Genomic DNA, 56,534 nt, shown 5'->3' on the forward strand with positions numbered 1-56,534 from the left:
AGATCACCGACACCAGCGACGTCAGTTTGACGATGGTCACGTATTCGTTGGTCAGCGTTGGCAGCGATATACGAATCGCCTGCGGAATGACCACCAGACGCTGCGCGCCCAGACCGCGAATGCCCAGCGCTCTGGCGGCTTCACGCTGGCCCTTGAGCACTGACAGTAGCCCGCCTCTGTGAATCTCGGCCATGTACGCCGTTTCGGTCAGTACCAAGGCGATCAACCCGGAATAAAACGGCTGCGACAAGACACTGCTTGAGGCCGGAAACAGTTGCGGCAGGTTGTAAACGAACACCAGCAGCACCAGCAACGGGATGCTACGAAACAGCCAGATGTACAGACTGGCCGGCACGCGCAACCACGCATGCGTCGACAGCCTGGCGCTGGCCAGCAGGAAACCCAGTGCCAGACCTGCCGTCCAGGACAGGACGCTGAGCTGAACCACCGTCAGGCAGGCTTTCCAGAAAGCCTGTACGGAGAACAGCGAGAAAAAATAGGCCCATTCGAATGCCATGATGACCTCGGTGCAGCAGATGGATGGCGAAGGCCGAGCGGCGAACCGCTGTCGCCGCAGGACCGTCTCTGGCCGTTAAGCAGGCACCGCATTCGCGCAAGCAGCTCTTTGCCGGCTGCGCGATGCGCGCGCGTGACAAAAAGCCGCTGGCTGTGAAGTGTGCGGGCAGCCGTGACTTACGCCGGTTCCAGGTTGTACTTGCTCAGCAGCTCACGGTACGCATCGCTCTGCTTGTAGCGCTCGACCACATCGCGCAGTTTTTCAATCAGTTCGCCGTTGCCCTTCTTCACATAGATGCCCAGCGTCTGCGGGTAGAGGGACTTTTCAGAACTGATCACGATGCGGCCACGGGCCTTGTCGACGATCATTTTCGCCGCCGCCGAAATCTCCAGATGTGCCTGAATATTGCCGGAGATCAGTGCCTGCGACGCCTCTGCCGTGGTCGGAAACTCACTGATCGCGATTTCGCCCTTGTTCTGCCGGACGCAGTAATCGGCTGACACGGCCTTGAGCTGATTGATCCAGTTGGTGCCTTGCTGCAAACCGACCTTCAGGCCGCACAAGTCTTCAGGCTGCTGGGGTTTCGCGGTGCTGTCGCTGCGTACCATGATGGCTGCGCCCACCTGCGCATATGGAATCGCCTCGGCCTGCCGGGTCCGCTCATCAGTGATGTACATGCCGGAAATGATGGTGTCGAAGCGGTTGGCGTTAAGGCCCAGGATCAGATTCGGAAAGCGTGTGTCGACGAACTCGACCTTCATACCGCCCAGTTGCCTGGCCAGCTCGTTCGCCACCTCGGGGTCAAAACCCACCACCTTGTCACCCTCGTAGGACTCGAACGGTGGATAGGAAATCTCCATGCCGACTTTCAGCGTACCGGGTGTGGCGGTGGGCGCAGCCTGAACGCTGCCGGCAAACAGGGCCAGGCCCAACAGACATGTGGCGAAGCGCGAAAACGTGGTGTTTGGCATAGTCGTCATTCCAGATTGAGGGAAAAGGCAGATCACTAAGTCACGCTCTGGTTTTTCAGGTGCCCGAAGCTTGAAGGCTTTCTGGCGTGCTGAGGCAGGGCAAGCTGCCCATCGGCAACACGCTGGCGAAGGTATTGGTAGGTCTGCAAAGCCTGAGCCCACATGTGCTCGCCAATGGCGACAGGCGCGTAGTTCTGCTCGCCGTACGCGAACTGCGGCAGGGGTTTGATCAGGGTGTGGTAGTCGCAGGCATAGAAAAGCGGGAACGAATAACGCTCTCGCTGGATCTTGCGCACGCGGTGCGCCGTGGCGACAAATGCACCCGCGGTCATTACCTCCAGCATGTCGCCGATATTGACCACAAAGGCCCCTTCCACCGGCGGCGCATCGATCCACTCACCCCGCTCGTTCATGACCTCCAGACCCGGCTGATCGGCCTGAAGAATGGTGAAACACTCATAGTCGGTGTGCGCGCCAATGCCTGGCGCGTCCTGGGCATCGCCATCGAACGGGTAGTGGATCAGGCGCAGCTTGGAAGGTGGAAAGCGGGCCATGTCATCGAAGGCATGCTCGTCCAGGTCAAGCGCCAGAGCAAAACCGCGGAACAACTGATGCCCCAGGGCGAATACCGCCTGATAGTAGGCCTGCACCGCCGCCCGAAAGCCCGGCAAGGCCGGCCAGTCGTTTGGCCCCAGCAGCGGTGTGCCGGCGAGTACCAATGGGTTGTCGGCGGGCACTTCAAAGCCGATGTCGAACGCCTCTTTATGGTCCGGCTTGCCAGTCCCGTACACTTCCTCGCCCTCGGGAACGAAGCCTTTGTGGCTCTGCGAAGCGCCGATGTAATGTCGCATCTTGGCGTCCAGCGGCTGGGCGAAATACTGCTCGGCAGCGCGGTGCAGATTCTCGATCAGTTCAGGCGCGATACCGTGACCGGTGATATACACAAAGCCCACACGCCGGGCCGCTTCGCCGAGAGCCTTGGCCACTGCCTGGCGATCGTCCAGACGTTCGCTGAACAGGCCGTGGATATCGACCAGCGGAACGTGGGTGAAAGCAGAAGGTTGACTCATGGCAGCAGGCTCCCCGGACGGTTGAAAAGCGCAGAAAAGTGTTCACGCTCGGTACGGCCCATCCAGGCGTTAAGGCCCCACAGATCGGCTACTGGCACATTGGTGAACGGTAAATGATGCAGGTAGCCATCAGGCCCGAACTCCTGCGTCAGCGTGGTGCCGGCAAAGCCACGGGCGCGCTGCGAGCGCCAGATCGCTGCCCAGTGCTGCTGATGGAATGCCAGCGCGGCGGCGTATTCCGGCGCGGCCGGGTGCGGCACTTGCGGCCCTTGGTCATAACCGACCCGGGCCTGAATGTGATGCACACGCTCGACGAAAGCGCTGAGATCGTCGGCCGGGTCATCGAGCAAGCGCTCACAGGTCACCACCCAATGGCTGATATCACTGGTGAAACGCAGATCCGGCACCTGCTCGATCAATTGCAGGGTCAGCCATGGGTTGAACAGTGAACGCGCGCGGTGCGTCTCGAAGCTGCAGGTCAGGCCGCTGCGCCGGGCGATTTCCAGCGCTTCGCCAAAGAAATCCACTTGCTGAGCCAGCGGCCAGCGGTCGTTGCCGGCCAGCACATTGACAAACCGCGGCGCCAGTTCGGCAGCCTGTTGCAGCTTGCCGGCGAAATCCACCAGATGCTCGGCAGGCGTCGCCGCCTGCACCGGCAGCACTTGGCTGGAGGTGAATAGAGTGGCGATGTACGGCACGCAGTTATCCCTCAGGAACGCCGCGAACGCTGCACGCTCGGCTGTCTGCTCGGGGATGCGCGCCTCGAAGCCCTCGAAGCCCGCTTCACGCGCCTCAAGCAGCGCCTGCTGCCAAGTGCCGCGATAGCCCCACAGTGTACGAAAGAGTTCCAGTTTCATGGGCAAACCTCGCCGCCTGTGCCCGCAGTGGCACAGCGCGGATCACGAATGGGCGGTGGCTGACGGGGTGGCGCTGCTGATGGCCTTGCGCCCCAGCATAGGGTGCGCCCCCTTGGGGCCATACACTGACACTGGCTCCGGAAACGAGCGCAGCAAGGTCAGGTACAGCAGCGCCGCCAGTCCCAGAGTGATCGGCAGACTGATGTCGATGCCTGCGGCCAGTTCGCCCAGCGGCCCGACAAACTGGCCAGGCAGATTGACAAAGCACAGGCCCACCACCGCACTCGGAATCCACGCGCCCAGCCCGCGCCAGTTCCAGCCGTGGTGAAACCAGTAACGCCCGCCACGCTGGCCACGGGTGAACACCTGCAAGTCATCGGCGTGGTAAAAACCGCGACGACTGATCAGGCCGAGGATCATCACCACCATCCATGGGCTGGTGCAGGTAATGATCAGCACTGCGAAGGTCGACACGCTCTGCACCAGATTAAAGGTGAAGCGACCTATGAAAATAAAGGCAATCGCCGCCACACCGATCAACAGCGTGGCTGCGGCTCGGTTGAGTAGACGCGGGAACATGCTCGACATGTCCAGTCCGGTGCCATACAACGCCGTGGTGCCGGTAGACAGCCCTCCGATCACCGCAATCAGGCACACCGGTAAAAAGAACCAGCCGGGTGAAATCGCCAGTAAGCCACCGACATAGTTGTTGGACTCGATGTAATGCGGCGCCTGAGTCGCGACCAGCGTCGCGGTGCACAGGCCAAACAGAAAAGGGATCAGCGTGCAGGCTTGAGCCGCGAGCACTGCCAGCATGATGTGCGATCTGGAGGTGTCGCGCGGGATGTAGCGCGACCAGTCGCCGAGAAAGGCGCCGAACGAAACAGGGTTGCTCATCGCCAGCAAGGCCGACCCGGTGAAGGCCGCCCAGAAGCCCGGTTGCAGCAGATTGACGCTGCCGGCATAGCCCGGATCGAACGGCCCTGCAAAGGCCAGGATGCCCGACAGAAACAGCAGGCTGGATGCCCAGACCGCGACCTTGTTGATCCACAGCATGAAGCGAAAGCCGAAGATGCATACGATCAGCACCAGCACTGCGAACAGCCCGTAGGCCAGCCCCAGGCTGGTATTGTTTTCCGGCAGGCCGACCAGCCGCTGAGCGCCGCCGACCAGCGCATCGCCAGAGCTCCAGACCGAAAGGGAAAAGAAGGCCACTGCGGTCAGCAGTGACAGAAACGAACCGATGATGCGCCCGTGCACACCAAAATGCGCGCCGGAAGATACCGCGTTGTTTGTGCCATTGATCGCACCGAACAGGCCCATCGGCGCGAGGATCAACGCGCCCATTGTCACGCCCAGAACGATCGCCCAGACGCCGGCCTGGAACGACAGCCCGAATAACACCGGAAAACTGCCCAGCACCGCCGTGGCAAAGGTATTGGCACCGCCTAAGATCAGACGAAACAGATCGATAGGGGAAGCATCGCGTTGGGTGTCGGGTATCTGTTCCACACCAAAGGTTTCGATACGCGTCGAATGGCTCATGTGTTGCTCCAGCGCCTGTCACGGTTGTTGTAAGGCCAGCGCAGGCACGCTGACCCTTTATAGCCGCCCGTTAACCACGGACGGGGGGTTTCCATTCAATCGACTTCCGGCACACTTCCAACGTCAGCACGCGACTACACCGGTGCGTGAGTCTTGCCCACCGGTTCGCGAACCACATTCGCTCCCGCGAATGAAACGTGTGTCGTGCTCATTGTTATTGTTGCGAACAAACCATCCTTAAACCGATGTCACCACCGACAAGCGTGCGTGCGTGCCAGGCCAGCCATTGCCCGCTGTCGTAGCCGAACACAATCGTCTCGCACGCCTGCAACGACGTTCCTCAGCCGTACGGATCAACCCGGCTTCGCGAATCACCGGCGTATCACACCAGGCAGCACACAGAGCATCTCGTAGAGCAGATTGGCACCCAGCAGCGAGGTGTTGCCGGTGGTGTCGTACGGCGGCGACACCTCGACCAGATCGCAACCAATCAAGTCCAGCCCCTGACAACCGCGAATGATTTCCAGCGCCTGAATCGTGGTCAGCCCGCCGACCTCCGGTGTCCCGGTGCCTGGCGCCCAGGCCGGGTCGATACCGTCAATGTCGAATGACATATACACAGGACCGCCGCCGACCTTCTCGCGCACTTCTGCCATCAGCGGTGTCAATGACTTGTGCCAGCACTCTTCGGCCTGCACGACGCGGAAGCCCTGTTTACGGCTCCAGTTGAAATCCTCAGCGGTATAACCCTGCGCACGCAGACCGATCTGCACAACACGGTTGCTGTCCAGCAGGCCCTCTTCCTGCGCACGGCGGAATGTGGTGCCGTGGGCGATCTTTTCGCCAAACATGTGATCGTTGACGTCGGCATGCGCATCGATATGCACCAGCCCGACCTTGCCATGCTTCTTGTGGATGGCGCGCAGGATCGGCAGCGTCAGCGTGTGATCGCCGCCCAGCGTCAGCGGCACGATGTCGTGGCCCAGAATCCGGTCGTACTCCTGCTCGATAATGCGTACTGCGTCCAGCAGGTTGAAGGTATTGATCGGCACGTCACCGATGTCTGCCACGTTCAGCGAATCGAACGGCGCGGCCCCCGTGGCCATGTTGTAAGGACGAATCATCACCGACTCGGCGCGGATCTGACGTGGCCCGAAACGAGTGCCGGAACGCAGCGAGGTGCCGATGTCCAGCGGAATGCCGACAAACGCGGCGTTCAGCCGGTCGAGCTCTTCAGCGCTCTGCACATGCGGCAAACGCAGCATGGTGGCGATACCGCCAAAACGAGGCATCTCGTTGCCGCTCAGGGGCTGGTGGAAAGTCGTGTCCACTGGAGTGCCTCACCGTGTTGTCATTAATGTGAGGCCATTCTGGTGACGCCTGGCAGCCGGAAGAATCGCTGCAGACAAAAAATCAGTTCAGAGATTTCTAAACTATCCATGGATACACTCTGCCCCTGATCCTCTCCACACTCCCGCCGGCTTTGCACCTGCGTGAAGGGGCTCAGCCCACGGCAAGAACGTTACATACCCACTGCCTGAACATAGCGATACACGCCAGCCGGCCTGAACCGGAAATACCCGAGCCACGCTGCGCCTGCCATTGGAGACGCCAATGTCCTCTGTCCTGCCTGACATCAAATTGCTGCGCATCTTCGCCAGCGTTGTGCGCCATCAGGGCTTCGCCGCCGCGCAGCAGGAGCTCAACCTCTCCACGTCTGCAATCAGCACCTACATGAGCCAACTCGAAAGCCAGCTTGGTCTGGTTCTCTGCCATCGGGGCCGCGGTGGGTTCAGTCTGACCAGCAAAGGCGAATTGTTCCACCAGGAAACCCTGCGGCTGCTCGCTGAACTGGAGGGCTTCGAACGCTACAGCGCTGCCCTCAAGGGTGAACTGCGCGGCACCCTCAACCTCGGCGTTCTCGACTCCACTGTCAGCGACCCGGCCCTGCCGCTCGCGGACGTTATCGGCGCCTACAGCAAGGAGCACCCTGCCGTGCACTTGCACCTGAGTGTTCTCAGCCCGGCGCAGTTGCAACTGGGCGTACAGGAAAATCGCCTGGACCTGGCCATCGGTGCCTTCTCGGTTCGTATGAGCGGCCTGATGTATCAGGCTCTCTATCGCGAACAACACTGGCTGTATTGCAGCGATCGCCATGAACTGTTCGACCAGCGCCGCATTCCGGCAGAAGTAATCACCCGGCAGCGTATGGTCGGACGCGGCTACTGGAGCCAGGCAGAACTGGCGCGGCATGGGTTCAAACATAGCGCCGCTACGGTGGAGTCGATGGAGGCCCAGCTGATTCTGGTGCTGTCGGGGGCGTATATCGGCTACCTGCCCGAGCATTACGCGCAATTCTGGGCGGATCAGAAACGCTTGAAGGTATTGCTGCCGACGACGTTCGGCTATCAGGCACCGTTTTCTCTGGCGTTGCGCAGGGGCAGATCGAGGGAACCGTTGATACAGAGCTTTCGTGATCGGCTCAAAGGCTGGTTCGAGGCGGGATGACAATGCGCAGCGGAGGCAATCGTCGCGCTCGGAAATAATCCGGGTACAAGCGCGATTTCACACGGAGTGGTAGACCGCTCCCCCCTCTTTTCAGCACACTGAGAAACTTGAAAAAAGCCAAATCAGCTTAGCGCCTGATTTACCGACGATAAACACAGGCAACCGTCAACAGGACGCCGGAACGCATGAGCGAGCAAACGCCCGACCCATCGGTAAGCACCGAGCCATTTATCGAGCCCTCCATCGAGCCTGTCAGCCCGACCGTTGCGGCAAGCACCCAGTTGCAACAGCGTCAACGCGCCAGCCAGCTGGCCCAGGCGTTGCGCAACGAGCTGCAAAAGGCCGTGATCGGACAAAATGCGGTTATCGACGACGTGTTGACCGCGCTGATCGGCGGCGGACATGTACTGCTGGAAGGTGTTCCGGGGCTTGGCAAGACGCTGCTGGTTCGGGCTCTGGCCAGTTGTATCGGCTGCGAATTCGCGCGCATCCAGTTTACGCCGGACCTGATGCCCAGCGATGTCACCGGCCATGCGGTGTACGACATGCAGACCGAGCAGTTCAAGCTGCGCAAGGGGCCGCTGTTCACCAACCTGCTGCTGGCCGACGAAATCAACAGGGCACCGGCCAAGACCCAGGCCGCATTGCTCGAAGCGATGCAGGAGCGGCAAGTCACCCTTGAAGGGCGCGCCCTGCCGATCCCGCAGCCGTTCATGGTGCTGGCGACCCAGAACCCCATCGAACAGGAAGGCACGTATCCACTGCCTGAAGCCGAACTGGATCGTTTCATGCTCAAACTGCGCATGGATTATCCCGAAGCGCAGGAAGAGCTGAACATGGTGCGTCAGGTCACCCGCTCGTCCCGGGCTGACATGCTGGACGTGCGACCGCTCAGGGTCATCATGCAGGCCCGCGAGGTTCAGGCGTTGCAACGTATTGCCAGCGAGCTGCCGATTGATGAGCAGGTGCTGGACTACGCCGTGCGGCTGGCACGCAGCACGCGCACCTGGCCGGGTCTGAGTCAGGGCGCTGGCCCCCGCGCTTCGATTGCGCTGGTGCGTGGCGGGCGGGCCCGAGCCGTATTGCGTGGCGGCGAGTTCGTGACCCCGGACGATATCAAGGGCTGTGCACTGGCGGTGCTGCGACACCGGGTCAGGCTGTCGCCGGAGCTGGACATCGAAGGGCTGTCGGTGGATCAGGTGCTCAGGCAGATCCTCGATCAGGTCTCGGCCCCGCGCCTGTGACACAGGTCCTCAAGCCGTCGATAACGCTGCTGCGCTGGCTCGGCGGACTGATGGGCGTGGCCTTGCTGCTCGGCACGCTTCGTGCGCTGAGCATCGAGTATCCGACAAAAATCGATGACCTTTACTGGGGAGCATTGCTGGCCCTCGTTGCCGTGAGCCTGCTGGATGCAATCTGGCTGCTCAGAAGCCCCTCGCCACGCGTGCAGCGCGAGCTGGCGGGCAGTCTGGCGCTGGACCGCTGGAACGAAGCCCGACTCGACATGCAACACGACGGTGGCCGACCCGTTACCGTGCGGCTATTCGATCATGTGCCGCACGGGCTGGAACACGAAAACCTGCCTCAGTCCCTCACACTGGCCGCACGCGGAAAAGGCAGCATCGGCTATCGCCTGCGCCCCTCAAGCCGGGGTCATTTCACGTTTGAACGGTGCGAAATCAGCCTGCCAGGGCCTTTGCGCCTGTGGACAGTACGACGCTACCTGGCAGTGCCCGGCACCACGCGGGTCTATCCGGATTTCGCCCGCTTCTGCGGCGGGCAATTGGTGGCGGTGGATAACTGGCTGAGCCAACTGGGTGTGCGCCAGCTGCAACGTCGCGGGCTGGGCATGGAGTTCAACCAGTTGCGTGAGTTTCGCGAGGGCGACAGCATGCGCCAGATCGACTGGAAAGCTACCGCCCGCCAGCGAGCGCCCATTGCACGGGAGTATCAGGACGAGCGGGATCAGCAGATCGTTTTCATGCTGGATTGCGGACGTCGGATGCGCAGTCAGGACGGCGAACTGTCTCACTTCGATCATGCGCTCAACGCCTGCCTGCTATTGAGTTATGTCGCGCTGCGTCAGGGTGATTCTGTCGGTATTGCGACCTTTGCCGGCGAGCAGGATCGTTATCTGGCGCCGGTGAAGGGGCCCGGGCAGTTGAATCGAGTGCTCAACTCGGTCTATGACCTGCAGACCACCCGGCGCCCCGCTGACTACAGCGCCGCTGTGCGCCAGCTGATGGTTCGTCATAAGAGACGCTCACTGGTGGTGTTGATGACCAACTTGCGCGATGAAGACGATGAGGAGCTGCTGGCCACCGCCAGACAGCTTGGCAAACAGCATCGGGTACTGATCGCCAGTCTGCGCGAAGAAGTGCTCGACGGCCTGCGTCAGTCACCGGTACACACGTACGATGAAGCGCTGAGTTATTGCGGGACAATCGACTTTCTCAACGCCCGTACTTCGCTGCACGACCGTTTAAGTGCGCAAGGCATCGTGATCATGGATGCGCGACCAGGAGAACTGGGGCCACAGCTGGTCAACCGTTACATGAGCTGGAAAAAGGCAGGGGCGTTATGAACGACGTCCTGCCCGTCAGGCAGCAGCCTCAGGCAGAGGCTTCATAGGAAGGGTAAAAACAGAAGTACTGTCGCAACAGCTGCACGAACTCCAGATACTCTGTCGAGACCTGGCACAATTCAAAACCGGAGTCATAACTGCCAGGTGTCTCGTCTTCATGACACCAGAGGCACCTGGCGCTCACATCGATGGGCTGTCCGACATTGCCATTCGGCAGTTTCAGACACAGATCGAACCTGGCGCCCACCAGGATCGGCAGGCTGCTGATAAGCATCAGCCCCTCACCGGACACATTCCCCAGACAGCCCATCAGCTTGCCAGTATGGCGATTGAAAACCTGCAGATAATCCTGCAGTTGATGGCGTTCGATTTTCCGCTCTTTATACATGGCAGGCTGCCTTCCGAGTCGGGTGTTGCGCCCAGGCAACACCGTGTATTCGTTGCGGACTTCAACTGCGCTGCACTACAGAAGCGATCCAGGAAACAGCCTCGACCCGGTGCCCTGCAGCTCGTCCAATGTGTGACCTCAGCCTAGCTCAGAATTATTCGAAAGCCACCCGAACACAGCGCCTTCCATTCAAACGAGGGTAATTATTTCGATACAGGAGCGTTTCGAACAGGTACAGGTATGGTTCTGGCCGGCTGAGCCTTGGGATAAAGACCCGTTTGTGCCAGCGTGTCGAGTCTGGCGCGTGCACGGAAGGCGTATTCGCTCTCTGGATACTGGGCCATCAGAAATTGATAAGTCTGCGCTGCATCGACGTACAATTTCTGCCGTTCCAGGCACTGGCCGCGCAACATCGACACTTCCGGCTGGACATAACGGCGTGAGCGGCTCTGGCGTTCGACCTTGGAGAGATCGAGCATCACCCGATCACAATCACCTTCCTGATAGGCACGGTAGGCGTGATCAAGGTTGGAATTCATCGCCCAGCGGGTGCAACCGCTGAGCGCAGTCAGTAATACAACAATCGTTACAATACGCATGGGACTCTCCTGTTCTCTGCCCTGTATCGGCGTCATGGCCTGTTTCTTCAGGCCAATAGAGCGCCGGTTGTCAGCCGATTGCCCTCCCTGACCCTGACACGGTAGTGCAAAGGAACAATGACTAAAGACCCAGACAGGAGTAGCCTCTCGCTGCGCTTCAATTAAGGAGTTTGTGCATGACCGTTCGCCGCACCAAAATCGTCGCCACACTTGGCCCTGCCAGCAATTCGCCGGAAGTCATCGAACAACTGATCCTTTCGGGTCTCGACGTTGCTCGTCTGAACTTCTCTCACGGTACTCCGGACGAGCACAAGGCTCGCGCCAGGCTGATCCGCGAAATCGCCGCCAGACACGGGCGCTTCGTCGCTCTGCTGGGCGACCTGCAGGGTCCGAAGATCCGTATTGCAAAGTTCACCGACAAGCGAATAGAGCTGAAGGTCGGTGACAAGTTCACCTTCTCTACCGCTCATCCGCTGACCAGTGGCAATCAGCAGATCGTGGGTATCGACTACCCGGATCTGGTCAAGGATTGCGGCGTAGGCGACGAGTTGCTGCTCGACGATGGTCGCGTGGTCATGCGCGTCGACACCCAGACCGCCGACGAACTGCACTGCACCGTGCTGATCGGTGGCCCGCTGTCCGACCACAAGGGTATCAACCGTCGTGGCGGTGGCCTGACGGCGCCGGCACTGACCGAAAAAGACAAGCAGGACATCAAGCTCGCTGCCGAGATGGACCTGGATTACCTGGCCGTTTCCTTCCCGCGCGATGCCGCCGACATGGAATACGCTCGCCAGCTGCGCGACGAATCCGGTGGTACGGCCTGGCTGGTGGCCAAGATCGAACGTGCCGAGGCCGTTGCCAACGACGAAGTGCTCGATGAGCTGATCCGCGCCAGTGATGCGGTCATGGTCGCTCGTGGTGACCTGGGCGTTGAAATCGGTGATGCCGAACTGGTCGGCGTACAGAAACGCATCATCCTGCACGCTCGTCGCCACAACAAGGCGGTGATCGTCGCCACGCAGATGATGGAGTCGATGATCTCAAGCCCGATGCCGACGCGTGCCGAAGTGTCCGACGTGGCCAACGCCGTGCTCGACTACACCGACGCCGTGATGCTGTCGGCCGAAAGTGCTGCTGGTTCCTATCCGATCGAAGCGGTTCAGGCCATGGCCCGTATCTGCATCGGCGCTGAAAAGCACCCGACCGGCAAGACTTCCAGCCACCGTATCGGTCACTCCTTCACCCGTTGTGATGAAAGCATCGCGCTGGCGGCCATGTACACCGCCAACCACTTCCCGGGTGTAAAGGCGATCATCGCACTGACCGAAAGCGGCTATACCCCGCTGATCATGTCGCGCATCCGCTCTTCGGTGCCGATCTACGCGTTCTCCCCGCACCGTGGCACTCAGGCGCGTGCAGCGATGTTCCGTGGTGTCTACACCGTGCCATTCGACCCGGCAGCCCTGCCGCCAGGTCAGGTCAGCCAGGCCGCAGTCGATGAACTGCTCAAGCGTGGTCTGGTCGAGCAAGGTGACTGGGTCATCCTCACCAAGGGCGACAGCTACCACACCATCGGCGGCACCAACGGCATGAAGATTCTGCACGTCGGCGACCCGTTGGTCTGATCGCAGCACACTGCAAGCCAAAGGCCCCGTCTCGCAAGAGTCGGGGCCTTTTTGCATTGTGTCAGCCCGGGAAGTTGGGCTTTCAGGCTTCTGCCCGTAGGGCGTGGGAGCAGATGGAACGAGAGCTTTAACCAACGTGCCTTTTATTTATTCGCGCGCCACAAACACATCCGCCAGCAACTGATTACGCGGCAGCCCGGCCAGATACAGCCGTTTGGCAAACATCTCGACGCTGTCAGCACTGCCGCACACCAGCGCCATTGCGTGCCGCGACAACAGGCGCAGTTCAGCCAGGGTTGTTTGTAGCGTCTGCGGAGTAACCAGCTGAACATGCAGCTGGGGATAACGTTCAGCCAGGGCGTGCAGTTCATCGGCCAGATAATGCTCCTGGCTGTCGCGGGCCAGATGAATCACACGTATGGCGCCCTGATGGTCCTGGCGCAGCGCCTCGCGCAACACACCCCATAAAGGGCCAAGCCCGGTGCCGGCGGCCAGCAGCAATAAGGGTTTTTCCTGCCAGTCCGGGTCGTAACGCAGCGCCCCGCCACGCAACTCGCCGAGCCTCAGGGCGTCACCCACCTGCAACTGGCGGGCAACGTCACGGAAGGCCCCGGGCTGCAGGCAGTCGATATGAAACTCCAGAAACGCATCCTCACCGGGAAGGCTCGCCAGCGAGTATGGTCGCGCAACACCGCTATCAGTCCACAACACCTGATGCTGCCCGGCGCTATAGCGCAGTGGCCGCGCAGGCTCCAGACGCAGGCGCAGCACCGACGCAGAGAGCCAGTCGCAGCCTGCTACTGTCGCAGGCAGGCCATCGCGCTGCGGGTCAAACACCTCGACAGCCAGATCTCCTGCCACTCGGCACTGACAGGCGAGCCGCCAACCCTGCTGGCGCTTTTCGGCAGGCAGCGCGTCGGGCAACGCGTCTTCAGGCTCGCCCTTTACGACGCGCACCAGACACGCGTGGCAACTGCCGGCACGGCAACTATAAGGGACCGGAATACCGGCATGGTTCAGGGCGTCGAGCAGATTGCTGGCCGACGCCACCGACCAGTTAAGCTCACCCACATGCAATTGAGGCATCAAAACGGCCTGTGCAGAAAATAACGGCGGTTGTACAGACTGGCCTGTCGGGCGGGTTATACTGCCGCGCCTTTTTGCGCCCGCTACGGCCAACCTGACAGCTCTGGTTCAAGCCGCAGTTCCAGACTGCCGCCGATAGCGTAATTGAATGTTCCCGTCCTTACAGAGGAGCGCGCCGCATGACCGTGATCAAGCAAGACGACCTGATTCAGAGCGTTGCAGACGCACTGCAGTTCATTTCCTATTACCACCCCGTAGACTTCATCCAGGCCATGCACGAGGCGTATCTGCGTGAAGAGTCGCCTGCCGCTCGTGACTCCATCGCCCAGATCCTGATCAACTCGCGCATGTGCGCGACCGGTCACCGCCCGATCTGCCAGGACACCGGCATCGTCACGGTTTTTGTGCGCGTGGGGATGGATGTTCGCTGGGATGGCGCCACCATGGGCCTGGACGACATGATCAACGAAGGCGTGCGTCGCGCTTACAACCTGCCTGAGAACGTGCTGCGTGCCTCGATCCTTGCCGATCCGGCAGGCGCTCGCAAAAACACCAAGGACAACACCCCGGCCGTCATTCATTACTCCATCGTCCCGGGCAACACCGTGGAAGTGGACGTCGCGGCGAAAGGTGGCGGCTCGGAAAACAAATCGAAGATGGCGATGCTCAACCCTTCCGACTCGATCGTCGACTGGGTTCTGAAAACCGTTCCGACCATGGGCGCTGGCTGGTGCCCGCCGGGCATGCTCGGTATCGGTATCGGCGGCACCGCAGAAAAGGCTGCGGTCATGGCCAAGGAAGTGTTGATGGAGTCCATCGACATTCATGAGCTGAAGGCTCGCGGTCCGCAGAATCGTATCGAAGAGATGCGTCTGGAGCTGTTCGAGAAGGTTAACCAGCTGGGCATTGGCGCTCAGGGCCTGGGCGGTCTGACCACCGTGCTCGACGTCAAGATCATGGATTACCCGACCCATGCTGCGTCGCTGCCGGTGTGCATGATCCCCAACTGCGCCGCCACCCGCCACGCGCACTTCGTACTCGATGGCAGCGGCCCTGCTTCGCTGGAGGCTCCATCGCTGGACGCCTACCCGGAAATCGTCTGGGAAGCCGGCCCATCGGCCCGCCGCGTCGACCTCGATACCCTGACCCCGGAAGAAGTGCAGAGCTGGAAACCGGGCGAAACCGTATTGCTCAATGGCAAGATGCTCACCGGCCGCGACGCCGCGCACAAGCGCATGGTCGAAATGCTCAACAGGGGCGAAACCCTGCCGGTGGACCTCAAGGGTCGCTTCATCTACTACGTCGGCCCGGTTGATCCGGTACGCGAAGAAGTCGTTGGCCCGGCAGGCCCGACCACGGCCACCCGGATGGACAAGTTCACCCGTCAGATCCTCGACCAGACCGGCCTGCTGGGCATGATCGGCAAATCCGAACGCGGCCCGACCGCCATCGAAGCGATCCGTGACCACAAGGCCGTGTACCTGATGGCCGTTGGTGGTGCTGCCTATCTGGTGGCTCAGGCGATCAAGAAATCCCGAGTCGTGGCGTTCGCCGAACTGGGCATGGAGGCGATCTACGAGTTCGAGGTCAAGGACATGCCGGTTACCGTTGCGGTGGACAGCAACGGTGAATCCGTTCACATCACCGGCCCGCAGATCTGGCAGAAGAAGATCAGCGACAGTCTGGCAGTGGAAGTGCAGTAAGCTTTGATCTGCAAGACAATAAAAACCCGGCGCAAGCCGGGTTTTTGCTGAGTAACTGACTGAACCTGAAATTGCGATCGGCTCAAATAGACGCGTCAGTCTGTTGCCAATATAACCCGGTAACTTACTCCCTGAATAATACGGCACAGTGGGTAGAAACATCGTGCCCTTGCGATCAGTCCGTAATACATTCCAGACAACAAACCGAGATGGTTCGGTACCTTCCTGAGGCTCATTGCCCCTGTCCCTCCTCGCAACACAGCTTATTCTTCTGCTGGCTGTAAACCACTGGGCTCATGAAAAATAAATGTATTTTTCAGGCATACCGGGTGAAGCACTGGATGATCACTACAAGGACTGTGTCGAGATTGCTAGCCATGACAAATATCTGGAGCCTTACGCAATGAAATCACTTTTTACGACCGTACTGGCCTGCTGCTCGCTCACCGCGCTTACTATTCATGCATCTGCTCAGCCATCATCGCCGGAAGGTATGTATAGAACACACGCGCAAAACTATAAAGACATGGTTCTTGCCACCTGCATTGCAAGCGCTTACAAATTCAGTGCCAACGTCGGGACTGACGCTGGCAGTAGCGTCACAGCGTTGCGCGAGTGGGCCAACTATGATTGGGAAAAAAGTCCTCTTGCCGTCAAGGCCCTGGTAAAAAAATACCTCGCGCGCGACTACACAAACCCTTTGGCCGAATCCCAGATCAAGGGTATAAAATTCGACCTGCTGAAATGCCTGGATATGTATCACAGCAAGGAGCTCGACGCGCTGACGAAGAAAGTCGTTACAGAACCAAATCATACCTACATGCAGAATATCAAAAAGCCTTAACTACTTCCTTCAGCAACAAGCCTGTCCAGCAAACGCTGCACAGGCTATTTTCATTGCAAGCACTCTACTCCGCACATTATCTGTAGTGCGGAGGCACATCATGCTGATTCAATGTGATCCGATAGCTTTTTAACGTCTCGCCCTCGGTGATGTACTGCTTGCTGAAATACTGACGAACAGCCCTCGTCACTTCACCCCACCTACGCCGAAAACATCTTCAGAAAACCCATTTCGATAATTCTTGTAGGAATTATCAGCAGGACGCCTCCCTTCCAATTGAAGGAAATTTCCGAGAAAATCCCGGCCTATTGCGCTTGGCTATTCAGGTCTCTAGCCTTCATCGGTCGCTGCTCAATCAGCGATCAGGTTTGGTAGACCTGAGTGACCTGTGCGCAATGCGCCACCTTCTCAAGGCGCATTTTTTCGGCCTGCGTTTATGGTGGCCGTGCGCTTGGCGTCTTCGGACGCACCGGTTTGCCTGGTCACCGGTCTACCAACCTGCGTACGGCCGCCACCCTGATCGTTTGGTAGCGAAAGGGGCGGCTCCTTTCATTGATCAGGAGTTGCAAACATGCCCGATAAAATCGTCCCCGACCCGCCCACCGCCCTGTTCACCGTCAACGCATCCGTCAGCCAGGAGGAAGCGCTCAACTACGCTTCGGATCTGCTGCGCTGCATCATCACGACGGCCTATGAGTCCGGCGACAGCACTCAGGGCACCAGCCGTGATCTGGCGTTTTCGGTGTTGCACATGGCCGAGATGGCCAAAGCCATGGTTGACCGCTCACTGGAATGCATCGTTTGACCGGATGACAACCCGGGGCCACGCTCGGCCCCGCGCAAACCTCAGTTACGCTGATCCAGCAAGTTCACCACCAGCCGGTCGATCCAGCCCCACAAGCGCTGCTTGACCCGTCGCCACAGCGGTCTGGCCTTCCAGTCTGCCAGCGTGGTCTCGGCGCTCAGGGCGAAGTCTTTTTCAAAGCTGGCGACCACGTCTCGGGTCAGTCCGGGGTCGAGGGCTTCGAGGTTGGCTTCCAGGTTGAAGCGCAGATTCCAGTGATCGAAATTGCACGAGCCGAGACTCACCCAGTCGTCGATCAGGACCATTTTCAGGTGCAGAAAGCACGGCTGGTATTCGAACACCTTGACCCCGGCACGCAGCAGGCGCGGGTAGTAGCGGTGACCGGCGTAGCGGACGGACGGGTGATCGGTGCGCGGTCCGGTCAGCAGCAAACGCACATCAACGCCACGTGCCGCCGCCCGACGCAAGGCGCGGCGAACTTTCCAGGTGGGCAGAAAGTAAGGGGTGGCCAGCCAGATCCGCTTTTGCCCGGTGTTCAGCGCACGTACCAGCGACTGCAGGATGTCGCGGTGCTGGCGGGAATCGGCATACGCGACACGACCCAAGCCCTCGCCGGTTATCGGGGCCTTGGGCAGATGATCAAGGCCGAAGTTTTCTTTCGGACGCCAGGCGAAACGCCGGGCGTTGGCGTGGAACTGCCGGTTGAACAGCGCCTGCCAGTCGATCACCAACGGCCCGGTGATTTCGACCATCACTTCGTGCCACTGGCTGGCGTCCTTGTCCGGCTCCCAGAACTCGTCGGTCACACCGGTGCCGCCCACCACGGCCAAGGCCTTGTCCACCAGCAGCAGTTTGCGATGGTCGCGGTAGAAGTTACGCACGCCCCGCCGCCAGTGGATCGGATTGTAGAAACGCAGAATCACACCGGCATCGGTCAGTTGCTTGCGCAGGCCGGCGTCGAAGGCTTTGGAACCGAAGTCATCGAACAGACAGCGCACAATCACGCCACGCCTGCCCGCCTCGACCAGCGCGCGCACGATAGCGTCGGCGCAGGCCCCGGCTTCGACCAGGTACAACTCCAGATCGACCTGCTGCTCGGCGCGATCGATGGCTGCGATCATGCGCGGAAAGAACGCAGGGCCGTCGATCAGCAATTGAAAGCGGTTGTTTTCACGCCACGGAAAAATCGCACCGTTCATATCAGCGCGCCGTGAAGATCAGGACAGCCCCGACCGGGACCGAGAGGCTCACTGCCGACAATCCTGCGGCGTTGCGCAAGGCCTTGAAGTCCGGGGCCATATCGAAATCCTGGGCATGGATCACCAGCGGCTCTAGCGTCACGACCTGAAATCGCCGCTCGTCGAGACGCGTCGCCAGCAGCTCGGCGTTATAGCTGTGGGTCTTGCCGCGCAGGCTGACGGTCAGCGGTAAACGCAGTTCCAGTTGTGCGCCGGGCGCGAGGTTATTGATCGGGCGCATGTCTAACTGCGCATTGATCTGAGCAGCCGGAAACTTGCGCACCTGAAACACCTGCTCTCGAAGGCGCTCGTCGCGCAGCGGAATGCCGGTGCTGACTGAATCGGTTTCAACTTCCACTTCAGCCAGCCCCTTGGCGTCGACTTTGCCGTGCAGCACCAGAAAGCGATGCACTTCGGCAATATCGGCATTTTTAGTCGAGGTGAACGAGAGTCGCGACGACTCGTTATCCAGATACCAGTTCGCATGGGCAGGTAACGCCACTGCGGCCAGCATGACCAGCAGCAGGCGATTCATAGTGAGCATGCAGACTCCAGACGTGCAATTGAGGGCCACCTTATCCGCCTGTCTGACCGCTGGCAAACGCCCGCGTTCGGCGGCAATTCATCAGGCCCTCATGGCAGCAGGCGACAACCCTGTCGCTCACCCTGCCAGGACGCGCTGCTGGTGCGTCCCAGGCCGCTGGCAATGACCCGTTTTTGACTGCTGTCGTCGACCAGCGTGCTGGGCAGATACTGCTTGATGTAGCCCTGGCAATACGCTTCGGAATTATTCATGACGTACCTGCACGAGCAGTATTCCTTGGCGGTGTAGGCACTGATGATGGTCGGGAACGCCTGCAGGTTCACACGGTACTGCCAGGCGAGCACGGCAAGTGCGGCAACCATCAGCAACAGCAGGCTGCTGAAGGGACGGCGCAGGATGAACATTCGGCGCGTGCTCATTGACCGCCCTCCTTGCCAAACGCGGCCTGTACGCGCTTAAGCATCTCATTGTGGTTGTAGGTAGCGTCGCGGTCATCGGCATAGCGCACGATCACCAGCTTCTGATCGGGAATCACATACAGCGCCTGCCCCCAATGCCCCAATGCCGCGAAGGTGTCAGGGGGAGCGTCTGGCCACGGTCCTTTGCCGCCATCGGCAGTGCGGTTGAGCCACCATTGGCCAGCGGGCACTTCAACACTGGTATCTACGCCCTCACCGGCAAACGGCGTCAGCACGAAGCCCATCCACTCCTTGTTGAGCAACTGCCGATCCTGCCATTGCCCGCCGCGCTGCATCAGCAGGCCGATGCGGGCCAGATCGCGGGCGGTCATGTAGGCATAGGAAGAACCTACAAATGTACCCGCGCCATCGGTTTCCCAGACCGCACTGCGGATGCCGAGCGGGTCGAACAGCGCGGTCCATGGGTAACCCGGATAGGCCTCATCGCCGACCATCTTTTTCAAGGCCGCCGCCAGAACGGTGCTATCGCCGCTGGAGTAGAGGTAAGTCTTGCCGGGGGGGTGGGCAGCGCGGTGATCGGCGGTGAAGCGCGCCATGTCGTCGCGCCCGCGGGTGTAGAGCATGGCGACCACCGAGGAGTTGAGCGGTGCGTATTCGTAGTCTTCCTGCCAATCCAGACCCGAAGCCCAGTGCATCAGGTCTTTGATGGCGATATCGGGGTGCGCCTTGAACGGCGGGTAGAACTTCGCCACCGGATCGTTCAGTTGAAAGCGTCCTTCTGCAAACGCCACCCCCAGCACCGTCGCCATGATGCTTTTGCTGATCGACCAGGTCAGGTGCGGCGTTTGCGCGGTGGTCACACCGCCGTAGCGCTCGTACACAACTTCGCCATCACGAATCACCAGCAGCGCATCGGTGCGAATGCCCTTGCGCGTGGCGTCGTCACGAGGCGGGAAGGCGTAGGCCTCGAGCTCTTCGATGGCCGCCGATCGCGGCACAGACTGAGAAGGCCATTGCTCTGCCGGCCATGTTTGAGCAACGACGCCCTGGGCACTGAAGCCCAGGATCAGAACCAGACACAGACGGATAAATCCACGCGGCATGACAAGGCCTCTACAGAATGATCCGCACACCATATCAGCGTTTCATGACGGTCAGCTATCAACCGAAGAGCAGACGCAGAGGAAATGGCCACAGCGTTTCCCGTCACACAACCATCACCAAAGCTTCACAGGCATGACACGCCATCTCCCTAGCCTGCAAGTACGGCAAAGCGCCTGGACAAATCAGTCACCAGCCCTTTCTGCATCTGCAAGGCTGGCTCATGGAGATTCGTATGACCCAGATCGCCCGCATTCGTGACAACACTTCTGAACGTCGTCTTCAGGCCGAGCGCCTGATTGGAGCGCGCGCCTTGCAGGAAGCACAGGCGTTGCGTTTCAGTGTGTTCAGCGAAGAGTTCAACGCCCGTCTCAACGGCGCTGAACAAGGCCTGGACATCGACGATTACGATGTTCACTGCTCGCACATCGGGGTACGCGACCTGAACACCGGGCGTCTGGTTGCCACAACCCGGCTGCTCGACCATCAGGCCGCCAACACGCTGGGGCGCTTCTACAGCGAAGAAGAGTTCAGCCTGCACGGGCTGGTCAATCTGCAAGGGCCGATCCTCGAACTGGGTCGCACCTGCGTCGATCCGGCCTATCGCAACGGCGGCACCATCGCAGTGTTGTGGAGCGAACTGGCCGAGGTGCTCAACGAAGGCGGCTACAGCTACCTGATGGGCTGCGCAAGCATCCCGATGCAGGACGGCGGTATTCAGGCCCATGCGATCATGCAACGCCTGCGCGAACGCTACCTGTGCAACGAACACCTGCGCGCCGAGCCGAAGAATCCGCTGCCGACCCTCGACATCCCGAGCAATGTGATCTGCGAGATGCCACCGCTGCTCAAGGCCTACATGCGTCTGGGGGCCAAGATATGCGGCGAACCGTGCTGGGACGAAGACTTCCAGGTGGCCGACGTGTTCATCCTGCTCAAGCGCGACGACTTGTGCCCGCGCTATGCCCGCCACTTCAAGGCGGCCGTGTGATGAGCCGGTTGCGCGGCTATGCCCGCGTAGTCCGGGTGCTACTGGTCGTAGCGCTCGGATTGACGATTGCCAGCGCGTTCGCGGTCCTGGAACGCACCAGGATCGGAGGTTCGATGGAGCGCAGGCAGCGCTGGAGCCGCTGGTTCATGGCACGCCTGACCAACGCCCTGCCGTTTCGCGTCACCGTGACAGGTCAACTGCCAACCCAACCCATGCTGTGGGTCAGCAACCATGTGTCATGGACCGACATCGCCCTGCTCGGCATGCTCGCGCCGCTGTCGTTTCTGTCGAAGGCCGAAGTGCGGACCTGGCCGGTAGCGGGCTGGCTGGCGCTGAAGGCCGGTACGCTGTTCATTCGTCGCGGATCGGGCGACAGCCGTCTGATCCAGAAGCAGATGTGCAACCATCTGCAGCAAGGCAACGCGCTGCTGATCTTCCCTGAAGGCACCACCACGGACGGCAAAAGCCTGCGCACCTTTCACGGTCGTCTGCTGTCCAGCGCCATCGACGCTGGCGTGCCGATCCAGCCGGTGGCCATTGGTTACTCGCGTGACGGCAAGCCGGACCCGATCGCCCCGTTCATTGGCGACGATGACTTGCTGTCGCACTTGCGCCGACTGTTCGCCAACGAGCAGAGCGATGTGCATATTCACCTGCTGACACCGATTCCGACCGCTGACCAGGAACGCGCCGCACTGGCCTTCAAGGCCCAGCAGGCCGTTCAGGTGGCGTTGTTTGGCGAGCCGCCGGTTCAGCCGAGCGACGTGGTTTCGCGTCCGGCCCGAGCGGCCTGAGCGAAATCCTCGAGTAGCGGATAGAACTCGGCGAAATCCGCACTCAAGGGCTGGTACAGCGCCTGCAGTTCCTGCATGCCGCCGGCCAGCCCTTCGGGTTTTGACAGGCGTCGGGATATCCCGCTCAACACCTGCTCCAGCACTCCGAAATCCCGATACGACCCCAGCCAGTCCTGCGCCGCCATGCGCGGTGCGATCAGCGCCAGCCGCTCGGGCAATTGTGGCTCGGCAGCCAGCGTGCCATAGACCTTGCGGGTGAATGCGTCCAACGGCAGGTCGGCATAACGATGCCAGTCGCGCGCCAGGCAGTGATCGAAAAAAACATCGAGCATGATGCCGGCATAGCGCCGTCTCTGGAGCGGAAAGCGGGCAATGGAGGCCTTGATCAGCGGATGACTGTCAGTGAAGGCGTCGATGCTGCGGTGCAGACGAATCGCCGCCTCCAGTTCCGCAGGAAAACGTCCCGGCAGCGGACCTTTGACGAAATCGCCATACAGGCTGCCAAGCAATTGGGCGGGCCGGTGCCCGCCAAGATGAAGATGTGCCAAGTAGTTCATGGCTGCAAGCCTAGGCCGCTTTCGGGCCCGCTGTCCATATATCGTTATAACCCGATATAGCGATTTGGCTGATCCTAAGCACATAATCATATTTGTATATCGCGAAATATAGATATAAGGTTCGTTCTATCGCGATATATCGCTACACCGCCTGTGAGAACGACATGCAGATCGACCTCGACGACATAATAAAAGCCCTGGCCCACCCGGTCCGCCGAGAAATCCTGACTTGGCTGAAAGACCCGCGTGCGAGCTTTCCCGCCCAGGAGTACTCGATCGAACACGGCGTGTGCGCCGGACAGATCGATCAGCGTGCGGGATTGTCACAATCCACTGTCTCGGCCCATCTGGCGACCCTGCAACGCGCTGGTCTGATCAGCAGCAAGAAGGTCGGCCAATGGCATTTCTTCAGACGCAACGAAGAAGTCATACAGGCATTCGTTCAGGCGCTGGTTGAAGAACTGAACAACCCGACCTGATTTTCCAACGTTTACCAGGAGTTGCCCCGTGCCTCTTTCGCTACTCATTCTGGCCCTGAGCGCCTTCGCCATCGGCACCACCGAATTCGTCATCATGGGCCTGCTGCCCGATGTGGCAGCCGACCTCGGCGTATCGATCCCCGGTGCAGGCTGGCTGGTGACCGGCTATGCGCTGGGCGTCGCTGTCGGTGCACCTTTCATGGCCATGGCCACGGCAAAACTGCCGCGCAAGGCCGCGCTGGTCACGCTGATGGGGATTTTCATCATCGGCAATCTGCTCTGTGCGCTGGCCAGTGACTACAACGTCCTGATGTTCGCCCGCGTGGTGACTGCACTGTGTCACGGTGCGTTCTTCGGCATCGGCTCGGTGGTTGCCGCAGGTCTGGTGCCCGCCAACCGGCGTGCCTCAGCGGTGGCCTTGATGTTCACCGGCCTGACACTGGCCAATGTACTGGGCGTGCCGCTGGGTACTGCGCTGGGTCAATACGCGGGCTGGCGCTCGACCTTCTGGGCCGTCACGGTCATCGGGGTGATTGCGCTGATCGGCCTGATCCGCTTCCTGCCGACCAACCGCAACGAAGAAAAGCTCGACATGCGCGCTGAACTCGGCGCCCTCAGAGGGGCCGGCATCTGGCTGTCGCTGACCATGACTGCGCTGTTTTCAGCGTCCATGTTCACCCTGTTCACCTACATCGCCCCACTGCTCGGCGAAGTCACCGGCGTATCGCCCAACGGCGTGACCTGGACCCTGCTGTTGATCGGCCTGGGCCTGACCGCCGGCAACGTGATCGGCGGCAAGATGGCCGACCGCCGCCTGGCGTCCACGCTGATTGGCGTATTCGTCTCGATGGCGGTGATCTCCACCGTGCTCAGCTGGACCAGCACCGCGCTGATCCCGGCTGAAATCACCCTGTTCCTCTGGGCAGTCGCGGCCTTCGCCGCCGTCCCGGCCCTGCAGATCAACGTGGTGACGTTCGGCAAAGCCGCACCGAACCTGGTGTCAACCCTGAACATCGGCGCCTTCAACGTCGGCAACGCGCTGGGCGCCTGGGTCGGTGGCAGCGTCATCGCCCACGGTCTGGGCCTGACCAGCGTACCGCTGGCCGCCGCCATCCTGGCCGTGCTGGCGCTGCTGATAACCCTGATTACCTTTCGCCAGACCGGCAACCCCGAGCTGGCACCTGCTACGCATTGATCAATTACGAGGATTCGACACATGACGACTATCTTTGACCCGATCACCCTGGGCGATCTGCAACTGCCCAACCGCATCATCATGGCCCCACTGACGCGCTGCCGTGCCGATGAAGGCCGTGTACCGAACGCGATGATGGCCGAGTATTACGTTCAGCGTGCCTCGGCGGGCCTGATCCTGACCGAAGCCACCTCTGTGACGCCAATGGGCGTGGGCTACCCCGACACCCCGGGCATCTGGTCCAACGATCAGGTGCGTGGCTGGAGCAACATCACCAAGGCAGTGCATAACGCCGGTGGCCGCATTGCCCTGCAGTTGTGGCACGTGGGCCGTATTTCCCACCCTGCCTACCTGAACGGCGAAACCCCGGTCGCGCCAAGTGCAATCGCAGCCGAAGGCCATGTCAGCCTGATGCGTCCGATCACCCCATTGCCAACCCCGCGGGCGCTGGAACTGGCGGAAATCGGTGACATCGTCGAGGCCTATCGCGTCGGTGCGGAAAACGCCAAGGCGGCGGGCTTCGACGGCGTGGAAGTGCATGGCGCCAACGGCTATCTGCTTGAACAGTTCCTGCTGACCGGCACCAACCAGCGCACCGACGAGTACGGCGGTTCGGTGGAAAATCGTGCGCGTCTGCTGCTGGAAGTCACGGATGCCGTCATCGAAGTCTGGGGCGCTGGCCGTGTAGGCGTTCACCTCTCGCCTCGCTTCGACATGCACGACATGAGCGATGCAAACCGCGCCGAAACCTTCAGCTACGTGGCTAAAGAGCTCGGCAAGCGCGGTATCGCGTTCATCTGTGCCCGTGAGCGTGATGCTGAAGACAGCCTTGGCCCACAGTTGAAGAAGGATTTCGGCGGCGTCTACATCGCCAACGAGAAATTCACCAAGGACACTGCCAATGCCTGGCTGGCAGAAGGCAAGGCCGACGCCATTGCCTTTGGCGTGCCTTACATCGCCAACCCGGACCTGCCTGAGCGTCTGGCCAGCGATGCGCCTCTGAATGAAGCCCATCCGGAAACGTTCTACGGCAAAGGGCCAGTCGGCTACATCGACTACCCACGGATGTAAACCGCTGTCGTAAGACCAGAAACCCCGATTCGCAGGAATCGGGGTTTCTTCGTATCTGCACCTGGATTTACTGGCCAGCGCTCCCTCGGCGAACTGCCGCGCTGAAGGCGGCAGAGGATGCCAAGGTCAACGGCGTGCGTTGAGCTGTTGCGACAGGTTCTGGATCTGGCTGTTCAGGGTATTGATGTTACGAGTCACCTGAGCACGAAACGCATCGAACTCGGCCGTATTGGCTTCTGCCGAAGGCGCCGGGCGGTTTTCCTGTTCGCTTTTCAGCACCATCAGGTCCTGTTCCAGGCGTTCGACAGCGGCAGACGGGTTGCCCTGCTTTTTCAACGTGGCGACATCGGCCGCCACGCTTTTGATCTGCGCATCCAGCTTGCCCTGATCCGCCTGAGCGGTCTTCAGGTCAGGCAACGCGGCCTTGAGCGTGGTCAGTTCAGCGACAACGCTTTTGAGCTGTTCCTGCAACTGCGCGTTTTCACTATGCTGCTGGGCGGTTTGCGCGGCCATCTGCTCCAGACGTTTGTCGAGACTGCCCTGCTGACCTTCAACGCCTTCGCGTTGTTTGTCCTGATCTTCCAGTTGCGCTTCCAGCAACTTGATACGCTGCTTGAGCGCCTCTCCATCACTGGAAAGCGCTTCGGTCGCGACCACCTTGCCGGAAATATCCTGCAAGCGCCCCGCCGCTTCTTCGCTGATGCGCGCAAAGCTTTCCTGAGTCGCGACCAACTGCTGCTCCATCAGGGAAACCTGCTGAAAGCTCCACCAGCCCAGACCGCAGAAAGCAATGAACAACGCACCGACCAACGCCCACAAAGGCCCGGTGCTCGGCGCCTTGACCTTGACTACAGGCGTGGTGCGCGAATAGACGGTGGTGCGCTCGCGTGCGCTATTGCTCGGCGCGAAGTCGTCATCATCGTCCTTGGCGCTCAGGCTGGGAACGTCATCGACGTCGTCGTAGGGATCGTTGCGCATGAATAACCCTTCAGGAAGCTGTTAAATCAAAGTTCGTAGATCAAAGTTGGGCAGTATAACAACAGCGCAGAATCAATCTCACTGTGCCACTACCGCATTCAGATCGCGTGCTGTGCCTGCCACCAGCCACAGAATTCATCCAGCGCCGTCCACAGGCTGACCTGGGGCTGATAATCCAGATAATGCCTGGCGCGGCTGATATCAAGCGTGAAATCCCTGTTCATGACCTGCATGCCCACTCTCGACAGGGTAGGTTCAGGTCTGCCCGGCCACAGCATACAGGCGGCCTCATTGATCGCCGCGGCGCTGTAGGCCAGCCCGTATGAACGATAACGGGTGGCCTGAGGCAAGTGCATCTGCCGCATCACATAATTGATCGCGTCCCACAGCGGGACCGGCGTGCCATTGCTGATGTTGTAGGCCTTGCCCAGTGCAGAACCCGTTTCCAGCAAGCTGCTCAGCAGGGCTTCGTTGAGGTTCTGCATGCTGGTGAAATCCACCACGTTCAAGCCGTTGCCGACAATCGCCAGGCGCCTCTTGCGCTGCATGTGCAGCAGACGCGGGAAAATGCTGTTATCGCCCGCGCCGGTGACAAAGCGTGGCCGCAGGGCAATGACTTCCAGCCCGAACTCTTCGGCACCGAAGACCTTTTGCTCGGCCAGGTACTTGGTGGCCGCGTAGTGATTGTGAAAGCGCTTGGGCACCTGCTCTTCCTTGATGCCACGGTGCGAGTGGCCATCAAAGTAGATCGACGGCGAAGATAGATGAACCAGCCTTCGCACCCTCTGTTTCAGGCAGCCCTCGACGATGTTTTCCGTGAGCTGCACGTTGCCCTGCATGAAATCCTGGCGACGTCCCCACGTACCGACCGAGCCCGCGCAATGCACGACCGCTTCCACGTCATCGCACAGTGCGCGCACCAGATAAGGATCGGCGAGGTCGCCCTGAATAAACTCGGCACCGCGCCTGACCAGGTGCTCGACACCTTCGGCACGACGGCCATTGATCCGCACGCTCATGCCCTGCTCAAGGGCAAAACGCGCAAAGCGTCCGCCGATGAAGCCGCTCGCGCCGGTGACCAGAATCTTCATTTACCGCTCCGTTAACGCGTCTGCAGGAAAGGCAAAACCCTGCCTGCATGGATTACACATGATCCTGTTGACGATCAGTCTTCGCTCAGCGGCACCAGCCAGTGAGCCGAATGTTGCGCAAGATGTTCGGTGAGGCGCGTCAGAAGCTGTCCACCATTGCGCCAATGATGCCAGTAGAGCGGCACATCGATGCAACGGTCCGGCAGTAATTCGAGCAGCGTGCCGTTGCGCAACTGGTCGCGCACCTGCAACTCGGGCGCCAGCCCCCAGCCCATGCCCGCCTCGATCATACGGATGAAACCTTCGGAGGAAGGACACAAATGATGCTCGAAGCCGTCCTGAACACCCAACATAGCCAGATACCGATGCTGCAGAAGATCGTCCGGGCCGTATACCAAGGCAGCGGATCTGACGAGCGTCTCTGGGCTGACACCGTCCGGAAAATGGCGGGCGATGAACGCGGGACTGGCCAGCGCCCGATAGCGCATGGCCCCCAGCAACTGACTGCGGGCCCCCGCCACCGGACGCTCGCTGCCACACAGGCAGGCCGCCACCTCACCGGCGCGCATGCGCTTGAGGCCTACGTCCTGATCTTCGACAACCAGATCCAGCAGCAAACGGTGTTGCGTACAAAACGCGCCAATGGCCGGCGCCCACCAGGTTGCCAGACTGTCGGCATTCAAGGCGATTCGCAAACGCTCGGGCATGCTCTCCTCGTCCAGTGCCGGTACCTGACTTTGCAGATCGCGCTCCAGCAGGCGGACCTGCTGCACGTGATTGAGCAGGCGCCGGCCGATGTCGGTCGGGCTCGGCGGCGTGGCACGTACCAGCACCGGCAGGCCAATGCGCGCCTCCAGCAATTTGATGCGTTGCGAGACTGCTGACTGAGAAAGCCCGAGCACCTGAGCGGCGCGCTCGAACCCGGCCTGCTCGATCACGGCCGCCAGCGCCGACAGCAATTTGTAGTCGAACATCAGTTTTCCTAATGAGCAATGAAGATTATTGGTTTTCCTTATAACCCTCACCCTCTGAGAATGGCTACCTGAATCCGCTCAATGGAACATCCTCATGTGGCAAAGCTACCTCAATGGGCTGCTGATCGCGGCAGGCCTGATCATGGCGATCGGTACTCAAAATGCTTTTGTGCTGGCTCAGGGCCTGCGTCGTGAACATCATGTGGCCGTGGCGATGCTGTGCATTGTCTGCGACGCCATCCTGGTGGCTGCAGGCGTGTTCGGTCTGGCCAATGTGCTGGCGGAGAATCCGACGCTGCTGGCGGTGGCGCGCTGGGGCGGCGTGATATTCCTGAGCTGGTATGGCCTGCAGGCATTACGCCGCGCCTGCTCACGGCAGAGCCTGGAACACAGCGCAGCGGTTGGCAGAAAATCACTGCGCACCGTGTTGCTCAGCGCATTGGCCGTTACCTTGCTCAACCCGCATGTCTATCTGGGCACCGTGTTGCTGATTGGCTCGCTGGGCGCACAACAGGGCGTGCCTGGCGCGTATGTCGCCGGTGCAGCCAGCGCTTCGCTGCTGTGGTTCTCGAGCCTCGCCCTGGGCGCGGCATGGCTGGCTCCCTGGCTGGCCCGACCTGCCACCTGGCGGATGCTGGACCTGATGATCGCAGTGATGATGTTCAGCGTGGCCGTGCAGTTGATCCGCTCGGCCTGACGGATTTCATGACCGCAGAGTCAAACCCGTGGGAACCTCTATCCCACACAGTTGTTGCGTGGTTAAGGCGCAGACCCGGTGCTATGATCCGGGGTCTGCGCCGCAAAAGAGTAAAACTCCCGGTGCATGCTGTATCTGGCCGCCCGTGATCGGCCGTGCGACTACCGCAATTGACCTGAAAGGAGATAAACCATGGCTTTTGAATTGCCGCCACTGCCCTACGCCAAAGACGCTCTGGTGCCGCACATTTCTGCGGAGACTCTGGAATATCACCACGACAAGCACCACAACACCTACGTCGTGAACCTGAACAACCTGGTGCCTGGCACCGAGTTCGAAGGCAAGACACTGGAAGAGATCATCAAGACCTCCTCGGGCGGTATCTTCAACAACGCCGCTCAGGTCTGGAACCACACGTTCTACTGGAACTGCCTGGCTCCTAACGCTGGCGGCGAGCCTACCGGCGCTCTGGCCGAAGCCATCAACAAGGCGTTCGGTTCCTTCGACAAGTTCAAGGAAGAGTTCAGCAAGACTTCCATCGGCACTTTCGGCTCCGGCTGGGGCTGGCTGGTGAAGAAGGCTGATGGCTCCCTGGCACTGGCCAGCACCATCGGTGCCGGCAACCCGCTGACCAGCGGCGACACCCCGCTGCTGACCTGCGATGTGTGGGAACACGCCTACTACATCGACTACCGCAATCTGCGTCCGAAGTACGTAGAGGCGTTCTGGAACCTGGTGAACTGGGACTTCGTGGCCAAGCAATTCGCAGCCTGATTCCAGCTTCATCGAAAAACCCGGCCTCGCGTCGGGTTTTTTATGTTTCCCGGCCTGTAAGGGCCGCCTGCCAGACGTTTGTTTCACATATAGCGTCAACCGCCTGCCTGCCGGTCAGGCGAATCGCAAATCTTTTTTCGCCTGCCGCTCGTACTTTGTGTATTGTCGGAAAACGCTCGCTGACTCGTAATACAACTTAATTCTCTATGACGTAATTCTTTACAGTGTTCTGCTCTAGTTACCTACCTGGCCACCCGACGCATTGAGGTGGCTTTGGCCAGCAGGTGCAAGGAACGCGAAGATCAGCCAGGCGCACCGGTTGTGACAAGGTCACGGCGTGCGGGTCTGGTTTTTCGAGGGTCATGAGGCGATATGCCCTCCGACACTAACTAAGGAACGGCCATTGAAGCTGGAACTCAAGAACAGCCTGTCGGTAAAGTTGCTGCGCGTTGTGCTGCTTTCGGCGCTTCTGGTAGGCGTCCTGCTCAGCTGTGCGCAAATCGTATTCGACGCCTACAAGACACGTCAGGCTGTGGCGAGCGACGCCGAGCGGATTCTCGGCATGTTCCGCGATCCGTCGACACAGGCCGTCTACAGCCTGGACCGCGAGATGGGCATGCAGGTGATCGAAGGCCTGTTCCAGGATGACTCCGTGCGCATGGCGTCCATCGGGCACCCTAACGAAAGCCTGCTCGCCGAGAAAGACCGGCCGCTGAAGACGTCCCCTACGCGGTGGCTGACAGACCTCATCCTTGGCCAGGAACGCAGCTTCACCACTCAACTGGTAGGCCGCAGCCCCTACAGCGAGTATTACGGCGACCTGCGCATCACGCTGGACACGGCCAATTACGGTGAAAGCTTTCTGGTCAATGCCGGAATCATCTTTGTCGCGGGCGTGCTGCGTGCGCTGGCAATGGGGCTGGTGCTGTATCTGGTCTATCACTGGCTGCTGACCAAGCCGCTGTCGAAGATCATCGAGCACCTGATCGCGATCAACCCCGACCGCCCCAGCGAACACCAATTGCCGTTGCTTAAAGGCCACGAGAAAAACGAATTGGGGATCTGGGTCAACACCGCCAACCAGTTGCTGGCTTCCATCGAACGCCACACTTACCTGCGCCATGAGGCCGAAAACAATCTGCAGCGCATGGCGCAGTACGATTTCCTCACCGGTCTGCCCAACCGACTTCAGTTGCAGACCGGGCTGGACAGGATTCTGGAAGATGCAGGACGCCAGCAACACCGAGTGGCGGTATTGTGCGTGGGTCTGGATGACTTCAAGGGCATCAACGAACAGTTCAGCTACCAGTCCGGCGATCAATTGCTGCTCGCACTCGCTGACCGTCTGCGCGCGCACAGCGTGCGACTCGGGGCACTGGCGCGCCTGGGCGGCGACCAGTTTGCGCTGGTGCAATCCAACATCGAGCAGCCCTACGAGGCGGCAGAGCTGGCGCAAAATATTCTGGATGAGCTGGAAGCGCCGTTCATCGTCGGTGATCAACAGATTCGACTGCGGGCAACCATCGGCATCACCCTGTTTCCCGAAGACGGCGACAGCACCGAGAAGCTGCTGCAAAAAGCCGAGCAGACCATGACGCTGGCCAAGGCCCGCTCGCGTAACCGTTATCAGTTCTACATCGCCAGCGTAGACAGCGAAATGCGCCGCCGCCGCGAACTTGAAAAAGACCTGCGCGAAGCCCTGCCACTCAATCAGTTGTATCTGGTCTATCAACCGCAGATCAGCTATCGCGATCACCGTATCGTCGGCGTGGAAGCGCTGATCCGCTGGCAGCATCCGGAACATGGCTTGGTGCCGCCGGACGTATTCATCCCGCTGGCCGAACAGAACGGCAGCATCATCGCCATCGGGGAATGGGTGCTGGATCAGGCCTGCCGCCAACTGCGCGAATGGCTCGACCAGGGTTTTACCGACTTGCGCATGGCAGTCAACCTGTCGACTGTGCAGTTGCATCACGCGGAGTTGCCGCGTGTGGTCAACAACCTGCTGCAGATCTATCGCTTGCCACCGCGCAGCCTGGAACTGGAAGTGACCGAAACCGGGCTGATGGAAGATATCAACACCGCCGCCCAGCACCTGTTGAGCTTGCGACGCTCCGGCGCCTTGATTGCCATTGATGACTTCGGCACCGGCTACTCATCGCTGAGCTACCTGAAAAGTCTGCCGCTGGACAAGATCAAGATTGACCGCAGCTTCGTGCAGGACCTGATCGACGACGACGATGACGCCACCATCGTGCGAGCCATTATCCAGTTGGGCAAAAGCCTGGGCATGCAAGTCATTGCCGAAGGCGTAGAGACCGTCGAGCAGGAGGCCTACGTGGTGACCGAGGGCTGTCATGAAGGCCAGGGCTATCTGTACAGCAAGCCGTTGCAGGGTCGGGAGTTGCTGGCTTACCTCAAGCAGTCGCGTCAGGACCACGCCACCAGCCTGTGAGCCGACCTGCACACTTCCGGCCATTCACGTCATCTTGAAACCGACTGTTACAACCTGCCGGATGTCCGAATACGCCGACACAGGCTTTTTGCCTTTACACCGAATGCAAATCTTTCGCATTATGTCGCAGATTTTATGGGCGCACCCCGCCATCACCTTTATCGACGCAGGATTCCGTCATGATTCGTATGCCTCTGGCAACCGCTAGTCTGTTGGCCATCGCTATCTCTCTCGCCGGTTGTGGCGAAGGCAAGGACAAGGCTGCCGCCCCGGCACCCGCGCCAGCCGCTGCTCCGGCGACGCCGGCTGTGACGCCTGCGGCCCCTGCTCCGGCAGCCGCGGCCCAGACTGACGACGCGGCGGCCAAGGCTGTGGTCGCGAACTACGCCAACATGGTGTCCGCCGTGTTCGACGATGCCGAGGCCGGCGCGAAAAAACTCAGCACTGCCGTCGACGCCTTCCTGGCCAAGCCCAACGATGAAACCCTGAAAGCGGCCCGCGAAGCGTGGATCGCTGCGCGTGTGCCTTACATGCAGAGCGAAGTCTTCCGCTTCGGCAACACCATCATCGATGACTGGGAAGGACAGGTTAACGCCTGGCCCCTGGACGAAGGCCTGATCGACTATGTGGCCAAGGATTACCAGCACGCGCTGGGCAACCCGGGCGCCACTGCCAACATCATCGCCAACACCGAAATTCAGGTCGGCGAAGACAAGGTCGACGTGAAGGAAATCACCTCCGAAAAACTCGCCAGCCTGAACGAGCTGGGCGGTTCCGAGGCCAACGTCGCCACCGGCTACCACGCCATCGAATTCCTGCTCTGGGGCCAGGATCTGAACGGCACCGGCCCTGGTGCCGGCGCACGTCCGGCCAGCGATTACCTGGAAGGCGCTGGCGCGACCGGCGGCCACAATGATCGCCGCCGTGCCTACCTCAAGGCCGTCACCGACCTGCTGGTCAGCGACCTCGAAGAAATGTCCGGTAACTGGAAGGCCGGCGTGCCCGACAACTACCGCGCCACGCTGGAAGCCGAACCCGGTGAAAGCGGCCTGCGCAAGATGCTCTTCGGCATGGGCAGCCTGTCGCTGGGTGAACTGGCGGGCGAGCGCATGAAAGTCGCACTGGAAGCCAACTCCAGCGAAGACGAACACGACTGCTTCAGCGACAACACGCACAACTCGCACTTCTACAACGGCAAGGGCATTCGCAACGTTTACCTGGGCGAGTACACCCGCACCGACGGCAGCAAGGTCAGCGGGCCGAGCCTTTCGTCTCTGGTCGCCAAGGTAGATCCCGCCACCGACGCCACCTTGCGCGCCGACCTGGACGACACGCAGGCCAAGTTGCAGGTCATCGTCGATCATGCGAACAAGGGCGAGCATTTCGACCAGTTGATCGCTGCCGGCAACACCGCAGGCAATCAGGTGGTGCGTGACGCCATCGCCGCGCTGGTCAAACAGACAGGCGCCATCGAACAGGCGGCTGGCAAGCTGGGCATCACTGACCTGAACCCGGACAACGCCGATCACGAGTTCTGATCAACCGCGTTTGTTGCGATAACCATCGATGCCGGTCAGTTCGCTGACCGGCATTTTTTGTGTCTGATCGACCCGTAGGCCAAAGATCTTTCAGTGATCTTTGTAGGGCCTTTCCTAAACTGGTTTTCAGGTATTGAAGGCAGACACCACACCACCGAGTATCCGCGCCTCGTTCCCCTTCAAAGCGCGCTCATGTTTGAATTTGAATCCGGCCCTGATGATCTGCCATGGGCGAAAAACGCCTATCTGCTGCTCAACGCCATCAATCTTCCCGATCTGAGAAGAAAGCTTTTCGAGTGGAACCCCTCCCCTGTCTGCACACTGCTGTTCCTGCAAACCCGGTTCAGCGAATTGCTGGATATCTCGCCCGCCCTGATTCAGATCGATGGCCCATACGACCCGACATTTTCAAGTTTCCTGACTCACGCGCGCGAAGAATGGGGTCTGCTGCTATTCAGTGATGCCAGCCACAAGACGGTGGCTGACCATCTGCGCTGGCTGGTGTTCGTTGACAAACCAGCAGGCGAGGCCTGCTATTTGAACCTTTCAGACCCGCCCGTCGCAAACGCGCTGCTCGGCCTTCATCCGGCACATACCGATAATCGATTGTTCGGCCCTATCGACAGTGTTTATGCAGCAGATGTCATCACTGAACACTGGATAAAGCACGAGCGTCATGGTGAGTCAGCCATTCATGACAACACGATCCTGTATCGGATGAGCGATCGGCAGATGGAGGCCATCAGTGACGTTGCGTTTCGCCTGATCGTGATCAGTCTTGACCTGCACCTGCGCACATTTTTTCCGGCCTACCTCACATCCACAGGTCTGAAGTCGCGATACGGCCATGTGCATGCACTGGCCTTCACAGCCTATGAAGCAGGCTTCAACAGCGAAGCGGATATTTTCCATTACGCCAACGTCATCTGCTTTCTGGCTACCCAGCCGGACGACTCGCATCCTGATATCAGAACGCTGATGGATGAAAAGTCCTCTCTGACGCCATCTCAGCGTATTCAACAGGCCAACTGGCTGGCAGTGAAACGCAGTCGCGAACAGCACGGAGCAACCCGGCCATGAGTCGCAAAACACTTTCGCTTGTAGACAAAGCCTATTGGGAGGCCAGAGCAAGAACCCATATTGATGCCCGCAACAGTACGAGTAACTGCCCGTTGATGGGCACCAAAGTCCAGCTATTGCCATTGCGTTACGGCCGCGTGGAACGGCTTCACAACCCGTCGGATACCGACGGCTACCGAGACTTGAAACGACCGCTCGGCTTGCGTCTGGTACGTGACGGCTATCTGTATGTGATTGATGAAAGCAGCGGCTATCTGCATGAGTATCGCCTTGAAAGCGGCGTACCGACCAAACTGCTCTGGCAGGACCGGGAAGTCGCTCAGGATGTCAGGCAGACCACGATTGGCGAGCACACCCTGATCTTTGCCCGCGATACGACGTTGCATGTTGCCTATGCCGAACTGCAATGGACAGCAGCCAAATGCACCCGCGTGCTGGACAGCGCAGCAGACCGTTTCTATTTCATGCAGAAAGTGAATCTGGCTGAAGCCGATTGCCAGCAAGGCGGCGTCCACCTTCGCCTCGAACAGCAAGTCAGAGAGCAGCTTGCCGAACTCGCCGAGTTGCCGGCACAACAATGCACTACACCCGATATGCCAGAGGAGGAACAACAGGACTATGTCTGGGAGCATCTGCCGCTGTTTCGCGAGGCGCATATCGGCGAGTTGAAAAACACACTCAACCCGTTCTACGAACTGAATCACCTGTATCTGATACTCGACGACAGCATCGGCATGCTGCGCGACCTTGCGCAGGAACAGGACGAGGTGGTGGGTTGGCTCAACCAGTGGCGTGAGCGTAACGACAATGAAATGCGTTACATAACGGCCAGCTACATTGACACACTGATGAGCGTTGGCGACAACACTGCCCGGCAGACAAACCCGGACTCGAAACTGCTGAAGAACACCACGCCTGAACAACGCAGCCGCATTTATGATTACCTCAATGCGCGCAATGACTGGCACCGGGAACACCATCAGGGACCTGTGCCAGCGACTACTTCAGTGGGGCAGTATTCCGCCATGCGCGGGGGCGCCTACACCGAACGGCCGCAAGCCAGATTTGCCAGACTGAACATGGAAAACAAGCACTCACAGATGCTGCTCGCGCTTGGCCAACCACTCCATGAACAACTGGAAGACGACATTGAAGCGCTGGAAAAGAACAGCCAGGGCACGCTGAACGGCGTCGGACTAGGCTCACGAGGTATTTACGATCTCGTTCGCCACCAAGAAATGCACGCTTATCTGTCCCAGGAGCGCTCGCACCTTCAACGCTGGACGCAACGACTCGACGATATTACCCACGATCGCGTGAGCCTGTTCACTCAGGGGGAACTCTATCGAAGTGCCTGGTACTTCGATCCAGACCATCCCGACCAGTTGAAAAGCGCCTTGGCGATGGAGCTCAACTGCACCCGCGACCTGTGCCGCACCGACGAAAGCCTGCAGAAGGTCAGCGACTACTTTCACGATAACCCCCACTACATTCTGCCGGTGTTCTATGGGCGTCTGGACATGGACTTTCTGCGCGCCAAATCAGGCAACCTGCTCAAGTGGCTGGATGATATTCGCAACTTCAGCGACGGATTGGCCGACGCGCAAAGGCGCATCGCTGATATCAGCCACATCATGGGCAATCACTGGACCAACAGCCTGAACCTGGACCCCGCCGCACTACCGTTGCACCAAGCCGTCAATGCCAGCTACATCCCTGCCGTCGCCCTGCACCTGGAGCGTTGGCTGATTGAGATGCAACAGAAGCTGAACAGCCCGCAACTACGCCAGCATCTGGACAACTTCGGCAGAGCAAGCAATCGAGCCCAACGACTGGGCATGCTGGTGGCGCTGCAACAGGAAGCCGTCACCCTGCGAATTGCCGACGAAGCCGACGTGACAAAATTTCGCGACAACTTCGCGCGCTTGAATCAGCTGCTTGCCAGCGAAGACGACCTCATCAGAGAACGCAACCGCCTTACCAAACTCATCAACCGCCGCACACTCACAGCGGATCAACATCAAGGTCTGCTTTACGAAAGGCAATACACCAACCAACGGCTGCTGCAGACCCGCAACACGCGCAACGCGCTGCGCCGAGACCTGGAAGCAGCCATCACCCCGACCGGCAATCCGCGCAACGGCGCGATTGGCGTGCGACTGGACATCACTGACCCGCAACTGCACGCGCTCAATGCCGAAATTGACAGGCTGCGTGCTGGTGCGTTTGGGGGGTATGCGACTCAGGGGGCGGCTGCAGCGGCGTTGAAGGGTAGTTTCTTTCCGTTACTGGCGGTGTATTTACAGGTTGGGAATCTGGGGGAGGCGTGGGGTGTTTGGAAAGCATCAAAGGGAAATAGATCTGTAAAAGAAAACTTTATATGGGCAAGCACACTATCTTCAGTTGCCTCAGCATCTATTTCAGTATTCCAAGCTGTCTATCTAGCGATGACCAGCGAAGCTTTTAAGGCAATAACCGAAAACAGTTCCGAAACAAGAGGTATGCTGTTCGGAGTTCGTATGGGACAGTGGGGCCTGGGGTTAGGAGCTATCATTACCCCCTTAAGCCTCGTAGGTGCCGTAGGAACAACGTGGAATAACTTTGAAAAGTGGAGGAGCGGTTTGATAAGCGGCAACTCTGGAGAAAAGTCAGGTGCTTTCACCGCAATGAGCGGCGATATTGGAGGAACCGGAATTAGTGCTGTATTGACAGGGCATGCAGGCAAAGAGCTGATAGGCTTTATAAAAGACATATATCCCGAAACCGGAGATGCCAGGAAGAAGGCCGCAAGCATGGCTTGGGCAACCCGTGGAGCACGCTTTCTGCAGCTTTCGATGCGACTCACTCCATGGGGACTTATTTTCACGGCCCTGCAACTGGGCGGTGAAGCACTTTACAACGACTCGAACCTGAACGAAGAGCAGCGATGGCTACTCCACTGTCTATGGGGTAACGAGCCCCAGGGTTGGGACTGGAGCACGCACTCACAAAAACTTGCCGAGACTACTCTGCTGCCCACGGTTCTCGATCAAGGCATTAGCAGGCGCCAGCTGGATGGACAAGCTGTACGCAGCCTGCATCTGATATTACCGGGACTTACCGAGTCCAGCTTTGACGACACTTCCTTGCGCTGGTTGGCCGAGTTAATAGAAGCCCCCCATAGGCAGGATGTCAGCAAAGGACTTCGCCAAGGACTGTCCGTTGCCTCTGCATCACCTTTGACACTGGCGCTGGAGATCCCCGAGGACTGGCAGGGACATAATGTACTGCTGTTATTGCGGCTCGCCGTCAAACCGGCATTAGCCAACACTTACCTGAAAGCGGATCAGGGATACCTGAATTACCGTATTCCACTGAGCATGGGCTCACTAAGCAAACCCATCCATGCATCATCAAGCGTTACCGACGAGGGTATGACATTACCTGTTTTACCTATCGAGAGAGACCATCTTTTTGAATTCTAGCAAATACGATCAATCGCCACGTGCAGGCGATACAGAGCATGAGGCCGGCACAGAAGTCTTCTATCTTGCACCACGCCCCTTGCCTACCGGTGTATCGGCGTCAAGCTTACAGAACATCGACAGAATGGCTGCTGACACTTATCTAGACTTCCATTTGACCTCCGCGTCACTGGAGTTCGCAGTGCGTTGCTACACGGCTTCAGTAGCAAGCATTATAATGATGTTCTTTTTGACCGGCATTGGTACAGGCATTGCCGAATACTTTATTTCCAACACCCCCATTCTTGAAACAGCAATACCTTTCATTTTTCCCAATTGGGCTCTGTGGCTATTTGTGTTCCTTCTGGCATCGATGTATGGCTATTTTTTCTTTCAGGCAGTCTACCAACTCACCAACACGCCCCCCATCCGCTTCAACCGTCAGCGCCGCGAGGTGGCCTATGTCGCCAAGCGTGGCCAACCGCCCCGGTTTATCCCTTGGGAAGAAATAATTGCCTGCGTCAGCAGCAGCACAGTTGCAACGCAATACGGCACTCAGCAGAAATTCGCTCTGATGATCGGCTTCGTAGACGCCTCGGACGGCCAGGTGATGTGGCTCACGTTGCCTACTTCCACGCTTGGTATGGCAGTCAGCGAGTGGGAAGCGATCCGCGCCTACATGGAAGAAGGCCCGAGCGCCCTGCGAAAGCCCATGATGGGCACTGACCTGGAGGAAGGCACTGTGGAGTTTTTCCACATGTGTCGCCGTGACTATCTGCTTGACCACGGCTGCTTGCGCTACCTGTTCGGCTTTCTGCTGATCCAGTTTTTCAGCGGCTGGACGTTGCCCTGCCACGTCGCCAGCTGGGTCAAGCAACTGCCGAAAACGGCATTTCCCAAAGCAGTACAGGACTGGTCCAAACCCCTACCCCGCGAACAATGGCAAGCCCCCAGCGCCGAACTGATCGCGCAAAGCGAAGAAGTCCGCAAAATCCTGCGCAAGGGCATGAGCATCTTCGACTACTTTCTTGAGAAGGAAAAAAATCAGAGCAAAACCGGTGTCTGATCAAGACATGACCACAAGAGGCGCAATACGGTATCAGCCATGATCAATACAACGTATCCGCAATGCGTCCCGGCAAAGCCTTGTCATAGGCGTCACCATCGATCTGCTCGGCCGAAACCGCTTTTAGTATTTGCCCGGCAGTCGGCAGCGCGCTGCGTTCGATGTGCCGGGCTGCATCCCATAAACCGGACCTGATGGTTGCCCTGCTGCATTGGAAGTACACGCTGGTCACGGAGATGCGCAGCACCGACCTGGGCAGTTGGCCGTTCACTTCGAAACGCGACAACAGTTCCGGCTGAACCGATATCTGCGCTGTTCCGTTGACCCGCAAGGTCTCGCCCACGCCAGGGATGAGGAACAGCAACGCGACACGTGGGTCGCTGATGATATTGCGCAAAGTGTCGATGCGGTTGTTGCCGCGCCGGTCAGGCAGATAAAGCGTCTTGTTGTCCTCGATATGCACGAAGCCCGCCTGATCACCACGCGGGGACGCATCAAGGCCGTCAGGCCCGGCAGAGGCCAGCACAACAAAGGGTGCCGACTCGATGAAGGGCCGGTAAACCGCGTGAATATGGTCGACTTCCTTGGTCATGGAAGGAGGAGCAATCGGGCCATAGAGCGCTTCCAGTGCCTCGGTGGTGGTCACGAACGCGCTGTTTTCCGGGTTATCCATTGATGTGGTCTCTGCTGGGTGTTTTATCTGCGTGTGTGCTGTCAACTTCGACATGTGCAGCATAGGCAAAAATGCCGGGACCAGACCAGCCTCAGAGATTCGTAACAACGCATTACGTCAGAGCAGGCAAACGATAATCCCTCTTATTCAAACCGCACGAGGCTGATAAGCTTGCACGCCCCGATTTTTCGCCCCGTTGCAGGATGTCTATGAGTACGCGGCTCCGTCTATCCCTTGCCTTGCTTACGACTCTGGCCGTGAGCGCATGCGATGATGCCCCGCGTTTCACGCACGCCGAGCCGGGAGAAGCCTTGTCCGCTGGTAGCGCCACCGTCAGGAAGAGCGATCAGAACGCTTTCTCCATGCCCTCGGCCAATCTGCCCCCCGTGCGGCGGCTGGACTTCAGTGTCGGTAACAGTTTTTTCCGCAGCCCGTGGGTAATTGCGCCCTCGACTACCACGGCTCGCGACGGGCTTGGGCCGTTGTTCAACACCAATGCCTGCCAGAACTGCCATATCAAGGACGGTCGCGGCCATCCGCCGGAAGCTGGCGACAGTAATGCCGTGTCGATGCTGGTCAGGCTGTCGATTCCCGATGACCCGGCCTATGCCGACCTTATAAAGCGCAACGGTGTGCTGCCCGAACCGGTTTACGGCGGGCAATTGCAGGACATGTCGAACCCCGGCGTAGCGCCCGAGGGTAAGGTGCGGGTCGAGTACGATGCGCTAACGGTCGAGTTTCGCGATGGCACCTCAGTCGAGCTGCGCCAGCCGACCCTCAGGATTACCCAGCTGGGCTACGGCCCCATGCACCCCGATACGCACATCTCGGCACGCGTAGCTCCGCCGATGATCGGCCTGGGCTTGCTTGAGGCCGTTGCCGATGAGGCCATCCTTGCCAATGCCGACCCCGATGACAAGAACGCCGATGGCATCTCGGGACGTCCCAACTGGGTCTGGGACGATGCTCGGCAAAAAGTAGTGATGGGCAGGTTTGGCTGGAAAGCCGGACAGCCAAACCTCAACCAGCAGAACGTGCACGCGTTTTCCGGCGACATGGGGCTGACCACCAGCCTGCGGCCTTTCGATGACTGCACGCCGGCCCAGACCGATTGCCTGGCCGCGCCCAATGGCAATGGTCCGGATGGCGAACCGGAAGTCAGCGACAACATCCTGCGTCTGGTGGAGTTCTACACCCGCAACCTGGCTGTTCCAGCACGTCGCAAAGTCGACGACCCGCAGGTGCTGGCAGGCAAGAACCTGTTTTTCCAGGCGGGCTGCCAGCAATGCCACACCCCCTCTTTCAAAACCCGTAGCGACGCCGCCGAGCCTGAGCTGGCCAATCAGGAGATTCGCCCGTACAGCGACTTGCTGCTGCACGACATGGGCGAAGGGCTGGCCGATAACCGTACCGAGTTCCAGGCCAGCGGAAGTGAGTGGCGCACCCCGCCCTTGTGGGGGCTGGGCCTGACCAGCACGGTAAGCGGACACACCCAACTGTTGCACGACGGTCGCGCACGTAACGTGCTTGAGGCGATACTCTGGCACGGCGGCGAAGCCCAGGCGGCAAAGCGCCAGGTTCTGGCTTTTGACGCACAACAACGTGAAGCGCTGCTGGCCTTCCTGAATTCGTTATGATTGCGCCCTTTGCAGAATCTTCCTGTTCAAACATCGTCCTTTCAAAAATAAGGAGCCGGACATGTTCCGACCCAAGTTGTTGCTGACCAGCCTTGCGGCACTTGCCTTGGGTGCCTGCTCGCCATCCGATCCTCAGGCAGTGACGTCCGCAGCGATTGCCAAACAGGTCATCCTGCCGACTTACAGCCGTTGGGTGGAGGCTGATCGTCAGTTGGCAGCCAGCGCATTGGCGTTCTGCCAGGGCAAGACTGATCTGGCCACAGCCCGCGCCGACTTTCTGAAAGCACAGAAGACCTGGGCAGAGTTGCAACCGCTGTTGATCGGTCCTCTGGCCGAAGGCAACCGCGCCTGGCAAATACAGTTCTGGCCGGACAAGAAAAACCTGGTGGGCCGTCAGGTCGAGCAACTGGTGACTGCACAGCCACAGATCACCGCTCAGGAACTGTCCAAGGCCAGTGTCGTGGTGCAGGGTTTGTCCGCCTACGAATACATCCTCTTCGACGCTGACATCGACATGGCCAATGCCGAGCAGAAAGCGCGCTACTGCCCGCTGCTGATGGCCATCGGTGAGCGCCAAAAGCTGCTTGCCGAAGAAATCCTCAACAGCTGGAACAGCACCGACGGCATGCTCGCGCAACTGAGCAAGTTCCCCAATCAGCGCTACGCCGACTCCCACGAGGCGATTGCCGAATTGCTGCGGGTTCAGGTCACCGCGCTCGACAGCCTGAAGAAGAAACTTGGCACGCCACTGGGTCGTCAGAGCAAGGGGCAGCCGCAGCCATTCCAGGCAGATGCGTGGCGCAGCAAGTCGTCGCTCAGCAGCCTGGAAGCCAGCCTGATCAGCGCCGAAACGGTGTGGACCGGTGTCGACAACAAGGGATTGCGCAGCCTGCTGCCCGCCGAGCAGAAACCGCTGGCCGACAAAATCGACGCCGCCTACGCTAACAGCCGAAAATTGCTGTCGGAACTCAAGCCGCCACTGGCCGACCTGCTGGCCACGGATGCAGGACGCCAGCAACTCAATGCGTTTTACGACAGCCTGAACGCCGTGCACCGCCTGCACGAAGGCGAGCTGGCCAAGGCACTCGGCATTCAGTTGGGTTTCAACGCCAACGACGGCGATTGATCAAGAGGTACATGTGATGTTGCGACGTCAGGCCATGGCGCTCGGCAGTCTTCTGCGCAGCGCCTGCACGCTGGGTGGCTGGACACTGTTCCGGCAAAAGAACACACGCCCCTTGTTGCTTTCCGCTCGCGACGATGGCGACGGCAAGCACTATGCGGTGGGTTTCAAGCTCGACGGGACGCAGGTATTCGCGACCCAGGTGGGCCAGCGCTGCCACGACATCATCAATCATCCCGACCTACCACTCGCGGTGTTCATCGCCCGTCGTCCTGGCACTGAAAGCTACCTGATCGATCTGCGCGATGGCCGCTTGCTGCAAACCATCGTTTCGCAGCCTGACCGCCACTTCTACGGCCATGCGGTGATCCATCGCGACGGCGAATGGCTGTATGCGACGGAAAACGACACCCGTGACCCAGGCCGCGGCTTATTGGGCGTCTACCGCTTCGTTGACGAGCGCCTGGTGCACTGGACCGAGATCCCCACGCATGGCATCGGTCCGCACCAGGTCTCGTGGATGCCGGACGGTGAAACGCTGGTGATCGCCAATGGCGGCATTCGCACCGAAGCGGAAAGTCGGGTAGAGATGAACCTCGATGCCATGCAACCCAGCCTGGTCATCATGCAGCGTGACGGCACCTTGCTCAGCAAGGAAGCGCTTTCCCAACAGATGAACAGCGTACGCCATATGGGCATCGCCAGCGATGGCACCATCGTCGCGGGTCAACAGTTCATGGGCGACAGCCACGAGTTGGCCGAGCTGCTGGCAATCAAGCGTCCAGGCCAGCCATTCCAGGCGTTTCCGGTGGCAGAGGAGCAATTGCGCGCGATGGCCCACTACACCGCCAGCGTCGCAGTACACAGCGAGCTGCGACTGGTGGCCCTGACGGCACCCCGCGGCAACCGCTTCTTTATCTGGGATCTGGACAGTGGCGCATTGAAACTGGATGCGCCCTTGCCGGACTGCGCGGGCGTGGGGGCTGTGACCGATGGCTTTGTCGTGACCTCAGGCCAGGGACGCTGCCGATTTTATGATTGCCGCAAAGCGCAGCTGCTGGCCCAGCCATTGGACCTGCCGGCCGGGCTGTGGGACAACCATCTTCACCTGGCTGAGGTGGGTTAGATACCGGGCCTGTGAGGGCTTCAGTTTTTAACCCCGGTACCCTGCGCCAGGCTGTACATGAACAGCAAAAGGTCGTGGTCCGGCTGTACGTTCACCAGACTCTTCGCCACGCGTGGCAGTGGGCAGTAGCCCTCGCCATGCTGCGTGGTAAGTATGCGGGTGGACGGTTGTTCAAGCGCCGCCACGGCGACGGTGGCAACTGCCAGCGCACCGAAGATAAACAGACCTCTTGCCATTTCTAGCTTCATGACTCTAAACCTTTGATAGAGCTGCCAAACGCTGCTTGATAAAAGTAGATCAACTTCTGCCAGTCTGCAGCGCTGAATGACGAATGGCGTCGTAGCTGTTTCATATCGTGTTGGGCTGCGCCTTGCGCGGTAAGGCGACGACGGCCCTTTTCGAGATCGAGCAAGGCGACCTCGACGTTGGCGTCCGGCCCGTCCCCTGTCACCCGCACGAAAATGTGCTTGATGTACAGACAGCTGTGCTGCCAGCGGCCAAGGTGCATGCGGGCCAGAGTGTCTGCCACTTCCTTGAGCACGCGTTCATAGAACAGCTCGCCATGGCGCTCGCGCCCTCCGGCAGCCTGCCATTTTTCAATTTCCTCGAAGCCCTCCAGCGCCACCGTCACCAGCAATGCCCGCCAGGCATTGTCCTCGCCCCGCTCGGCACCGCAAAACACCACTTCGGGGACGACGACGCCAAGCTTGCGAAGCCCCTCAAGCGCCTCGCGCTCACGCAGCACGGTAGGTCGGCCCAGCGGGTGCAGCAGGCTACGGTAGATGTGACCTGTCTGACGTTTGGCATAGAGGGTCTGCCCATCGTCCATGACCAGCCGCTGCACACCACTCTCTCCACCGCGACGCACATTGGGTTCTTCAACCCATTCGCCACGCTGGCTCCAGAACTGATCGAACTCATTCTGGATCGGGTTCACAACTGGTTCTTTCACGGACTGCAAACCCATCTTTTTACCTTTTACGTAGGACATAGACTCGCCACATGGCGTACATGGGCAGGAAATCCATTCGGTTCTGAATGCGAAATCCTGCCTGCTCAAATTCGGTTTCTGCGGTAACAACAGGTAACACAAAACGATTCTGGTAACTTTCCCGCCCAGTTTTCTGCTGACGCTTGTTCTCCAGGCGCGCACGCTTCCATGCCTTGAAATTGCCATCCACCCAGAGGGAGACGATCACGCTGTCACGGGTTACGCGTTGAAACTCGCGCAATAGAGCCATCCGGTCGCTGGACTGACCAACATGGTGCAACAAGCGCATGCAGAAGATGCTGTCTACTGCGTTATCAGGCAGGTCGATGGCAAAGGCAGATGTCTGCAAAGGTTGTACCCTTTTTACAACGTCTGCCGGCTGCGAGGCACAGGCGGTACTGAGCATGTCTGCGGAGTTATCGGCACCGATGATCGAGCGGTTCGGCTTCTCGGCCAACAATGGCCCGAAGCGTCCCGCACCACAAGGCAGGTCCAGCACCAGGCCCGGGTCCCCGGCCATGTGCAGAGCCTTTCTCGCCAGCTGTTCATCGCGATGATGCGACAGCTTGCGCCAGATACCGTCCTGATGCTTTTCCAGGTACTGGCGGGCATGTGTCTTGTCGTACTTTCGGGAAAACTCGAGTTCGATGCGATCGCTCATGAGAGCAGCTCCTGATGTTGATGGGGGCCAAACTAAAGGCACCGCCGTCACCGTCAGGTCATCTGAATGTGAAAAAAATGTTACCTTTTAACGTCAGGTGTTTCGAGATTTTACAGAGAGTTAGAGGCAGTGTGTGGCCAATCGACGAAGTGCAGTCAATTGGCCGCTACCCAATAAGGCCGGTCTACTCGAGAGGAAGGTCAGGGTTTGACCACGTTGAGCGTCACCTTGAACCGGCAACCATGGGGTTCCATAGGGGTGAGATCGACGCTCCATCCCTGATTGGTGCAAATGCGCTGCACCAGTGACAGCCCGAGGCCCAGCCCCTCTCCGCGCTGCTCGTTGCCGCGTACGAAAGGCTCGAACATCGCCTCGCGTTTTTCCTCGGGAATGCCCACGCCACTGTCCTCCACGGTGAAGCTTTCAGCGTGCAGGGTCAGCGCAATGAATCCGTGATCGGTGTAATGCAGCGCGTTGCGCAGCAGGTTGCCCATCACGGCATGCAGGAAGGTCGCGTTGTAACGAATATCGGACAGCTGGTCATCGGCAGGCGGCGTGTAGGTCAACTGCAGCCCCTTGCTCTCTATCGGGTCACGCCACTGGGAGATCAATTGCTCGGCCACCCCGACCAGCGTGGCCTTGGGCGTCATGGCCGGGTCTTCGCGCTGGGTGCGCGCGAGCATGAGGAAGGTTTGCACCAGATCGCGCATTTCTTCGCAGGCGCGGCCGATACGCTCGACCTGGCGACGGCCGCGCAGATCGAGCGCAGGGTTTTCCAGCAGCAGCTCACAAGAGCTGGCCAGCACCATCAACGGCGTACGCAGTTCATGACTCACGTCGCTGGTAAACATACGCTCACGGATCAGCGCCTGCCGCAAGCGACCCAATGTTGCATCGAAGGCCACCGCCAACTCGCCGACTTCGTCAGCGGCATAGTCGGGCGCCAATGGCGGTGCCAGTCCAAGCAGCTGGTCACGGTGACGAACCTGCCGGGCCAGACGTACGACAGGCGCCATGACCCGGCGCGCCAGCACCCAACCCAGAAACACCGCCAGCGCCAAGGCCAGAACGAAACCGACCAGCACGACGGCGAACAGCACCCGCTCACGCTCTTCAAAATCGCTCTGATCCTGCAACAGGGCGTAATGTCGGCCATCCACCACCTCGATCATGGCGTGGTAGGACAACGGCCCACGGAACACCTCGTGGAAGCCTGGCTCGAGATGACGAATGTCCTTGGGCAGATCGAAGTCACCCGGACCATTGCTGAAGTAGAACAACTGGTCGGGCTTGGGCCGGTGGCTCCAGTCGCTGACACTGTCCATCAGCATCAGGCGGTTGAGGTCACCCCCGAGGCCGGCGGAAATCAGCTTTTCTTCGACCAGGTGAACGGTGGAAATGATTCCGATGGCGAACGACCCGGCGACCAGTGCACTCATCAATGCAAAGGCAATGATGATCCGTTGGGCAAGACTCTGTTTAAACTCCATCCCGGCCCTCGGCCAAGCGATAGCCCACGCCATGCACGGTCTGCAACAGCGGTTTGCCAAACGGTTTGTCGATCACCTGACGCAACTGGTGCACATGGCTGCGCAGGCTGTCGCTGTCCGGGCAATCGTCGCCCCACAGGGCTTCTTCCAGAATCTCGCGGCGCAGTACATGCGGGCTCTTCTGCATCAGCACGGCGAGCAGCTTGAGCCCGACCGGGTTGAGCTTGAGCATGCGCCCCTCACGTGTCACCTCGAGGGTGTCAAGGTCATAGACCAGATCGGCCACCTGCAAGGTACGCCGCCCGCCGCCTTGGGCACGACGCAATACTGCTTCGATCCGCGCGGCCAGTTCAGACAGGGCGAATGGCTTGAGCAGGTAGTCGTCAGCACCAGAGCGGAAACCCTGCAGACGGTCGTCCAACTGATCGCGGGCAGTCAGCATGATGACTGGCGTGTCGCGCCGGGCATCTTCGCGCAGGCGCTTGCACAAGGTGTAGCCGTCGATACCGGGCAGCATGATGTCGAGAACGATCAGGTCATAGTGCTCGGTGGCTGCCAGATGCAGTCCTGAGAGGCCATCCTGGGCGCAGTCGACGGTATAGCCTTTCATGCCCAGGTAATCGGCCATGTTCGCCAGGATGTCGCGGTTGTCTTCAACCAGAAGAATTCGCATAAAGCACTCTCATATGCAGTTTGGGCTGGCGCAGCTTAAGACGAAGTGGGCGTCAGGGCCAGCGCCGATATGGCATGACGATTTTTTCACCTATGATTCATAAGGCTCATGACACACTTTGAGACGAACCGTCGCACACAATAATCGCGGCATGCCCTTCAAAGATCTGGATTCGATATGTCGAAAACCGTCGCCCCACCCTACTCCCGTTCGATCAACCCGTGGATTTACCTGGCTATCCCCATTGCCGTGGCGCTGATCCTCATGCTGCTGGAACTGACGTCACTGGACATGGACATCGCCAAGCTGGCCTTCGATCCCGTCAGCGGGCAGTTCATCGGCAGGCACAGTTATTTTCTCGAAGACGTTCTCCACGACCGCGCCAAACAGCTGGTCATGGTATTCGGCGCTTTGGCCATGATCGGCTTCGCAGCGTCCTTCAAGGTAGAGCGCCTGATCCCGTGGCGCAGAGAGTTGGGTTGCCTGGTGCTGTCCATGGCGCTTTCCACCGCCTTCGTTACCCCGGTGAAAGTGTTGACTTCAGTGCAATGCCCTTGGAGCCTGAAAGAATTCGGTGGTCAGGAAACCTACAGCGAACTGTTGAGCCCACGCCCTGCGACCGATAAACCAGGACGCTGCTGGCCGGGCGGGCATGCGGCGACCGGCTTTACCCTGTTCGCACTGTTCTTCGCCCTTCGCGACCGTCGCCCACGGATGGCGAAGATGGGTCTGGCTCTGGCGTTTGGCCTGGGAACTGTTTTCTCTGTCGGGCGAATGCTGCAAGGTGCGCACTTCTTTTCCCATAACATCTGGACCGCAGTGTTCTGCTGGCTGATCTGCCTGGGGGTTTATTACTTCGTGCTTTATCGTCCCGAACCCAAGGGCCTCGCGAACAGCAACATACAACCGACGCACTGATTGGTCCGGCACAGAAAGGCCATAAAAAAACCCCGCACAAGGCGGGGTTCTTTATGGGTGTAGCTTAAGGGGTAAAGGCTTACATCATGCCGCCCATACCACCCATGCCGCCCATGTCCGGCATGCCGCCGCCTGCTGGCTTGTCTTCAGGCACGTCAGCGATCATCGCTTCGGTGGTGATCATCAAGCTGGCGATGGAGGACGCGGCCTGCAGAGCAGAGCGAGTCACTTTGGCCGGGTCAAGGATACCCATTTCGATCATGTCGCCGTATTCGCCGGAAGCAGCGTTGTAACCGAAGTTACCCGAACCCTGCTTGACCTTGTCAACAACAACGCTTGGCTCGTCACCGGAGTTGGCAACGATCTGGCGCAGAGGCGCTTCGACTGCACGACGCAGCAGAGCGATACCGACGTCCTGATCAGCGTTGTCGCCTTTCAGACCTTCGATAGCCTGCAGGGAGCGAACCAGTGCCACGCCACCGCCAGGTACCACGCCTTCTTCAACGGCTGCGCGGGTTGCGTGCAGGGCGTCTTCAACGCGGGCTTTCTTCTCTTTCATCTCGACTTCGGAACCGGCACCGACCTTGATCACTGCAACGCCGCCAGACAGCTTGGCTAGGCGCTCTTGCAGTTTTTCCTTGTCGTAGTCCGAGCTGGTGTCGCCGATTTGCTGACGGATCTGGGAGATACGCGAGTCGATATCGGTTTTCACGCCAGCACCATCGATGATGGTGGTGTTTTCCTTGTTCAGGATGACGCGCTTGGCATTACCCAGGTGTTCCAGGGTAGTGGTTTCCAGGCTCAAGCCGATCTCTTCGGAGATAACGGTACCGCCAGTCAGAACAGCGATGTCCTGCAGCATGGCCTTGCGACGATCGCCGAAACCTGGAGCCTTGACGGCTGCAACTTTCACGATACCGCGCATGTTGTTGACAACCAGGGTGGCCAGCGCTTCGCCTTCAACGTCTTCGGCAACGATCAGCAGAGGACGGCCAGCCTTGGCGACTGCTTCCAGAACCGGCAGCATTTCGCGAATGTTGGAGATCTTCTTGTCGACCAGCAACAGCAGCGGGCTGTCCAGCTCGGCAACCATGGTGTCCGGCTTGTTGATGAAGTACGGGGACAGGTAACCACGGTCAAACTGCATGCCTTCTACAACAGACAGCTCGTTTTCCAGACCCGAACCTTCTTCAACGGTGATAACGCCGTCTTTGGTCACTTTTTCCATGGCTTCGGCAATGATGTCGCCGATGGAGTGATCGGAGTTGGCCGAGATGGTGCCGACCTGGGCAATAGCCTTGGTGTCGGTGCATGGCTTGGACAGCTTCTTCAGCTCGGCAACAATGGCGATGGTCGCCTTGTCGATGCCGCGCTTGAGGTCCATCGGGTTCATGCCGGCAGCGACGGCCTTCAGGCCTTCGTTGACGATGGCCTGAGCCAGAACGGTAGCGGTAGTGGTACCGTCGCCTGCATCATCGTTGGCACGGGAGGCAACGTCTTTGACCAGCTGCGCACCCATGTTTTCGAAACGGTCTTTAAGCTCGATTTCCTTGGCAACCGAAACACCGTCTTTGGTGATCAGCGGAGCGCCAAAGCTTTTCTCGATGATAACGTTGCGGCCTTTAGGGCCCAGGGTCGCTTTAACTGCGTCAGCCAGGACGTTTACACCGGCGAGCATTTTTTTGCGGCCAGAATCGCCGAATTTAACTTCTTTAGCAGCCATGATCATTATTCCTTGAATACTTAGTAGTAACGGAAGTCAGCGGGAGCACTCAGCCTTCGACGACAGCAAGAATCTCGTTCTCGCTCATCACCAGCAGGTCTTCGCCGTCTACTTTCACTGTGTTGCTGCCGGAATAAGGGCCGAACACAACCTTGTCACCCACTTTCACAGCCAGCGCACGTACTTCGCCGTTGTCCAGCACGCGGCCGGTACCCACAGCAACGATCTCGCCGCGGTTAGGCTTTTCAGCAGCCGAACCTGGCAGAACGATACCGCCGGCAGTTTTCGTTTCTTCTTCACTGCGACGGATGACGACGCGGTCATGCAGAGGACGAAGCTTCATTGTCGATCTCCTGATTATGTTTGTTTGATCGTCCGGTGAGTGCACCGGCCGGTTTAAATCCGGACTTGCCGGTTACGGTTCGACGCGCGAACCGCAGAATACGGTCTGGCCTTCAGGCCAGAAACCTTGCGGTGACCCATACATAAGGGCGAGCAAAGTGATTACAAGTCTTGGGTAGAAATTTTTTACACCCGAACCGGCTGGTCAAAACGAACGCGGCACCCTGAGGTGCCGCGCTGCCGGGGGGTGTGGAAGATTACTTGTCGCGATGCTCGAACTCGCCTTCGATGACGTCGGGCTCGCGGGTAGGCTGGTGAATCGCCGTCGGGCGATGACTCGACGCACCCTGATTGGCAGGTGTCTGCAAATCATCGGCGAAGGCACGCTGACGCATGGCCTGATCCTGGGCGCGCTGGCGGACCTTGTTGATCAGCAGACGACGGGTGATCGGCAGCAGGCAGATCACACCCAGAATGTCGCTGATGAAACCGGGCAACAGCAGCAGACCGCCGCCCACGGCAACCATCAGGCCTTCGAGCATTTCCTGCGCAGGCAACTCGCCACGCGCCAGGCTTTCGCGGGCTCGCAGCGCCGTCGCGAAACCGGCCACACGCATCACGAACAAGCCGAGCATCGACGTCGCGACGACCAGCAGAAAGGTCCAGAGAAAGCCGATGGACATCCCGACACGAACCAGCAGAAACAGCTCAAGTACCGGGAATAATAGAAACAGCAGCAAAAAAACACGCATCAAATGAGTTCCTCAAGGGAAGAATGCCTTCCGAGTAGACCGTATGTGATGTCAGAAGATCGTTAATTCAAGCTCCCTGCATCTGGCTTACCGCTAAATTATGCGCACAAGTGAGCTGAACCAGGCCTTCACAAACGTGTATCGGTGTATTTCAAGGCTAGATGGCAGAGCCGAGACGAACGCGCAAAAACAGCCTATAACGTGCTCTGGCTATGGCATAAGCACTCGCAACCCGCCAGTGATGCCATGGAAACGATCAACTGTGATTGGGCACGCATATGGAATTGAAAGACAAGCTGATAATAATCACCGGCGGCTGCCAGGGGCTGGGCAGAGCCATGGCCGAATACCTGGCCGGCAAAGGCGCCAACCTGGCGCTGTTGGACCTCAATCAGGAGAAACTCGATCAGGCTGTCGCCGCCTCTGAGGCACTCGGGGTCAAGGCTCGCGCCTATCTGTGCAATGTTGCCAATGAAGAACAGGTCGTCGACACGGTCAGCAAGGTCGCCGAGGATTTCGGCACCATTCATGGCCTGGTCAACAACGCCGGTATTCTGCGTGACGGCCTGCTGGTCAAGGTCAAGGATGGCGAGATGACCAAACTGAGCCTTGCGCAATGGCAGGCGTTGATTGACGTCAACCTGACCGGCGTATTCCTCTGCACACGTGAAGTGGCGGCGAAAATGATCGAGCAGAAGAGTCAGGGCGCGATCATCAATATCTCGTCGATTTCACGTGCGGGCAATATCGGACAGACCAACTACTCGGCAGCCAAGGCTGGCGTGGCGGCTGCGACGGTTACCTGGGCAAGGGAACTGGCCCGCTACGGTATCCGTGTGGCAGGTGTGGCTCCGGGATTCATCGAAACCGAAATGACCGGCAGCATGCGCCCCGAAGCACTTGAGAAAATGACCTCGGCCATCCCGCTCAAGCGCATGGGCAGGCCCGACGAGATTGCACACTCGGTGGCTTATATTCTGGAGAATGATTATTTCAGCGGACGCATCCTTGAGCTGGATGGCGCGATGCGAATCTAGTCAGCGCGTAAAAGCAGCGGGCGACACACAGGGTGTGCGCCGCCCGCCCTTCGCTTACCAGCTTACGCCGAAGCCAGCGGTGTAGCGCGTCTTGTCGACATCGCCATTGCTCGAACCACTGATGACGTTCTTCTCGGCTTTCAGGTTAAGCGACGCCCAGTCGGTCACCTTGTAGCGCAGCCCCGCCTCGACATCCAGCGAGTAATCGGCAACGGAGCTCAGCGGCTTGCCCAGCTCGCCGTTGGTGAAGAATTCGACCTTCTTGCCAATCAGGTAGCGGTTGTAATCCCAAGTGCCGGCAACGGAATAGAAGTTTTCCTTCTCGTCGTTGGAGAACTCGAAATCGGTACGGTTAAGCAGCGCACCGACCTTGAATGCACCCAGTTCGTCATCCCACAGCTGGTAACCTGGACCGGTACCTACGACGCGCTGACGAGAAAGATCCTCGACCTTGTCGCGTTTGTAGCTGACGCGGCCGTCCCAGAAGAATTTCTCGGTCAGGAAGCGGTCCAGCGAGTACTCGGCGCTCCAGTTGTCAGTGCCAACCACATCGTCGGTGGTCTCGCGGTTGTAATCGCCCTTGGCGTTGTGACGCCAGTCGCCATGACGAGCCGAGGTCTTGAAGGCGACGTTGTAATCATTGGTATCGTTTTCGGCCTGCTGGAAATCCAGCGCCGCATCGATGTTGCCTTTCCAGACAAGATCCGTGATAACCGGCTTGGGCTTGATGATCTGATGGATACTTGCCAGATCGACGGTCTTGGGCGCATCGCCATTGGCCAGCACGACCTTGCCGTCATCCGCAGCCTGCAGCGAATTGGAGACTTCGCCGCCATGCTCATCCTGCTTGACCAGCAACGGCTGATCGCTTTTCAGGGTCTTGACCTGTTTCCAGTCCAGCGCGATAGCGCCGCCGTATTCGGTCTGCAGCAGCAACTTGCCGCCGTCGAACACCTTGATTGTGCCGGTCAGGCGGTCGCCATTCTTCAACCAGACGGTATCGGCAAGCAATGGAGTGGAAACAGCAGTGATTGCAAGGCACAACAGGGTTCTGGACAACATAAGCGATAACTAGGCTCTGTAAGGCGGGAATCGGGCATTTTCCTGCGGGGGAGGTGACGGGACGATCCATGTACCACCAAGCACGGTGGTAACTGACAGCCCGGACAACCAAAAGTTCACTGAACGACAATCAATATCGTTTTTATACAGGATTATCGCGTGGCAGACCCGGACTTAACATTACTTTACCCGGCAGGACGATCGCCGAGCGAGGCGCGACGCACCGCTCTCTACCTGACGATGGCGCAGATACCGGAAGGCAAAGTGGTCGCCTACGGGCAGCTCGCCGAACTGGCGGGCCTGGGCCGAGCTGCACGCTGGGTGGGACGTACGTTGAGCCAGTTGCCGGACGGTTCTTCCCTGCCCTGGCACCGGGTTTTGGGCGCCGGTGGTCGGCTCAGTCTGCCGCCCGGCAGCGTTTCCGGTGACGAACAACGGGCACGTTTACGCGCCGAGGGCGTGACCATTGTGAATAATCGGGTTGATATGCAGCGCCATGGCTGGCGTCCCCTATAGCACAGCGGTTAGAGTGCGCCCTTTGTTTTCGTAACCTGAGGCAGATTCCAGCCCATGCCCCGTAAAACCTGGCGCGCCGCGCTCGCCGCATATGCCAGCCCGTCGACATTAGTGTTACTGCTGCTCGGATTCGCTGCGGGCATGCCATATATGCTGGTCTTTTCGACATTGTCCGTGTGGTTGCGCGAAGCCGGTGTCGCGCGCGAGACCATCGGCTATGCGAGCCTGATCGGCCTGGCCTACGCCTTCAAATGGGTCTGGTCGCCATTGCTCGACCAATGGCGTCTGCCCCTGCTCGGCAAACTCGGGCGGCGTCGCTCCTGGCTGGTGCTGGCACAGAGCCTGGTGATTCTGGGCCTGATCGGCATGGGCTTCTGCGATCCGCAGAAGCATTTGTCCTGGCTGATCGCAATTGCCGTAGTGGTGGCCTTCGCCTCCGCAACGCAAGACATCGCCATTGATGCCTATCGCCTGGAAATTGCCCAGGACACGCAACAGGCCGCCCTCGCCGCCAGCTATATGTCCGGCTACCGGGTCGCTGCACTGCTGGCGACCGCGGGTGCACTGTATTTCGCCGAGGGCTTCGGCTCGACGGGCTTTGCCTACAAGCATTCGGCGTGGACCGGTACTTATGTGCTGTTCGGTCTGCTGATGCTGCCCGCCCTGGTCACCACACTGATCATGCGCGAGCCGCCGGTGCCGCTGCGCACCCAGCTGTCGGCAGCGCGCTATGGCTTTACGCACCAGTTGGCCTCGGTGTTCGTGCTGATTGTGCTACTGGTCTCCGTACCGGCGATGTTTACCCAACTTTACAATACCGACTTCGCCAGTGTGCTGTTCAACGGCACCAGCTGGATGGACCTGTTGCTGGAAGACCGGGCGTTTTTACGGGCGATTCTCTATACGCTCCTGACCATCGCCTGCCTGTCCTCGATGGGTCGCCGCGGACTGGCACCGGTGCTCACTCCGATCAACGATTTCATCATGCGCTACCGCTGGCAGGCGCTGCTGTTGCTGGGCCTGATCGCGACCTACCGGATGTCGGACACGGTGATGGGCGTCATGGCCAACGTGTTCTACATCGATCAGGGCTTTACCAAGGACCAGATCGCCAGCGTCAGCAAAATCTTCGGACTGATCATGACCCTGCTGGGGGCCGGTATCGGCGGACTGCTGATCGTGCGCTTCGGCATCATGCCGATCCTGTTCATCGGCGGCCTGACCTCAGCCTCGACCAACATCCTGTTCCTGTTGCTGGCGGACATGGGCCCGAACGTGAAGATGCTGATCCTCACCATCTCGCTGGACAACCTCAGTTCCGGGCTGGCGACATCGGCGTTCGTCGCCTACCTGTCGAGCCTCACCAACCTGAAGTTCTCCGCCACGCAATACGCCTTGCTCAGCTCCATCATGCTGCTGCTACCGCGCCTGCTGGGCGGCTATTCCGGTGTGGTGGTGGAAAAGTACGGCTACCACAACTTCTTCCTGATCACCGCGCTGCTGGGCATCCCGACGCTGGTGATGATCATCCTGCAATGGAACCGAGAGATACGCACGGCGAAGACCGAGCCGCCTCAAGAGGCTTCCGTTATCGACAAGCCCTGATCTCTGGCTACCTCATCAAGGAACAACATTGGACACCGAAAAAAAAGCACGCGCTTTCAACCCCGTTCCCCTGATCCTTATCAGCCTGGGGATCTGGCTGCCCATCATCGGCACCCTGCTGACATATTATCTGTCGCGAGATGCTGATGCCCTGTCCGGGTCAATGGCGTTTGGCAGCGCCGTAGTGCTGCTCGCGCAGGTTGAAATCTTCGCGATCATCTTTCTGATGATTTATGCATTCGCCGTAAAACCGTGGAGACTCTCCACAACCCTACGCACGGTGTTCTCGATCAACGCAGTCGCCGCCGTCGTCGCGGCAATCGGCATTATCGTTACGCTGGCCAATATAAGCCTGCAGTAATCGCCGGCTAAAAAGCCCTTACGCTCAAGCGTCAGGGCTTCTTTTATATCGCACGCACCCGCCCTTTACAGTCCTTCCTCCTGGCGTCTCTCATTACGCCGTAAGAAACGCACTACAGCTTCTTATGAATTGGCCGACGACATCGTTAGCCATTCCTCACTACCTCACCGCAGCATCAGGAGTAATGTCGCTCGGTGATGGCTCTTTGCAATTTAAGTGTGTGCCCCCGGAAAGAAGTCTATAGACTCGCACAC

The 56,534-nt window shown here is 59.3% G+C and carries 54 protein-coding genes (1 of these 54 running past the window's edge); 27 read left to right on the forward strand and 27 right to left on the reverse strand.

The window, feature by feature from the left end:
• From PCPL58_RS22355 to speB, 6 genes are all read right to left on the reverse strand, one after another.
• A protein-coding gene (locus PCPL58_RS22355; RefSeq protein WP_060708231.1) for an amino acid ABC transporter permease/ATP-binding protein crosses the window boundary here: on the reverse strand, positions 1-517 show its beginning. The gene continues 1,001 nt to the left of window position 1, outside the view; the window shows 517 of its 1,518 coding nt (coding positions 1-517); it begins with the start codon at positions 515-517; its stop codon lies off the left edge, out of view.
• A 176-nt stretch (positions 518-693) separates the two neighbouring features.
• Entirely contained in the window at positions 694-1,488 is a 795-nt protein-coding gene (locus PCPL58_RS22360; protein WP_003363874.1) for a transporter substrate-binding domain-containing protein, read from the reverse strand.
• A 35-nt stretch (positions 1,489-1,523) separates the two neighbouring features.
• Positions 1,524-2,558 (reverse strand): isopenicillin N synthase family dioxygenase, encoded by a 1,035-nt coding sequence (locus PCPL58_RS22365; RefSeq protein WP_065350476.1) that lies wholly within the window; start codon positions 2,556-2,558, stop codon positions 1,524-1,526.
• Positions 2,555-3,415, reverse strand: coding sequence for a sugar phosphate isomerase/epimerase family protein (locus PCPL58_RS22370; RefSeq protein ID WP_065350477.1), 861 nt, complete (start codon positions 3,413-3,415; stop codon positions 2,555-2,557). Before PCPL58_RS22370 ends, PCPL58_RS22365 begins: the two co-directional genes overlap by 4 nt.
• Positions 3,416-3,457: 42 nt before the next feature.
• Positions 3,458-4,960, reverse strand: a complete 1,503-nt coding sequence (locus PCPL58_RS22375) for a purine-cytosine permease family protein (RefSeq protein ID WP_065350478.1) — start codon at positions 4,958-4,960, stop codon at positions 3,458-3,460.
• Positions 4,961-5,331: 371 nt separating this feature from the next.
• On the reverse strand, positions 5,332-6,291 hold the full coding sequence (gene speB / locus PCPL58_RS22380) for an agmatinase (RefSeq protein WP_065350479.1): 960 nt from the start codon (positions 6,289-6,291) through the stop codon (positions 5,332-5,334).
• 283 nt (positions 6,292-6,574) lie between these two features.
• Between speB and PCPL58_RS22385 the strand changes: the two genes are divergently transcribed.
• From PCPL58_RS22385 to PCPL58_RS22395, 3 genes are all read left to right on the forward strand, one after another.
• The gene (locus tag PCPL58_RS22385; RefSeq protein WP_003363886.1) at positions 6,575-7,468 is read left to right on the forward strand and encodes a LysR family transcriptional regulator; all 894 of its coding nucleotides are present in this window, start codon (positions 6,575-6,577) and stop codon (positions 7,466-7,468) included.
• Positions 7,469-7,653: 185 nt separating this feature from the next.
• A complete protein-coding gene (locus PCPL58_RS22390; RefSeq protein ID WP_054082069.1) occupies positions 7,654-8,712 on the forward strand; it encodes an AAA family ATPase in 1,059 nt (352 codons plus the stop codon).
• Entirely contained in the window at positions 8,709-10,052 is a 1,344-nt protein-coding gene (locus PCPL58_RS22395; RefSeq protein WP_065350480.1) for a DUF58 domain-containing protein, read from the forward strand. The genes PCPL58_RS22390 and PCPL58_RS22395 overlap by 4 nt, the downstream gene beginning before the upstream one ends.
• Before the next feature lie 28 nt (positions 10,053-10,080).
• On the opposite strand, the gene PCPL58_RS22400 is transcribed toward PCPL58_RS22395, so the two are convergent.
• Both PCPL58_RS22400 and PCPL58_RS22405 read right to left on the reverse strand, forming a co-directional pair.
• Positions 10,081-10,440 (reverse strand): PilZ domain-containing protein, encoded by a 360-nt coding sequence (locus PCPL58_RS22400; RefSeq protein WP_065350481.1) that lies wholly within the window; start codon positions 10,438-10,440, stop codon positions 10,081-10,083.
• A 203-nt stretch (positions 10,441-10,643) separates the two neighbouring features.
• Positions 10,644-11,039 carry a tetratricopeptide repeat protein gene (locus PCPL58_RS22405; protein WP_003363891.1) on the reverse strand — a complete coding sequence of 132 codons (396 nt, stop codon included), beginning with the start codon at positions 11,037-11,039 and terminating at the stop codon, positions 10,644-10,646.
• Between the two features lie 176 nt (positions 11,040-11,215).
• Here PCPL58_RS22405 and pyk point away from each other — a divergent pair, with 176 nt between their 5' ends.
• Positions 11,216-12,667: a pyruvate kinase gene (pyk, locus tag PCPL58_RS22410; RefSeq protein WP_003363893.1), complete on the forward strand. Its 1,452-nt coding sequence runs from the start codon at positions 11,216-11,218 to the stop codon at positions 12,665-12,667.
• Positions 12,668-12,814: 147 nt separating this feature from the next.
• Here pyk and PCPL58_RS22415 read toward each other — a convergent pair whose 3' ends face one another.
• Positions 12,815-13,753 carry an iron-sulfur-binding ferredoxin reductase gene (locus PCPL58_RS22415; protein WP_065350482.1) on the reverse strand — a complete coding sequence of 313 codons (939 nt, stop codon included), beginning with the start codon at positions 13,751-13,753 and terminating at the stop codon, positions 12,815-12,817.
• A gap of 179 nt (positions 13,754-13,932) precedes the next feature.
• On the opposite strand from PCPL58_RS22415, the gene PCPL58_RS22420 reads away from it, so the two are divergent.
• The 3 genes from PCPL58_RS22420 (at position 13,933) to PCPL58_RS22430 (ending at position 17,105) form a co-directional block, all read left to right on the forward strand.
• Positions 13,933-15,456 carry a fumarate hydratase gene (locus PCPL58_RS22420; RefSeq protein WP_003363897.1) on the forward strand — a complete coding sequence of 508 codons (1,524 nt, stop codon included), beginning with the start codon at positions 13,933-13,935 and terminating at the stop codon, positions 15,454-15,456.
• A 403-nt stretch (positions 15,457-15,859) separates the two neighbouring features.
• On the forward strand, positions 15,860-16,300 hold the full coding sequence (locus tag PCPL58_RS22425; RefSeq protein ID WP_065351097.1) for a type VI secretion system amidase immunity protein Tai4: 441 nt from the start codon (positions 15,860-15,862) through the stop codon (positions 16,298-16,300).
• 571 nt (positions 16,301-16,871) lie between these two features.
• A complete protein-coding gene (locus PCPL58_RS22430) occupies positions 16,872-17,105 on the forward strand; it encodes a DUF6124 family protein (RefSeq protein ID WP_003313478.1) in 234 nt (77 codons plus the stop codon).
• Positions 17,106-17,146: 41 nt separating this feature from the next.
• Here PCPL58_RS22430 and PCPL58_RS22435 read toward each other — a convergent pair whose 3' ends face one another.
• The 4 genes from PCPL58_RS22435 to PCPL58_RS22450 all read right to left on the reverse strand — a co-directional run bounded on the left by PCPL58_RS22435 (position 17,147) and on the right by PCPL58_RS22450 (position 20,409).
• Positions 17,147-18,304, reverse strand: a complete 1,158-nt coding sequence (locus tag PCPL58_RS22435; protein ID WP_046719033.1) for a phospholipase D-like domain-containing protein — start codon at positions 18,302-18,304, stop codon at positions 17,147-17,149.
• 1 nt (position 18,305) lies between these two features.
• Positions 18,306-18,887, reverse strand: coding sequence for a YceI family protein (locus tag PCPL58_RS22440; protein WP_011268811.1), 582 nt, complete (start codon positions 18,885-18,887; stop codon positions 18,306-18,308).
• 89 nt (positions 18,888-18,976) lie between these two features.
• Positions 18,977-19,306, reverse strand: coding sequence for a hypothetical protein (locus PCPL58_RS22445; protein ID WP_003363909.1), 330 nt, complete (start codon positions 19,304-19,306; stop codon positions 18,977-18,979).
• On the reverse strand, positions 19,303-20,409 hold the full coding sequence (locus PCPL58_RS22450) for a serine hydrolase domain-containing protein (RefSeq protein WP_065350483.1): 1,107 nt from the start codon (positions 20,407-20,409) through the stop codon (positions 19,303-19,305). Before PCPL58_RS22450 ends, PCPL58_RS22445 begins: the two co-directional genes overlap by 4 nt.
• Before the next feature lie 233 nt (positions 20,410-20,642).
• Between PCPL58_RS22450 and olsB the strand changes: the two genes are divergently transcribed.
• Both olsB and PCPL58_RS22460 read left to right on the forward strand, forming a co-directional pair.
• Positions 20,643-21,398, forward strand: coding sequence for an L-ornithine N(alpha)-acyltransferase (olsB, locus tag PCPL58_RS22455; RefSeq protein WP_003405915.1), 756 nt, complete (start codon positions 20,643-20,645; stop codon positions 21,396-21,398).
• The gene (locus PCPL58_RS22460) at positions 21,398-22,192 is read left to right on the forward strand and encodes a lysophospholipid acyltransferase family protein (RefSeq protein ID WP_046719031.1); all 795 of its coding nucleotides are present in this window, start codon (positions 21,398-21,400) and stop codon (positions 22,190-22,192) included. Before olsB ends, PCPL58_RS22460 begins: the two co-directional genes overlap by 1 nt.
• Here the strand turns inward: PCPL58_RS22460 and PCPL58_RS22465 are convergent.
• Positions 22,150-22,749: an acyl carrier protein phosphodiesterase gene (locus PCPL58_RS22465; RefSeq protein ID WP_003363917.1), complete on the reverse strand. Its 600-nt coding sequence runs from the start codon at positions 22,747-22,749 to the stop codon at positions 22,150-22,152. The two genes, PCPL58_RS22460 and PCPL58_RS22465, sit on opposite strands and share 43 nt — an antisense overlap.
• Before the next feature lie 164 nt (positions 22,750-22,913).
• Between PCPL58_RS22465 and PCPL58_RS22470 the strand changes: the two genes are divergently transcribed.
• Genes PCPL58_RS22470 through PCPL58_RS22480 form a run of 3 tightly spaced genes read left to right on the forward strand, consistent with a single transcriptional unit; the run spans position 22,914 to position 25,494 of the window.
• Entirely contained in the window at positions 22,914-23,228 is a 315-nt protein-coding gene (locus PCPL58_RS22470) for an ArsR/SmtB family transcription factor (RefSeq protein ID WP_003363918.1), read from the forward strand.
• A gap of 28 nt (positions 23,229-23,256) precedes the next feature.
• Positions 23,257-24,423, forward strand: coding sequence for an MFS transporter (locus PCPL58_RS22475; RefSeq protein ID WP_003431415.1), 1,167 nt, complete (start codon positions 23,257-23,259; stop codon positions 24,421-24,423).
• Between the two features lie 21 nt (positions 24,424-24,444).
• Positions 24,445-25,494, forward strand: a complete 1,050-nt coding sequence (locus tag PCPL58_RS22480; protein ID WP_003431417.1) for an alkene reductase — start codon at positions 24,445-24,447, stop codon at positions 25,492-25,494.
• Between the two features lie 126 nt (positions 25,495-25,620).
• Here the strand turns inward: PCPL58_RS22480 and PCPL58_RS22485 are convergent, their stop codons facing one another.
• The 3 genes from PCPL58_RS22485 to PCPL58_RS22495 form a co-directional block, all read right to left on the reverse strand.
• Positions 25,621-26,472, reverse strand: coding sequence for an ATPase (locus PCPL58_RS22485; protein WP_065350484.1), 852 nt, complete (start codon positions 26,470-26,472; stop codon positions 25,621-25,623).
• A gap of 98 nt (positions 26,473-26,570) precedes the next feature.
• The gene (locus tag PCPL58_RS22490) at positions 26,571-27,563 is read right to left on the reverse strand and encodes an NAD-dependent epimerase/dehydratase family protein (protein ID WP_065350485.1); all 993 of its coding nucleotides are present in this window, start codon (positions 27,561-27,563) and stop codon (positions 26,571-26,573) included.
• A gap of 74 nt (positions 27,564-27,637) precedes the next feature.
• Entirely contained in the window at positions 27,638-28,537 is a 900-nt protein-coding gene (locus tag PCPL58_RS22495; RefSeq protein ID WP_065350486.1) for a LysR family transcriptional regulator ArgP, read from the reverse strand.
• Between the two features lie 94 nt (positions 28,538-28,631).
• Between PCPL58_RS22495 and PCPL58_RS22500 the strand changes: the two genes are divergently transcribed.
• The 7 genes from PCPL58_RS22500 to PCPL58_RS32185 all read left to right on the forward strand — a co-directional run bounded on the left by PCPL58_RS22500 (position 28,632) and on the right by PCPL58_RS32185 (position 39,590).
• Entirely contained in the window at positions 28,632-29,234 is a 603-nt protein-coding gene (locus PCPL58_RS22500) for a LysE/ArgO family amino acid transporter (protein ID WP_065350487.1), read from the forward strand.
• A gap of 192 nt (positions 29,235-29,426) precedes the next feature.
• Positions 29,427-30,008 carry a superoxide dismutase [Fe] gene (gene sodB, locus PCPL58_RS22505; protein WP_003313497.1) on the forward strand — a complete coding sequence of 194 codons (582 nt, stop codon included), beginning with the start codon at positions 29,427-29,429 and terminating at the stop codon, positions 30,006-30,008.
• Between the two features lie 403 nt (positions 30,009-30,411).
• Positions 30,412-32,463, forward strand: a complete 2,052-nt coding sequence (locus tag PCPL58_RS22510; RefSeq protein WP_044310414.1) for a putative bifunctional diguanylate cyclase/phosphodiesterase — start codon at positions 30,412-30,414, stop codon at positions 32,461-32,463.
• A gap of 179 nt (positions 32,464-32,642) precedes the next feature.
• Complete coding sequence (locus tag PCPL58_RS22515) at positions 32,643-34,001, forward strand: imelysin family protein (RefSeq protein WP_003431423.1); 1,359 nt, start codon at positions 32,643-32,645, stop codon at positions 33,999-34,001.
• 192 nt (positions 34,002-34,193) lie between these two features.
• Positions 34,194-35,081: a DUF4123 domain-containing protein gene (locus tag PCPL58_RS22520; protein WP_003431424.1), complete on the forward strand. Its 888-nt coding sequence runs from the start codon at positions 34,194-34,196 to the stop codon at positions 35,079-35,081.
• On the forward strand, positions 35,078-38,545 hold the full coding sequence (locus tag PCPL58_RS22525; protein WP_065350488.1) for a toxin VasX: 3,468 nt from the start codon (positions 35,078-35,080) through the stop codon (positions 38,543-38,545). Before PCPL58_RS22520 ends, PCPL58_RS22525 begins: the two co-directional genes overlap by 4 nt.
• Positions 38,546-38,897: 352 nt before the next feature.
• Entirely contained in the window at positions 38,898-39,590 is a 693-nt protein-coding gene (locus PCPL58_RS32185) for a DUF6708 domain-containing protein (RefSeq protein WP_331716586.1), read from the forward strand.
• Positions 39,591-39,633: 43 nt separating this feature from the next.
• On the opposite strand, the gene PCPL58_RS22535 is transcribed toward PCPL58_RS32185, so the two are convergent.
• Positions 39,634-40,263 carry a pyridoxamine 5'-phosphate oxidase family protein gene (locus PCPL58_RS22535; protein ID WP_065350489.1) on the reverse strand — a complete coding sequence of 210 codons (630 nt, stop codon included), beginning with the start codon at positions 40,261-40,263 and terminating at the stop codon, positions 39,634-39,636.
• A gap of 209 nt (positions 40,264-40,472) precedes the next feature.
• On the opposite strand from PCPL58_RS22535, the gene PCPL58_RS22540 reads away from it, so the two are divergent.
• The 3 genes from PCPL58_RS22540 (at position 40,473) to PCPL58_RS22550 (ending at position 44,149) form a co-directional block, all read left to right on the forward strand.
• Entirely contained in the window at positions 40,473-41,900 is a 1,428-nt protein-coding gene (locus PCPL58_RS22540; protein WP_065350490.1) for a di-heme oxidoreductase family protein, read from the forward strand.
• A gap of 61 nt (positions 41,901-41,961) precedes the next feature.
• Positions 41,962-43,026, forward strand: a complete 1,065-nt coding sequence (locus tag PCPL58_RS22545) for an imelysin family protein (protein WP_003413318.1) — start codon at positions 41,962-41,964, stop codon at positions 43,024-43,026.
• Positions 43,027-43,042: 16 nt separating this feature from the next.
• Positions 43,043-44,149, forward strand: coding sequence for a DUF1513 domain-containing protein (locus PCPL58_RS22550; RefSeq protein ID WP_065350491.1), 1,107 nt, complete (start codon positions 43,043-43,045; stop codon positions 44,147-44,149).
• Between the two features lie 20 nt (positions 44,150-44,169).
• Here the strand turns inward: PCPL58_RS22550 and PCPL58_RS22555 are convergent, their stop codons facing one another.
• The 5 genes from PCPL58_RS22555 to colR all read right to left on the reverse strand — a co-directional run bounded on the left by PCPL58_RS22555 (position 44,170) and on the right by colR (position 47,964).
• The gene (locus tag PCPL58_RS22555; RefSeq protein ID WP_003363953.1) at positions 44,170-44,397 is read right to left on the reverse strand and encodes a hypothetical protein; all 228 of its coding nucleotides are present in this window, start codon (positions 44,395-44,397) and stop codon (positions 44,170-44,172) included.
• Positions 44,394-45,116: a lipopolysaccharide kinase InaA family protein gene (locus PCPL58_RS22560; protein ID WP_003363955.1), complete on the reverse strand. Its 723-nt coding sequence runs from the start codon at positions 45,114-45,116 to the stop codon at positions 44,394-44,396. Before PCPL58_RS22560 ends, PCPL58_RS22555 begins: the two co-directional genes overlap by 4 nt.
• Positions 45,117-45,120: 4 nt before the next feature.
• On the reverse strand, positions 45,121-45,801 hold the full coding sequence (locus PCPL58_RS22565; protein WP_065350492.1) for a class I SAM-dependent methyltransferase: 681 nt from the start codon (positions 45,799-45,801) through the stop codon (positions 45,121-45,123).
• Between the two features lie 200 nt (positions 45,802-46,001).
• Positions 46,002-47,291 carry a sensor histidine kinase gene (locus tag PCPL58_RS22570; RefSeq protein ID WP_003431432.1) on the reverse strand — a complete coding sequence of 430 codons (1,290 nt, stop codon included), beginning with the start codon at positions 47,289-47,291 and terminating at the stop codon, positions 46,002-46,004.
• Positions 47,281-47,964, reverse strand: coding sequence for a two-component system response regulator ColR (gene colR, locus PCPL58_RS22575; RefSeq protein WP_002555020.1), 684 nt, complete (start codon positions 47,962-47,964; stop codon positions 47,281-47,283). The genes PCPL58_RS22570 and colR overlap by 11 nt, the downstream gene beginning before the upstream one ends.
• 177 nt (positions 47,965-48,141) lie before the next feature.
• Here colR and PCPL58_RS22580 point away from each other — a divergent pair, with 177 nt between their 5' ends.
• The gene (locus PCPL58_RS22580) at positions 48,142-48,882 is read left to right on the forward strand and encodes a phosphatase PAP2 family protein (protein WP_065350493.1); all 741 of its coding nucleotides are present in this window, start codon (positions 48,142-48,144) and stop codon (positions 48,880-48,882) included.
• 79 nt (positions 48,883-48,961) lie between these two features.
• Here PCPL58_RS22580 and groL read toward each other — a convergent pair whose 3' ends face one another.
• The 3 genes from groL to PCPL58_RS22595 all read right to left on the reverse strand — a co-directional run bounded on the left by groL (position 48,962) and on the right by PCPL58_RS22595 (position 51,699).
• Positions 48,962-50,605 (reverse strand): chaperonin GroEL, encoded by a 1,644-nt coding sequence (gene groL / locus PCPL58_RS22585; protein WP_002555022.1) that lies wholly within the window; start codon positions 50,603-50,605, stop codon positions 48,962-48,964.
• 49 nt (positions 50,606-50,654) lie between these two features.
• On the reverse strand, positions 50,655-50,948 hold the full coding sequence (locus PCPL58_RS22590; RefSeq protein ID WP_003304675.1) for a co-chaperone GroES: 294 nt from the start codon (positions 50,946-50,948) through the stop codon (positions 50,655-50,657).
• A gap of 256 nt (positions 50,949-51,204) precedes the next feature.
• Positions 51,205-51,699 carry an FxsA family protein gene (locus PCPL58_RS22595; protein ID WP_003363969.1) on the reverse strand — a complete coding sequence of 165 codons (495 nt, stop codon included), beginning with the start codon at positions 51,697-51,699 and terminating at the stop codon, positions 51,205-51,207.
• Positions 51,700-51,977: 278 nt separating this feature from the next.
• Between PCPL58_RS22595 and PCPL58_RS22600 the strand changes: the two genes are divergently transcribed.
• On the forward strand, positions 51,978-52,736 hold the full coding sequence (locus tag PCPL58_RS22600; protein ID WP_065350494.1) for an SDR family oxidoreductase: 759 nt from the start codon (positions 51,978-51,980) through the stop codon (positions 52,734-52,736).
• A 54-nt stretch (positions 52,737-52,790) separates the two neighbouring features.
• Here PCPL58_RS22600 and PCPL58_RS22605 read toward each other — a convergent pair whose 3' ends face one another.
• Positions 52,791-53,798, reverse strand: a complete 1,008-nt coding sequence (locus PCPL58_RS22605) for a DUF481 domain-containing protein (protein ID WP_003431433.1) — start codon at positions 53,796-53,798, stop codon at positions 52,791-52,793.
• Positions 53,799-53,957: 159 nt separating this feature from the next.
• Between PCPL58_RS22605 and PCPL58_RS22610 the strand changes: the two genes are divergently transcribed.
• Genes PCPL58_RS22610 through PCPL58_RS22620 form a run of 3 tightly spaced genes read left to right on the forward strand, consistent with a single transcriptional unit; the run spans position 53,958 to position 56,280 of the window.
• Positions 53,958-54,314: an MGMT family protein gene (locus PCPL58_RS22610; protein ID WP_065350495.1), complete on the forward strand. Its 357-nt coding sequence runs from the start codon at positions 53,958-53,960 to the stop codon at positions 54,312-54,314.
• A gap of 54 nt (positions 54,315-54,368) precedes the next feature.
• A complete protein-coding gene (locus PCPL58_RS22615; protein WP_003363979.1) occupies positions 54,369-55,919 on the forward strand; it encodes an AmpG family muropeptide MFS transporter in 1,551 nt (516 codons plus the stop codon).
• A 28-nt stretch (positions 55,920-55,947) separates the two neighbouring features.
• The gene (locus PCPL58_RS22620) at positions 55,948-56,280 is read left to right on the forward strand and encodes a hypothetical protein (RefSeq protein WP_065350496.1); all 333 of its coding nucleotides are present in this window, start codon (positions 55,948-55,950) and stop codon (positions 56,278-56,280) included.
• Positions 56,281-56,534 lie beyond the last annotated feature (254 nt).

Source organism: Pseudomonas cerasi (assembly GCF_900074915.1).
Classification (GTDB): Bacteria; Pseudomonadota; Gammaproteobacteria; order Pseudomonadales; family Pseudomonadaceae; genus Aquipseudomonas; species Aquipseudomonas cerasi.

What these genes read in the sequence shown, in the direction of transcription:
- PCPL58_RS22420 (WP_003363897.1), top strand. Translation starts at nt 13,933, where the DNA reads ATGACCGTGATCAAGCAAGACGACCTGATTCAGAGCGTTGCAGACGCA.
- PCPL58_RS22500 (WP_065350487.1), top strand. Translation starts at nt 28,632, where the DNA reads ATGTGGCAAAGCTACCTCAATGGGCTGCTGATCGCGGCAGGCCTGATC.
- PCPL58_RS22515 (WP_003431423.1), top strand. Translation starts at nt 32,643, where the DNA reads ATGATTCGTATGCCTCTGGCAACCGCTAGTCTGTTGGCCATCGCTATC.
- PCPL58_RS22365 (WP_065350476.1), bottom strand. Translation starts at nt 2,558, where the DNA reads ATGAGTCAACCTTCTGCTTTCACCCACGTTCCGCTGGTCGATATCCAC.
- PCPL58_RS22480 (WP_003431417.1), top strand. Translation starts at nt 24,445, where the DNA reads ATGACGACTATCTTTGACCCGATCACCCTGGGCGATCTGCAACTGCCC.
- PCPL58_RS22495 (WP_065350486.1), bottom strand. Translation starts at nt 28,537, where the DNA reads ATGTTCGACTACAAATTGCTGTCGGCGCTGGCGGCCGTGATCGAGCAG.
- PCPL58_RS22520 (WP_003431424.1), top strand. Translation starts at nt 34,194, where the DNA reads ATGTTTGAATTTGAATCCGGCCCTGATGATCTGCCATGGGCGAAAAAC.
- PCPL58_RS22580 (WP_065350493.1), top strand. Translation starts at nt 48,142, where the DNA reads ATGTCGAAAACCGTCGCCCCACCCTACTCCCGTTCGATCAACCCGTGG.
- PCPL58_RS22550 (WP_065350491.1), top strand. Translation starts at nt 43,043, where the DNA reads ATGTTGCGACGTCAGGCCATGGCGCTCGGCAGTCTTCTGCGCAGCGCC.
- PCPL58_RS22375 (WP_065350478.1), bottom strand. Translation starts at nt 4,960, where the DNA reads ATGAGCCATTCGACGCGTATCGAAACCTTTGGTGTGGAACAGATACCC.
- PCPL58_RS22385 (WP_003363886.1), top strand. Translation starts at nt 6,575, where the DNA reads ATGTCCTCTGTCCTGCCTGACATCAAATTGCTGCGCATCTTCGCCAGC.
- PCPL58_RS22590 (WP_003304675.1), bottom strand. Translation starts at nt 50,948, where the DNA reads ATGAAGCTTCGTCCTCTGCATGACCGCGTCGTCATCCGTCGCAGTGAA.
- PCPL58_RS22525 (WP_065350488.1), top strand. Translation starts at nt 35,078, where the DNA reads ATGAGTCGCAAAACACTTTCGCTTGTAGACAAAGCCTATTGGGAGGCC.
- PCPL58_RS22430 (WP_003313478.1), top strand. Translation starts at nt 16,872, where the DNA reads ATGCCCGATAAAATCGTCCCCGACCCGCCCACCGCCCTGTTCACCGTC.
- PCPL58_RS22600 (WP_065350494.1), top strand. Translation starts at nt 51,978, where the DNA reads ATGGAATTGAAAGACAAGCTGATAATAATCACCGGCGGCTGCCAGGGG.
- PCPL58_RS22445 (WP_003363909.1), bottom strand. Translation starts at nt 19,306, where the DNA reads ATGAGCACGCGCCGAATGTTCATCCTGCGCCGTCCCTTCAGCAGCCTG.
- PCPL58_RS22570 (WP_003431432.1), bottom strand. Translation starts at nt 47,291, where the DNA reads ATGGAGTTTAAACAGAGTCTTGCCCAACGGATCATCATTGCCTTTGCA.
- groL (WP_002555022.1), bottom strand. Translation starts at nt 50,605, where the DNA reads ATGGCTGCTAAAGAAGTTAAATTCGGCGATTCTGGCCGCAAAAAAATG.
- PCPL58_RS22545 (WP_003413318.1), top strand. Translation starts at nt 41,962, where the DNA reads ATGTTCCGACCCAAGTTGTTGCTGACCAGCCTTGCGGCACTTGCCTTG.
- PCPL58_RS22390 (WP_054082069.1), top strand. Translation starts at nt 7,654, where the DNA reads ATGAGCGAGCAAACGCCCGACCCATCGGTAAGCACCGAGCCATTTATC.
- PCPL58_RS22435 (WP_046719033.1), bottom strand. Translation starts at nt 18,304, where the DNA reads ATGAACGGTGCGATTTTTCCGTGGCGTGAAAACAACCGCTTTCAATTG.
- PCPL58_RS32185 (WP_331716586.1), top strand. Translation starts at nt 38,898, where the DNA reads ATGTATGGCTATTTTTTCTTTCAGGCAGTCTACCAACTCACCAACACG.
- PCPL58_RS22405 (WP_003363891.1), bottom strand. Translation starts at nt 11,039, where the DNA reads ATGCGTATTGTAACGATTGTTGTATTACTGACTGCGCTCAGCGGTTGC.
- PCPL58_RS22415 (WP_065350482.1), bottom strand. Translation starts at nt 13,753, where the DNA reads ATGCCTCAATTGCATGTGGGTGAGCTTAACTGGTCGGTGGCGTCGGCC.
- PCPL58_RS22535 (WP_065350489.1), bottom strand. Translation starts at nt 40,263, where the DNA reads ATGGATAACCCGGAAAACAGCGCGTTCGTGACCACCACCGAGGCACTG.
- olsB (WP_003405915.1), top strand. Translation starts at nt 20,643, where the DNA reads ATGACCCAGATCGCCCGCATTCGTGACAACACTTCTGAACGTCGTCTT.
- PCPL58_RS22560 (WP_003363955.1), bottom strand. Translation starts at nt 45,116, where the DNA reads ATGGGTTTGCAGTCCGTGAAAGAACCAGTTGTGAACCCGATCCAGAAT.
- PCPL58_RS22450 (WP_065350483.1), bottom strand. Translation starts at nt 20,409, where the DNA reads ATGCCGCGTGGATTTATCCGTCTGTGTCTGGTTCTGATCCTGGGCTTC.
- PCPL58_RS22465 (WP_003363917.1), bottom strand. Translation starts at nt 22,749, where the DNA reads ATGAACTACTTGGCACATCTTCATCTTGGCGGGCACCGGCCCGCCCAA.
- PCPL58_RS22615 (WP_003363979.1), top strand. Translation starts at nt 54,369, where the DNA reads ATGCCCCGTAAAACCTGGCGCGCCGCGCTCGCCGCATATGCCAGCCCG.
- PCPL58_RS22595 (WP_003363969.1), bottom strand. Translation starts at nt 51,699, where the DNA reads ATGCGTGTTTTTTTGCTGCTGTTTCTATTATTCCCGGTACTTGAGCTG.
- colR (WP_002555020.1), bottom strand. Translation starts at nt 47,964, where the DNA reads ATGCGAATTCTTCTGGTTGAAGACAACCGCGACATCCTGGCGAACATG.
- pyk (WP_003363893.1), top strand. Translation starts at nt 11,216, where the DNA reads ATGACCGTTCGCCGCACCAAAATCGTCGCCACACTTGGCCCTGCCAGC.
- PCPL58_RS22370 (WP_065350477.1), bottom strand. Translation starts at nt 3,415, where the DNA reads ATGAAACTGGAACTCTTTCGTACACTGTGGGGCTATCGCGGCACTTGG.
- PCPL58_RS22460 (WP_046719031.1), top strand. Translation starts at nt 21,398, where the DNA reads ATGAGCCGGTTGCGCGGCTATGCCCGCGTAGTCCGGGTGCTACTGGTC.
- PCPL58_RS22425 (WP_065351097.1), top strand. Translation starts at nt 15,860, where the DNA reads ATGAAATCACTTTTTACGACCGTACTGGCCTGCTGCTCGCTCACCGCG.
- PCPL58_RS22400 (WP_065350481.1), bottom strand. Translation starts at nt 10,440, where the DNA reads ATGTATAAAGAGCGGAAAATCGAACGCCATCAACTGCAGGATTATCTG.
- PCPL58_RS22605 (WP_003431433.1), bottom strand. Translation starts at nt 53,798, where the DNA reads ATGTTGTCCAGAACCCTGTTGTGCCTTGCAATCACTGCTGTTTCCACT.
- PCPL58_RS22485 (WP_065350484.1), bottom strand. Translation starts at nt 26,472, where the DNA reads ATGCGCAACGATCCCTACGACGACGTCGATGACGTTCCCAGCCTGAGC.
- PCPL58_RS22470 (WP_003363918.1), top strand. Translation starts at nt 22,914, where the DNA reads ATGCAGATCGACCTCGACGACATAATAAAAGCCCTGGCCCACCCGGTC.
- PCPL58_RS22555 (WP_003363953.1), bottom strand. Translation starts at nt 44,397, where the DNA reads ATGAAGCTAGAAATGGCAAGAGGTCTGTTTATCTTCGGTGCGCTGGCA.
- PCPL58_RS22490 (WP_065350485.1), bottom strand. Translation starts at nt 27,563, where the DNA reads ATGAAGATTCTGGTCACCGGCGCGAGCGGCTTCATCGGCGGACGCTTT.
- PCPL58_RS22440 (WP_011268811.1), bottom strand. Translation starts at nt 18,887, where the DNA reads ATGCTCACTATGAATCGCCTGCTGCTGGTCATGCTGGCCGCAGTGGCG.
- PCPL58_RS22360 (WP_003363874.1), bottom strand. Translation starts at nt 1,488, where the DNA reads ATGCCAAACACCACGTTTTCGCGCTTCGCCACATGTCTGTTGGGCCTG.
- sodB (WP_003313497.1), top strand. Translation starts at nt 29,427, where the DNA reads ATGGCTTTTGAATTGCCGCCACTGCCCTACGCCAAAGACGCTCTGGTG.
- PCPL58_RS22565 (WP_065350492.1), bottom strand. Translation starts at nt 45,801, where the DNA reads ATGAGCGATCGCATCGAACTCGAGTTTTCCCGAAAGTACGACAAGACA.
- PCPL58_RS22540 (WP_065350490.1), top strand. Translation starts at nt 40,473, where the DNA reads ATGAGTACGCGGCTCCGTCTATCCCTTGCCTTGCTTACGACTCTGGCC.